At 73.3% G+C, this 54,568-nt stretch carries 57 protein-coding genes (1 of these 57 cut by a window edge); 29 read left to right on the top strand and 28 right to left on the bottom strand.

Annotation, left to right across the window (positions count from 1 at the left end; genetic code table 11):
- Positions 1-653, bottom strand: partial view of a nitrous oxide reductase family maturation protein NosD gene (locus JHAT_RS07990; protein ID WP_077797348.1) — the 5' portion only. It extends 424 nt beyond the left edge of the window; the window shows 653 of its 1,077 coding nt (coding positions 1-653); its start codon is at positions 651-653; its stop codon lies beyond the left edge, outside the window.
- Positions 654-817: 164 nt separating this feature from the next.
- Between JHAT_RS07990 and JHAT_RS07985 the strand changes: the two genes are divergently transcribed.
- The 4 genes from JHAT_RS07985 to JHAT_RS07970 all read left to right on the top strand — a co-directional run bounded on the left by JHAT_RS07985 (position 818) and on the right by JHAT_RS07970 (position 3,760).
- On the top strand, positions 818-1,675 hold the full coding sequence (locus JHAT_RS07985; protein ID WP_077797347.1) for a restriction endonuclease: 858 nt from the start codon (positions 818-820) through the stop codon (positions 1,673-1,675).
- Between the two features lie 77 nt (positions 1,676-1,752).
- Positions 1,753-2,289 carry a cysteine hydrolase family protein gene (locus tag JHAT_RS07980; protein WP_077797441.1) on the top strand — a complete coding sequence of 179 codons (537 nt, stop codon included), beginning with the start codon at positions 1,753-1,755 and terminating at the stop codon, positions 2,287-2,289.
- Positions 2,290-2,418: 129 nt separating this feature from the next.
- On the top strand, positions 2,419-2,784 hold the full coding sequence (locus JHAT_RS07975) for a transglycosylase family protein (RefSeq protein ID WP_077797346.1): 366 nt from the start codon (positions 2,419-2,421) through the stop codon (positions 2,782-2,784).
- Positions 2,785-2,938: 154 nt separating this feature from the next.
- A complete protein-coding gene (locus JHAT_RS07970) occupies positions 2,939-3,760 on the top strand; it encodes an oxygenase MpaB family protein (protein ID WP_375603553.1) in 822 nt (273 codons plus the stop codon).
- A 28-nt stretch (positions 3,761-3,788) separates the two neighbouring features.
- Here the strand turns inward: JHAT_RS07970 and JHAT_RS07965 are convergent, their stop codons facing one another.
- The 3 genes from JHAT_RS07965 to JHAT_RS07955 form a co-directional block, all read right to left on the bottom strand.
- Positions 3,789-4,751: a YihY/virulence factor BrkB family protein gene (locus JHAT_RS07965; RefSeq protein ID WP_077797344.1), complete on the bottom strand. Its 963-nt coding sequence runs from the start codon at positions 4,749-4,751 to the stop codon at positions 3,789-3,791.
- A 344-nt stretch (positions 4,752-5,095) separates the two neighbouring features.
- Positions 5,096-5,983, bottom strand: coding sequence for an ABC transporter ATP-binding protein (locus JHAT_RS07960; protein WP_077797343.1), 888 nt, complete (start codon positions 5,981-5,983; stop codon positions 5,096-5,098).
- A 115-nt stretch (positions 5,984-6,098) separates the two neighbouring features.
- Positions 6,099-6,851 (bottom strand): sulfite exporter TauE/SafE family protein, encoded by a 753-nt coding sequence (locus tag JHAT_RS07955; protein ID WP_171990803.1) that lies wholly within the window; start codon positions 6,849-6,851, stop codon positions 6,099-6,101.
- A gap of 325 nt (positions 6,852-7,176) precedes the next feature.
- Between JHAT_RS07955 and JHAT_RS07950 the strand changes: the two genes are divergently transcribed.
- The 6 genes from JHAT_RS07950 (at position 7,177) to JHAT_RS07925 (ending at position 12,385) form a co-directional block, all read left to right on the top strand.
- Positions 7,177-8,349, top strand: coding sequence for a sensor histidine kinase KdpD (locus JHAT_RS07950; RefSeq protein WP_077797341.1), 1,173 nt, complete (start codon positions 7,177-7,179; stop codon positions 8,347-8,349).
- A complete protein-coding gene (locus JHAT_RS07945; RefSeq protein ID WP_077797340.1) occupies positions 8,346-8,747 on the top strand; it encodes a roadblock/LC7 domain-containing protein in 402 nt (133 codons plus the stop codon). Before JHAT_RS07950 ends, JHAT_RS07945 begins: the two co-directional genes overlap by 4 nt.
- On the top strand, positions 8,744-9,121 hold the full coding sequence (locus JHAT_RS07940; protein ID WP_077797339.1) for a DUF742 domain-containing protein: 378 nt from the start codon (positions 8,744-8,746) through the stop codon (positions 9,119-9,121). The genes JHAT_RS07945 and JHAT_RS07940 overlap by 4 nt, the downstream gene beginning before the upstream one ends.
- Entirely contained in the window at positions 9,096-9,689 is a 594-nt protein-coding gene (locus JHAT_RS07935; protein WP_107481865.1) for an ATP/GTP-binding protein, read from the top strand. Before JHAT_RS07940 ends, JHAT_RS07935 begins: the two co-directional genes overlap by 26 nt.
- A 14-nt stretch (positions 9,690-9,703) precedes the next feature.
- On the top strand, positions 9,704-11,053 hold the full coding sequence (locus JHAT_RS07930) for a cytochrome P450 (protein WP_077797337.1): 1,350 nt from the start codon (positions 9,704-9,706) through the stop codon (positions 11,051-11,053).
- Between the two features lie 204 nt (positions 11,054-11,257).
- A complete protein-coding gene (locus JHAT_RS07925; protein WP_077797336.1) occupies positions 11,258-12,385 on the top strand; it encodes a tryptophan dimethylallyltransferase family protein in 1,128 nt (375 codons plus the stop codon).
- Positions 12,386-12,465: 80 nt separating this feature from the next.
- Here the strand turns inward: JHAT_RS07925 and JHAT_RS07920 are convergent, their stop codons facing one another.
- From JHAT_RS07920 to paaI, 3 genes are all read right to left on the bottom strand, one after another.
- Positions 12,466-13,764 (bottom strand): NAD(P)/FAD-dependent oxidoreductase, encoded by a 1,299-nt coding sequence (locus tag JHAT_RS07920; protein ID WP_077797335.1) that lies wholly within the window; start codon positions 13,762-13,764, stop codon positions 12,466-12,468.
- A 120-nt stretch (positions 13,765-13,884) separates the two neighbouring features.
- Positions 13,885-15,246 (bottom strand): phenylacetate--CoA ligase PaaK, encoded by a 1,362-nt coding sequence (gene paaK, locus JHAT_RS07915; RefSeq protein ID WP_077797334.1) that lies wholly within the window; start codon positions 15,244-15,246, stop codon positions 13,885-13,887.
- On the bottom strand, positions 15,243-15,677 hold the full coding sequence (paaI, locus tag JHAT_RS07910; protein ID WP_107481864.1) for a hydroxyphenylacetyl-CoA thioesterase PaaI: 435 nt from the start codon (positions 15,675-15,677) through the stop codon (positions 15,243-15,245). Before paaI ends, paaK begins: the two co-directional genes overlap by 4 nt.
- Before the next feature lie 242 nt (positions 15,678-15,919).
- Here paaI and paaA point away from each other — a divergent pair, with 242 nt between their 5' ends.
- From paaA to paaE, 5 genes are read left to right on the top strand one after another with little or no spacing between them, the layout of a single operon-like run.
- Positions 15,920-16,897, top strand: coding sequence for a 1,2-phenylacetyl-CoA epoxidase subunit PaaA (gene paaA / locus JHAT_RS07905; protein WP_077797332.1), 978 nt, complete (start codon positions 15,920-15,922; stop codon positions 16,895-16,897).
- Positions 16,894-17,187, top strand: a complete 294-nt coding sequence (gene paaB, locus JHAT_RS07900; RefSeq protein WP_077797331.1) for a 1,2-phenylacetyl-CoA epoxidase subunit PaaB — start codon at positions 16,894-16,896, stop codon at positions 17,185-17,187. Before paaA ends, paaB begins: the two co-directional genes overlap by 4 nt.
- Positions 17,188-17,196: 9 nt before the next feature.
- Positions 17,197-18,024: a 1,2-phenylacetyl-CoA epoxidase subunit PaaC gene (gene paaC / locus JHAT_RS07895; RefSeq protein ID WP_077797330.1), complete on the top strand. Its 828-nt coding sequence runs from the start codon at positions 17,197-17,199 to the stop codon at positions 18,022-18,024.
- The gene (paaD, locus tag JHAT_RS07890) at positions 18,018-18,524 is read left to right on the top strand and encodes a 1,2-phenylacetyl-CoA epoxidase subunit PaaD (protein WP_077797329.1); all 507 of its coding nucleotides are present in this window, start codon (positions 18,018-18,020) and stop codon (positions 18,522-18,524) included. Before paaC ends, paaD begins: the two co-directional genes overlap by 7 nt.
- Entirely contained in the window at positions 18,524-19,630 is a 1,107-nt protein-coding gene (paaE, locus tag JHAT_RS07885; RefSeq protein ID WP_077797328.1) for a 1,2-phenylacetyl-CoA epoxidase subunit PaaE, read from the top strand. Before paaD ends, paaE begins: the two co-directional genes overlap by 1 nt.
- Positions 19,631-19,679: 49 nt before the next feature.
- Here paaE and JHAT_RS07880 read toward each other — a convergent pair whose 3' ends face one another.
- Complete coding sequence (locus JHAT_RS07880; protein WP_077797327.1) at positions 19,680-20,258, bottom strand: tellurite resistance TerB family protein; 579 nt, start codon at positions 20,256-20,258, stop codon at positions 19,680-19,682.
- A 390-nt stretch (positions 20,259-20,648) separates the two neighbouring features.
- Positions 20,649-21,461: an SAM-dependent methyltransferase gene (locus tag JHAT_RS07875; protein WP_077797326.1), complete on the bottom strand. Its 813-nt coding sequence runs from the start codon at positions 21,459-21,461 to the stop codon at positions 20,649-20,651.
- A 257-nt stretch (positions 21,462-21,718) separates the two neighbouring features.
- On the opposite strand from JHAT_RS07875, the gene JHAT_RS07870 reads away from it, so the two are divergent.
- A complete protein-coding gene (locus JHAT_RS07870) occupies positions 21,719-22,327 on the top strand; it encodes a DUF998 domain-containing protein (protein ID WP_077797325.1) in 609 nt (202 codons plus the stop codon).
- Between the two features lie 21 nt (positions 22,328-22,348).
- On the opposite strand, the gene JHAT_RS07865 is transcribed toward JHAT_RS07870, so the two are convergent.
- Both JHAT_RS07865 and JHAT_RS07860 read right to left on the bottom strand, forming a co-directional pair.
- Complete coding sequence (locus JHAT_RS07865) at positions 22,349-23,020, bottom strand: CBS domain-containing protein (RefSeq protein ID WP_077797324.1); 672 nt, start codon at positions 23,018-23,020, stop codon at positions 22,349-22,351.
- Between the two features lie 216 nt (positions 23,021-23,236).
- Complete coding sequence (locus JHAT_RS07860; protein WP_077797323.1) at positions 23,237-25,318, bottom strand: SpoIIE family protein phosphatase; 2,082 nt, start codon at positions 25,316-25,318, stop codon at positions 23,237-23,239.
- A gap of 274 nt (positions 25,319-25,592) precedes the next feature.
- On the opposite strand from JHAT_RS07860, the gene JHAT_RS07855 reads away from it, so the two are divergent.
- The gene (locus tag JHAT_RS07855; protein WP_077797440.1) at positions 25,593-26,801 is read left to right on the top strand and encodes a Cmx/CmrA family chloramphenicol efflux MFS transporter; all 1,209 of its coding nucleotides are present in this window, start codon (positions 25,593-25,595) and stop codon (positions 26,799-26,801) included.
- A 90-nt stretch (positions 26,802-26,891) separates the two neighbouring features.
- Here JHAT_RS07855 and JHAT_RS07850 read toward each other — a convergent pair whose 3' ends face one another.
- Both JHAT_RS07850 and JHAT_RS07845 read right to left on the bottom strand, forming a co-directional pair.
- Positions 26,892-28,070 (bottom strand): GDSL-type esterase/lipase family protein, encoded by a 1,179-nt coding sequence (locus tag JHAT_RS07850; RefSeq protein WP_077797322.1) that lies wholly within the window; start codon positions 28,068-28,070, stop codon positions 26,892-26,894.
- A gap of 87 nt (positions 28,071-28,157) precedes the next feature.
- The gene (locus tag JHAT_RS07845; RefSeq protein WP_077797321.1) at positions 28,158-28,727 is read right to left on the bottom strand and encodes a TetR/AcrR family transcriptional regulator; all 570 of its coding nucleotides are present in this window, start codon (positions 28,725-28,727) and stop codon (positions 28,158-28,160) included.
- 193 nt (positions 28,728-28,920) lie between these two features.
- Here JHAT_RS07845 and JHAT_RS07840 point away from each other — a divergent pair, with 193 nt between their 5' ends.
- Complete coding sequence (locus tag JHAT_RS07840) at positions 28,921-29,343, top strand: DUF3291 domain-containing protein (protein WP_077797320.1); 423 nt, start codon at positions 28,921-28,923, stop codon at positions 29,341-29,343.
- A gap of 70 nt (positions 29,344-29,413) precedes the next feature.
- On the opposite strand, the gene JHAT_RS07835 is transcribed toward JHAT_RS07840, so the two are convergent.
- From JHAT_RS07835 to JHAT_RS07815, 4 genes are all read right to left on the bottom strand, one after another.
- Positions 29,414-29,830, bottom strand: a complete 417-nt coding sequence (locus tag JHAT_RS07835; protein WP_077797319.1) for a PGPGW domain-containing protein — start codon at positions 29,828-29,830, stop codon at positions 29,414-29,416.
- A gap of 167 nt (positions 29,831-29,997) precedes the next feature.
- Positions 29,998-30,759 carry a ZIP family metal transporter gene (locus tag JHAT_RS07830; protein WP_077797318.1) on the bottom strand — a complete coding sequence of 254 codons (762 nt, stop codon included), beginning with the start codon at positions 30,757-30,759 and terminating at the stop codon, positions 29,998-30,000.
- 76 nt (positions 30,760-30,835) lie between these two features.
- Entirely contained in the window at positions 30,836-31,627 is a 792-nt protein-coding gene (locus JHAT_RS07825) for an alpha/beta fold hydrolase (RefSeq protein WP_077797317.1), read from the bottom strand.
- A 317-nt stretch (positions 31,628-31,944) separates the two neighbouring features.
- Positions 31,945-32,334: a VOC family protein gene (locus tag JHAT_RS07815; protein ID WP_077797315.1), complete on the bottom strand. Its 390-nt coding sequence runs from the start codon at positions 32,332-32,334 to the stop codon at positions 31,945-31,947.
- A gap of 155 nt (positions 32,335-32,489) precedes the next feature.
- Between JHAT_RS07815 and JHAT_RS07810 the strand changes: the two genes are divergently transcribed.
- Positions 32,490-33,377 carry a LysR family transcriptional regulator gene (locus JHAT_RS07810; protein WP_077797314.1) on the top strand — a complete coding sequence of 296 codons (888 nt, stop codon included), beginning with the start codon at positions 32,490-32,492 and terminating at the stop codon, positions 33,375-33,377.
- Between the two features lie 126 nt (positions 33,378-33,503).
- On the opposite strand, the gene JHAT_RS07805 is transcribed toward JHAT_RS07810, so the two are convergent.
- From JHAT_RS07805 to JHAT_RS07795, 3 genes are all read right to left on the bottom strand, one after another.
- Positions 33,504-33,746, bottom strand: coding sequence for a hypothetical protein (locus tag JHAT_RS07805; RefSeq protein WP_216353427.1), 243 nt, complete (start codon positions 33,744-33,746; stop codon positions 33,504-33,506).
- Between the two features lie 138 nt (positions 33,747-33,884).
- Complete coding sequence (locus JHAT_RS07800) at positions 33,885-34,295, bottom strand: hypothetical protein (protein ID WP_077797312.1); 411 nt, start codon at positions 34,293-34,295, stop codon at positions 33,885-33,887.
- Positions 34,296-34,366: 71 nt separating this feature from the next.
- On the bottom strand, positions 34,367-35,266 hold the full coding sequence (locus JHAT_RS07795; RefSeq protein ID WP_077797311.1) for an AraC family transcriptional regulator: 900 nt from the start codon (positions 35,264-35,266) through the stop codon (positions 34,367-34,369).
- A gap of 97 nt (positions 35,267-35,363) precedes the next feature.
- Here JHAT_RS07795 and JHAT_RS07790 point away from each other — a divergent pair, with 97 nt between their 5' ends.
- From JHAT_RS07790 to JHAT_RS07780, 3 genes are all read left to right on the top strand, one after another.
- On the top strand, positions 35,364-35,954 hold the full coding sequence (locus JHAT_RS07790) for a non-oxidative hydroxyarylic acid decarboxylases subunit B (protein WP_077797310.1): 591 nt from the start codon (positions 35,364-35,366) through the stop codon (positions 35,952-35,954).
- Between the two features lie 65 nt (positions 35,955-36,019).
- A complete protein-coding gene (locus JHAT_RS07785; RefSeq protein ID WP_077797309.1) occupies positions 36,020-37,450 on the top strand; it encodes a non-oxidative hydroxyarylic acid decarboxylases subunit C in 1,431 nt (476 codons plus the stop codon).
- 50 nt (positions 37,451-37,500) lie between these two features.
- A complete protein-coding gene (locus JHAT_RS07780; RefSeq protein WP_077797308.1) occupies positions 37,501-37,797 on the top strand; it encodes a non-oxidative hydroxyarylic acid decarboxylases subunit D in 297 nt (98 codons plus the stop codon).
- Between the two features lie 116 nt (positions 37,798-37,913).
- Here JHAT_RS07780 and JHAT_RS07775 read toward each other — a convergent pair whose 3' ends face one another.
- Positions 37,914-38,894, bottom strand: a complete 981-nt coding sequence (locus tag JHAT_RS07775; protein WP_253195439.1) for an RICIN domain-containing protein — start codon at positions 38,892-38,894, stop codon at positions 37,914-37,916.
- A gap of 340 nt (positions 38,895-39,234) precedes the next feature.
- Entirely contained in the window at positions 39,235-39,465 is a 231-nt protein-coding gene (locus tag JHAT_RS33790) for a hypothetical protein (RefSeq protein WP_107481863.1), read from the bottom strand.
- Between the two features lie 562 nt (positions 39,466-40,027).
- Here JHAT_RS33790 and JHAT_RS34320 point away from each other — a divergent pair.
- From JHAT_RS34320 to JHAT_RS35915, 5 genes are all read left to right on the top strand, one after another.
- Entirely contained in the window at positions 40,028-40,249 is a 222-nt protein-coding gene (locus JHAT_RS34320) for a hypothetical protein (protein ID WP_077797305.1), read from the top strand.
- Positions 40,250-40,510: 261 nt separating this feature from the next.
- Entirely contained in the window at positions 40,511-41,122 is a 612-nt protein-coding gene (locus tag JHAT_RS07760) for a hypothetical protein (RefSeq protein ID WP_077797304.1), read from the top strand.
- Positions 41,123-41,388: 266 nt separating this feature from the next.
- On the top strand, positions 41,389-41,781 hold the full coding sequence (locus tag JHAT_RS07755) for a DUF485 domain-containing protein (RefSeq protein WP_077797303.1): 393 nt from the start codon (positions 41,389-41,391) through the stop codon (positions 41,779-41,781).
- The gene (locus JHAT_RS07750; RefSeq protein ID WP_077797302.1) at positions 41,778-43,406 is read left to right on the top strand and encodes a cation acetate symporter; all 1,629 of its coding nucleotides are present in this window, start codon (positions 41,778-41,780) and stop codon (positions 43,404-43,406) included. Before JHAT_RS07755 ends, JHAT_RS07750 begins: the two co-directional genes overlap by 4 nt.
- 170 nt (positions 43,407-43,576) lie before the next feature.
- On the top strand, positions 43,577-43,867 hold the full coding sequence (locus JHAT_RS35915) for an RHS repeat protein (RefSeq protein ID WP_077797301.1): 291 nt from the start codon (positions 43,577-43,579) through the stop codon (positions 43,865-43,867).
- Here JHAT_RS35915 and JHAT_RS07740 read toward each other — a convergent pair.
- From JHAT_RS07740 to JHAT_RS07725, 3 genes are all read right to left on the bottom strand, one after another.
- Positions 43,839-44,720, bottom strand: a complete 882-nt coding sequence (locus JHAT_RS07740) for an SDR family oxidoreductase (RefSeq protein ID WP_077797439.1) — start codon at positions 44,718-44,720, stop codon at positions 43,839-43,841. The genes JHAT_RS35915 and JHAT_RS07740 overlap by 29 nt on opposite strands.
- 384 nt (positions 44,721-45,104) lie before the next feature.
- Positions 45,105-45,935: an ammonia-dependent NAD(+) synthetase gene (nadE, locus tag JHAT_RS07735; protein WP_077797300.1), complete on the bottom strand. Its 831-nt coding sequence runs from the start codon at positions 45,933-45,935 to the stop codon at positions 45,105-45,107.
- A gap of 462 nt (positions 45,936-46,397) precedes the next feature.
- Positions 46,398-46,997 carry an HD domain-containing protein gene (locus JHAT_RS07725; RefSeq protein WP_077797438.1) on the bottom strand — a complete coding sequence of 200 codons (600 nt, stop codon included), beginning with the start codon at positions 46,995-46,997 and terminating at the stop codon, positions 46,398-46,400.
- A gap of 260 nt (positions 46,998-47,257) precedes the next feature.
- On the opposite strand from JHAT_RS07725, the gene JHAT_RS07720 reads away from it, so the two are divergent.
- Positions 47,258-49,534, top strand: a complete 2,277-nt coding sequence (locus JHAT_RS07720; RefSeq protein ID WP_077797298.1) for a FlgD immunoglobulin-like domain containing protein — start codon at positions 47,258-47,260, stop codon at positions 49,532-49,534.
- 62 nt (positions 49,535-49,596) lie between these two features.
- On the opposite strand, the gene JHAT_RS07715 is transcribed toward JHAT_RS07720, so the two are convergent.
- Positions 49,597-50,511, bottom strand: coding sequence for a YceI family protein (locus tag JHAT_RS07715; protein ID WP_077797297.1), 915 nt, complete (start codon positions 50,509-50,511; stop codon positions 49,597-49,599).
- Between the two features lie 396 nt (positions 50,512-50,907).
- Here JHAT_RS07715 and JHAT_RS07710 point away from each other — a divergent pair, with 396 nt between their 5' ends.
- The gene (locus JHAT_RS07710) at positions 50,908-52,287 is read left to right on the top strand and encodes an APC family permease (protein ID WP_077797296.1); all 1,380 of its coding nucleotides are present in this window, start codon (positions 50,908-50,910) and stop codon (positions 52,285-52,287) included.
- 395 nt (positions 52,288-52,682) lie between these two features.
- Here JHAT_RS07710 and JHAT_RS07705 read toward each other — a convergent pair whose 3' ends face one another.
- Both JHAT_RS07705 and JHAT_RS07700 read right to left on the bottom strand, forming a co-directional pair.
- Positions 52,683-53,318 (bottom strand): hypothetical protein, encoded by a 636-nt coding sequence (locus JHAT_RS07705; RefSeq protein WP_077797295.1) that lies wholly within the window; start codon positions 53,316-53,318, stop codon positions 52,683-52,685.
- Positions 53,315-54,568, bottom strand: a 1,254-nt coding sequence (locus JHAT_RS07700; protein WP_107481860.1) for a DUF58 domain-containing protein, incomplete at its 5' end; no start/stop codon positions are given. The genes JHAT_RS07705 and JHAT_RS07700, both read right to left, overlap by 4 nt.

The raw sequence follows: 54,568 nt of genomic DNA, 5'->3' as shown, positions 1-54,568 counted from the left end.
CGCAGCCGCCGCACGGTGACGCCGATCCGGTTGCCCTCGAGCCGGTTGTCCTCGACGACCGTGCCGCGGGTGTCCTCGGCGCCTTCCTCGGCCTTGATCGTGTTGGCGAGGAAGATGCCCGCGTCGCCGTTGTCCCGGGCCGTGTTGTCCCGGAAGACGCCGCGGACCGAGCGCTCCTGGGCGATGCCCCAGACGTCGTTCTTGTCGGCCGTCACGTTGCGTACGGTCAGCCCGTCGGTGGCCATCGAGAACACACCCGCGCGGGCGAACCCGGTCACCCTCAGGGAGTCGATGGTGACGTCCTCGACCTTCTTGTCCTTCGTCCCGACCACGCAGATGCCGTTGCCGTTCTCGGCGCAGGTGCCGGAGGCCTTCTTCGTGCTCGGCTTGATGACCGTGTACCGGCCCATGCCGCGCAGCGTGAGCCCGGGGGTGCTCACGCTGACGCTCTCGTGGTAGGTGCCGACGCTGACGAGGACGGTGTCGCCCGATTCGGCGGCGTCCACGGCCTTCTGGATCGATTCTCCGGGGTGGACCACGTGGACGGTGGGGATGTGGGGGACGTCGGGGAAGGCGCCCGCCGGAGCCGCACCAAGACCCGTTCCGACCATCGCAGCGGTGCACACCAGGTACACGACATGGCATTTCTTCATATTCAGCACGTTATGCCCGAAGGGTTTCGGGGTGGCGGACGATGAGCCATCCGACGGCGTGTCATGTGCCCGGCGCGCACCGGGCGTTCGCCGGGACTGGGCGCGCCGCCCGAGGGCAGACGCAGAGGTGATCTTCGCATCGGCTCCCGAGGAGGACCCCGCCCGTGACCTCGCCCGAGCAACGGACACGCCGCCTGCCCGCCGGGCGCCGCTTCGACCTGCGCGCGACCGCCATGTTCTTCGGTCTCGCCGCCCTCGGCCTCGGCCTCGTCGGCCTGGTGGTGCGCATGGCGTTCGACGTCGCCGAGCGCCGTCCCGCATGGGCCGTGCTCCTGTCGCTCGGCGTGGTGACGGCTCTCGTCGTCGGCCGGCGCGGACGGTCCGGCTTCTCCACCGCGAGGCTGGCCCGCCGCACCACGAACGCCCTGGAACAGGCGACGGCCACGGCGCTGGACGAGCTGGACGCGGAGCGTCCCGCCGCACCGGCTCCGGTGACGGCACCGGGTGGCGAGCCGCCCGCGGCGGAGGTTCCCACGGCGGAGGTCCCCGCGATGGAGGCCACCGCGGTGGAGGTCCCCGCGGTGGAGATCACCGACCACCACGCCCTGAGCCCGGACGAGTTCGAGCAGGCGATAGCCGACCTCTGCGTGCGGGACGGATGCGCCGAGGTCGAGGTCGTGGGCGGGGCCGGAGACCTCGGCGCCGACGTGCTGGCGGTGACCCCCGACGGGCGGCGCCTGGTCATCCAGTGCAAGCGCTACGGCGAGGACAACAAGGTCGGCTCCGAGGAACTGCAGCGCTTCGGCGGCACCTGCTTCACCGTCCACGGGGCGGACGTGGCGGTCCTCGTCACCAGCAGCGACTTCACCGCGCCCGCCGCCGACTACGCCGAGCAGTGCGGAATAGTCTGCGTCGACCAGCGTCGACTGCGCGCGTGGAGCGAGGGCACGGGACCCGAGCCGTGGGTCGCGGAACCCGGTGCGGAGCAGGGGGCGGACCTGCCCGACCGGGCGTCGTGGTGAGGTCCCACGGTCCCTCGCCGCGCCGTCGGCCCGGCGGCGGAATCATCACCTCGCTCTCCGGGGGCACTCTGGACGACATGAGCAAGACTGCGCTGATCGTCATCGACATGATCAACACCTACGACCACAAGGACGCCGACCAGCTGATCCCGTCGGCGGAGCGCGTGGTGCCGGTGGTGGCCGGCCTGCTGCGCCGGGCGCGGGAGCGGGACGTGCCCGTGATCTACGTCAACGACAACTTCGGAGAGTGGCGCTCGCACCACGGGGAGATCCTCGACGAGGCCCTGTCGGGACCGCACGCCCGGCTCGTCGAGCCGCTGCGTCCCGACGAGTCCTCGCTCTTCGTGGTCAAGGCCCGCCACTCGATCTTCTTCGAGACCCCGCTGACGTACCTGCTCCACGAACAGGGCATCGACCGGCTCGTGCTGTGCGGCCAGGTGACCGAGCAGTGCGTGCTCTACTCGGCGCTCGACGCCCACATCCGCCACCTCGACGTCGTCGTGCCGCGGGACGCGGTCGCGCACATCCACGCCGACCTCGCGGACGCCGCGCTGCGGATGATGCAGCGCAACATGGGCGCCCGGGTGTGCCACAGCGACGAGCTGTGGGCGTGAGCGGATCCGTCCACGGAGGGGAGCCGTGCGGTCGCACGCCGCCGCCGGGGGTGTCCGGATGCTCCGTCCGGCGCAACCCGGACGCGGTCGGCGCGGCATCCGGCGGTCACCTGGTGTAACAGTCTTTGTATGATCTGTAGACGACATGCTCATACGAGCGCCTGGGCCGGAACGGCCGGTCGCGGCACCCCGTCCGTCCTGGTGGCCCTGGCCGCCGCCGCCGTCCTGGGCACGGCCGCGCAGGCGGCCGCCTCGCCGTCGGTCCTGCGCGCGACCGACTGGGACGCCATCGCCGCGTGCGAGTCCAGCGGCAACTGGCAGGCGAACACCGGGAACGGCCACTACGGCGGCCTGCAGTTCACGCAGTCGAGCTGGGAGGCGGCCGGCGGCCTGAAGTACGCGCAGCGCGCCGACCTGGCCACCCGCGAGGAGCAGATCAAGGTCGCCGAGAGCCTGGCCCGCATGCAGGGGATGTCGGCCTGGACCTGCGCCTGAGCCCGCGGGCGGGCGGTGCCGATGCCTCCTTCGGACGGACCTGGGCAGACTGTTCATGAGACCCGTCCGGTCCCCGCAGGCAGAGGAGGGTTCGGCAGCCATGAGGCGTTTCCCGGCAGACCGGCTTCCCGATCCGCGCGCACGGATCGGCGACATGATCTTCTCCAGAGTGGCGGGGCCCGAGGGCCGGGACAACCGGGCCCGCATCCACGGCACGCCCGGTCCCCGCTGGTTCGGTCCCGACCGGCCCGTCAGACGGGTGCACGGTGACGCCTCGATGTTCATCGGGGGCCTGTCCGCCCTGCTGCTCCAGTCGCTCCACCCCCTGGCCATGGCGGCCGTGTCGGCGCACTCCGGGTTCCGCTCGGACCCCTGGGGGCGACTGCAGCGGACCAGCACCTTCCTGGCCGTCACCACCTTCGGGACGGCCGACAGCGCTCAGGAGGCCTGCGACCGGGTGCGGGCCGTCCACGACAGGGTGCGCGGCACCACCGCCTCCGGCCAGGCGTACTCCGCGGCCGATCCCCACCTGCTGTGCTGGGTGCACGTCGCGGAGGTCGACAGCTTCCTGCGCGCCCACCAGCGCTACGGAGCCCGGCCCCTGGACGACGAGGGCTGCGACGCCTACGTGGCCGACGCGGCCCGCGTCGCCAGAGCGCTCGGGGTGCCCGACCCGCCCGTCGACCGGGCCGGTCTCGCCGAGCGGCTGGCCTCCTACCGCGGCGAGCTGCGCGCCACCGACGAGGCGCGCAGTACCGCCCGGTTCCTGCTGCTGAACCCGCCCGTACCGCTCCTCGCCCGCCTCCCGTACGGCGTCATCGCCGCCAACGCGGTCTCGCTGCTGCCGCGGTGGGCCTCGCGCGCCCTGTGGCTGCCACGGGTGCCGACGGCCGAGGCGGTGTGCGTACGGCCGCTGGGCACGGCCGTGACCGCCGGGATCCGCTGGGCCATGACACCGCCCCCCGACGCGGCGTGACACCCGGCCCCGCCGACGGAACGGAGCGTCAGTCCCCCGGCCCCGGATCCGGCCGCACCGGTGCCCGCAGGCCCGCCCTGGCCGCTTCCAGCTGGGCGGCGAACGCGATGCCGAGGAAGAGCGCCACCGCGGTCAGGTTGGCCCACAGCAGCAGCGCGATGAACGCGGTCAGCGGACCGTAGACGGCACCGAACGCGCCGCTGCGCCCGACGTACAGCGCGAGCAGCCACGTCGCGCAGACCCAGAGCACCAGGTGGACCGCGGAGCCGAAGGCCAGCCAGGTGTACCCCGGCTGGTCGCGGCGGGGCGACCAGCGCAGGATCACCGCGGAGGCGACCCAGGCCAGCAGCAGCCCCGCGGGCACCTCGAGGGCGCCCCACCAGTCGGCACCGCCCGTGCCACCGGCCGACTCCGCCACCGCGTCCCCGACGGCCTCACCGGCGACGAGCACGACGAACCCCAGCACCATCGGCAGCCCGGCGGTGAGTGCGAGGACCAGCGCCCTGCCGTACTTGCGGAGGGCGGGCCGGTCCCGCTCGATGCCGTAGATGCGGTTGGCGCCCCGTTCGATCTGGCCCATGGCCGACGCCAGGTTCAGCAGCGCGAACCCCAGGCCCAGCCACAGCGCGAGCGTGCTCCAGGCGTCGCTGTGGGCGCTGCGCCGGGTGCCCTCGAACGCCTTCTCCACGACATCCGCGCTGGCACCCGGAACGATCCGGCCGAGCGTGAGCTCGACGACCCGGCCCACGCCCTCCGTGTGCACCGACGTCGCGAGGCCCACCAGGACGACGGTGAACGGCACCAGGCCGAGGACCATCTGGAAGGCGAGGGCCCGGGCGTTGGTGAAGCCGTCCGCGTAGCGGAACCGGGTGAAGGAGTCGGTCAGCAGCCGCAGACCGCCGTACCGTCTCAGCGCGGTCAGGGCTTCGTCGCCGGAGAGTTCGTCCCCGATCATGTCCCGCGTCTGCGGCACGTGCACGGCGGTTCCCACGGTCGGCTGCTCCTCGTGTCGGGACGGTCGGGATCTTCCACCGTCCGGATGCCCCGTGAGCGCACGGAGCTGCACGGAGCGGACGACCGTCCTCGTCCCGCGTCGGGAGGGGACCTCGCCGATCCGTCCCGCAGGGAGTGGTGGCGGGCCCGGTGCGAGGGCGGCCCCGGACGTATCGGCGTACGGAACGTCCGGGACCGCCCGTCGGCTCCCCCGCAACTGGCTTCCCGGGTCCCGCCGGGCGGAAACGGGGAGCGGCGGCCACCGGCACAAGTGCACGCCCACGGGGTACCCCGGTCAACCCGGCGGGACCACCGCGGCCCGGGGTGCTGTCCGGCCTCCCGTCACTGCGACGCCCCGTTCGCCGGTGGCCGCGACGCGGAACGCGTCCGGTCCTCCGCGGAGGCGCGCCGGCCCGACCAGGCCGACCAGCGGCCGTCGCGCCGGGTGACCGTGATGTCGCGGCCGAAGCAGGCGGTCAGCAGGGAGTCGGTCAGTACCGCGTCCACGGTCCCCCGGGACAGGATCCGTCCCTCCCGCAGCAGCAGGGCGTGGCTGACGGCCGGGAACAGCTCCTCCAGATGGTGGGTGACCGTGACGGTGGCCAGCTGCGGGCGCCCCTCGGCCAGCTGGTGCATGGCCTCCACGAGGTCCTCGCGGGAGGGTAGGTCCAGGGCGTTGAACGGCTCGTCCAGGAGCAGCAGCGCGGGATCGGCCATCAGCGCCCGGGCGATCAGGACGCGCGCCCGCTGCCCGCCGGAGCAGACGCCGTACGGCCGGTCCGCCAGCTCCTTGACGCCCAGTTCGGTCAGCAGGTCGTGGGCACGGAGCCGGACCTCGTCGTCGTACGTCCGCCACAGCGGCTGCACCGTGCCGCTGTGCCCGGTGAGCACGACCGTGTGGGCGCTGAGGTCCTGCGGCACCCGCTGGGCCGAGGTGACGTGGCCGATGCGGGTCCTCAGCTCCCGGACGTCCACCCGGCCGAGCCGGCTGCCCAGGACCTCCACGCTGCCGGTCGTGGGGTGCATCAGGGCGCCGAGCAGCCGCAGCAGGGTGGTCTTCCCGGCCCCGTTGGCGCCGAGCAGGGCCCAGTGCTCGCCCGGCCGGACCGTCCAGTCGATCCCGTCGAGGATCAGCTGGTCCGTCGTGTGGCGGCGTACGGCCACGTCCTCGAGGAGGAGCACGGCCGCCTGGTGACCGTTCGCCCGGGACTGTGCTGTCCGCCCGCCCATACAGGAGCTCCTCCACTCGCGACGCCGTCGTTCACCGTGCACGGTAGATGCATCCACCAGGCTCTTGCCGGGGCGTCCGGTTCCTGGACGCCCCCGGGCGGGCGCCGTCGGCCGGTCAGCGCAGCACCAGCTGGGCGAGCGCGACGGTGCCGATCGTCACGACGAGACCCCTCAGGACCGCGGGGCTGAAGCGGCGGCCCACCTTGGCCCCGAGGAAACCGCCGAGCCCGGAGCCGGCCGCGATGAGCACGACGGCCGTCCAGTCGAAGTCCGCCGCGAAGAGGAAGAAGAGCGCGGCGACGGTGTTGACGACGGCCGACAGGACGTTCTTCACGGCGTTCAGGCGTTGCAGGGGCTCGTCGAGGAGCATGCCCATCAGGGACAGGTAGACGATCCCCTGCGCGGCGGCGAAGTAGCCGCCGTAGACGCTGGCCAGCGTCAGACCGCCGAACAACAGGGGACCGCCGTCGCGGCGGGCGACGCCACCGGCCCGTTCGCGCCGTCGGCGCACCGCGGCGGAGAGCCGGGGCTGGAACGCGACCAGGACGAGGGCGAGCCCGACCAGGACCGGCACGATCGTCTCGAACGCGTCGGCGGGCAGGGACAGCAGCAGCGAGGCCCCCGCCAGGCCCCCGAGCAGGGCGCCGGCGCCCAGGGTCAGGACGCGCCGGCGCTGGCCGCGCAGTTCCTCGCGGTAGCCGACGGCACCGCTGACGGAACCGGGGATGAGGCCGAGAGCGTTGGACACCGTCGCGGTGACGGGCGGCAGGCCCGCGGCCAGCAGCACGGGGAAGGTGATCAGCGTTCCCGAGCCGACGACGCTGTTGACCGCCCCGGCTCCGGCGCCCGCGGCGAACACCGCCGCCATGGCCTCCGGCGTCACGCCGCACCGCCCCGGGTCGGCCGGTCGTTCCGCGAGAAGGTGCCCTGTGCATCTGTCACGCGGCCGACTGTACCGACCGGCTCCGACGTGATCCTTTCCGGTCCCCAACCGGACTTCTCCACACGTTTCTTGACGTGAATTCACAAGATCCGGCGATGATACGATCACCGCGTTTGCGGAGCGGTGGATGGGTGAAGGACGGCATCCCCGACTTCAGGGACGGCTCGGGCGGCAACGCGGTGCGGGCGGTCCGTCGGGCCGCCCGCACGGACGGAATCCAGCAAGCCGTCAGTCGCCTGAAGAGAGTCTTATGACGGAATACACAGGGAACCCGCTGGTGTGGGTCCTTCTCGTCGCCCTCGTCGTCGCCGCCGTGCTCGTCAGCCGTCAGCGCAGGGCGGCCCGAGCGCTGCGGCAGGAAGTGCGGGACCTGAAGGACCACTACACGGAGCTGGAGAACGATTACGGAAAGTCCGTGCAGGCGGCCCAGGAACGGGCCGAGGACGAGACGAAGACCGTCCTGAAATCCGCCATGCGCACCCTCCAGGGCCTGGCCGCCGAACAGCAGCTGGTCCTCACCCGGCTCCAGACCAAGTACGGCGACTCCGCCCTGCTGCAGGACCTGCTGGAGATCGACCACACCAACTCGCAGTTCGGCCGGCGCGCCCAGTCCATCGCCGTCCTGTGCGACGGCTGGCTGGGCGGCCGGCGCGACACCGCCTCCGTCTACGACGTCGTCCGCAGCGCCCAGGGCCGGATCCGGCACTTCCGGCGGGTGGAGATCCTCTCCCAGGTCGACTTCGGCATCACCAGCCGGGCCGTCGAACCCGTCGCCCTGGCCCTCGCCGAACTCCTCGACAACGCCACCAGCTACTCCAGCCCGGACACCGTCGTCGAGATCAACATCCGCACCGTGCCCAAGGGCATCTGCGTCGTCGTCGACGACGCCGGTGTCGGCATGAGCGACGAGGAGCGCACCCGCGCCGAGAAGCTGCTCTCCAGCGAGCGCGCCTCGGGCGTGGCGGGACTCGGAAACCCCCCGCAGTTCGGCTTCGCGGTCATCGGCCTGCTGTGCGAGCGCTTCGGCTTCGAGGTGTCGGTGGACTCCTCCTCTCCCTACGGAGGCGTACGCGCGGTCGTCCTGCTGCCGCACGAACTGCTCACCTCCATGCCGGAGAAGAAGGCCCCGGCCCCGGCCACCGCGGGCACGGGCCGGCCGGTCCTGGACGGCGGGCCGGAAGCCGCGCTCACCCCGTCCCGGACCAGCGACGGACTTCCCCGGCGGCGCCGCAAGCGGCCGATGGCCATCGTGCCCGGCGACACCCCGGCCCCGCGTCCCGCCGGCCGCTCCGAATCCGAACAGGCACAGATCATGGGTGCCTTCCAGCGCGGCACGCAGTCCGGCCGCGTCAGCCGGCCACAGGACGCGGACGGCACGAGCAGAACACCTGGTGCAAGCAGCGAAGGACATGGAGTCTCGTGAACGACGATCTGTCATGGATGCTCGACAGCGCCCTGGAGATTCCCGGGGCTCTGCACGCGGTCCTGATATCCGCCGACGGCCTGCTGATGGCCCGGACGCAGGACTTCGACAAGGACGACGCGGACCGGGTCGCCGCCGCGATGAGCGGCGTGCAGTCGCTCAGCCGGACGCTCGCCTTCTTCTGTGAGGACCCGCAACAGGCGTGGCGGCAGACCCTGGTCGAGTTCGACGGCGGCTGGGTGTTCCTGATCTCCGCCGGCGAGGGCGCCTACCTCGGTGTCTCCGCCTCGCCCGAGGTCGACATGGCGGACATCACCTTCCGCATGCAGCAGCTCGTCGCCCAGCTCGGCAAGCGGCTGACGACACCGCCGCGCGAGAACCTCGGCGCCCGCTCATGACCGGCCACGACGACTGGGAGCCGGAAGCCGCGGAATTAGTACGGCCGTACGTCATCACCAGGGGCCGCGGCCTGCCCGACGACGAGCAGCTCTCCCTCATCACCCTGGTCACCGCCTCCGCGGACCGGGCGCAGCGGCCGACCCGGCTGTCCCCCGAGGAACAGAACCTGCTCGACCTGTGTTCCGCCGGTTACCTCTCGGTCGCCGAGATCGCCGGACACAGCCACCTTCCGCTGGGCGTGGTGCGCATCCTGCTGGCCTCCCTCATGGAAGGCGGCTACCTCACGACCCGCCCGCCGGTGGCCCGCGCCCGCCTCGCGGACAAGGAGATACTGGAGGAGGTGCTCAATGGTCTCCGCGCCAAGTTTGGATGAGCGGGCCTACGTCCGCGCCGGGGCGACCCAGACCGCGGTCAAGATCCTCGTCGTCGGGCACTTCGCCGTGGGCAAGACCACTCTCATCGGGTCCATCTCCGAGATCGAGCCCCTGTCCACCGAGGAGACGATGACGCAGGCCGCCGAGTCGGTCGACGACCTCAAGGGCGTCCAGGGCAAGACCACCACCACGGTCGCCATGGACTTCGGCCGTCTGACCATCAGCGACCGTGTCGTCCTCTACCTCTTCGGCACGCCCGGCCAGCAGCGCTTCGTGCAGATGTGGGAGGACATGGCCCGCGGCGCGCTCGGCGCCCTGGTGCTGGTCGACCCCGAACGGCTGGCGGACTCCTTCCCCGTGATCGACCTCATCGAGCAGTACGGACTCCGGTACGCCATCGCCGTCAACCACTTCGACGGCGCCCCGCTGCGCGACGAGGCGGCGCTGCGCGAGGCCCTGGACCTGCTCGACGACACCCCCGTCGTCACCTGCGACGCCCGTGACGAGAGGTCCTCGGCCGCCGCACTGACCACTCTGGTCCGCTACTTGCTGGACCACACCCGCTAGGAACTGAGAGCAACATGGACGCTCACGACACGGCCCCGGTGCCCCCGCCCGGGTGCCCTGCCCACGGCTCCGGCGGCCGGGTACCGCTGTACGGGCCGGAGTTCGCCGCCGCCCCCCAGGCGTACTACGACCACCTGCGCCACTACGGACCCGCCGCACCCGTCGAACTCGCCCCCGGTGTGGAGGCGACGCTGGTCACCGACTACGCGGCGGCCCTGCAACTGCTCCAGGACTCCGGGACGTTCCGCAAGGACGCGCGCCGCTGGCGGGCCTTCAACGAGGGCAGGGTCGGCCCGGACAGCCCGGTCGTCCCGCTGCTCGCCCACCGGAACAACTGCATGTTCTCCGACGGCGCCGACCACCTGCGGCTGCGGCAGGCCGTCACCGACAGCATGGCGCGCGTGGACACCCGCCGGCTGACCCGGAGCACCGAGCAGATCTCCGGCTACCTCATCTCCCAGTTCGCCGCCCGGGGCTCGGCCGACCTGCTCGGTGACTACGCCAGACAGCTGCCGCTGTTCGTGTTCAACGAACTCTTCGGCTGCCCCGCCGACATCGGCGACCGGGTGCTGTTCGGCATCTCCGGCATGTTCGACGGGGTCAACGCGGAGAAGGCGACCGAGGTGCTGTTCCAGGCCGCGGGCGAGCTCGTCGCGCTCAAGCGCGGCAAGCCGGGCGACGACGTCACCTCCTGGCTGATGCAGCACCAGGCCGCTCTCAGCGACGAGGAGATGGTCCACCAGCTGGCACTGTTGCTGGGCGCCGGCGCGGAACCGCTGCGCAACCTCATCGGGAACACCCTGCACCGGCTGCTCACCCACGACCGGTACGCCCGTGAGGGCGGCCTCATCGACGAGGCCCTGGACGACACCCTGTGGGAGAACCCTCCCATGGCGAACTACGCGCCGCACTACCCGGCCGGTGACGTCGAACTCGCGGGACAGCAACTGCGGTCGGGCGACCTGGTGCTGGTCAGTTTCGCCGCGGCCAACACCGGGCCCGCCCTCCGGGCCGCCCGGCAGGCCGGCAGCAACCGCGCCCACCTGGCATGGAGCGCGGGCCCGCACGCCTGCCCCTCCAAGGAACCCGCCCGGCACATCACCGTCACGGCCATCGAGAACCTGTTCAACGAGCTGCCCGACGTCACGCTCGCCGTTCCCGAGGACAGCCTCACCTGGCGGCCGGGCCCCTTCAACCGGGCCCTGTCCACCCTCCCGGCCCGCTTCACCCCGGTACGGCCGGGCCGGAGCTCCGGCCCCCGGAACGGTCCCGCGGCAACCCCGCGGGAGAGCACGGCCGGACCGGCGCGCACGCCCGAACGCGGAGGTATGTGGAGCCAGTTCCTCAACTGGCTCACACGGTGATATCCGCAACATCCGCCCAACCAGCCGCTTTCGCATAAATGTTCAACGGCGCGGGTAGTGAGCACGCGGCTCAAGTTGCTCACGAGTAAAAGGAGGTGTCGTGGACCACATATCCACGAACGCCGCTCTCCCGCCGTCGGTCCCTCCGATACCCGCCCGCACGGGCGGGTATCTTCTTGTCCGCCCGCGACGAGGGACGGGCCGGTGACGGGGGCGTCCACGGGCGGCGGGCTGCCGGACCCCACGACCCTCGGTGCCTTCACCAGCGGTCAGCTGCGAAGACTCGGCGTGGTCGCGGGTCTGTCCGAGGCCGACATCGACACCTACGCCCGCGTCCTGACGGACACCCTGGGGGACCAGGCCGACAGGTCGTTGGCGTTGCCGCCGCCCAACCGCACCTTCCTGTCCGACGACCACACCCCGGTGGAGTTCTCCCTCTCCTTCCAGCCGGGCGCGGCCCCCGCACTGCGGGTGCTCCTGGAACCCGGCTGCGGCGCAGACAGCCTGGCTCACAACGGTCGCGTCGGGCTCGAGACGGTACGGGCGATGGCGAAACGCTGGAACTTCACCACCGGCCCGCTCGACGCGGTCCGGGACCTGTTCCTGCCGCGCTCCCCGCAGGGCCCGCTGGCCCTGTGGTGCGCGCTGGAACTGCGGCCCGGCGGCGTGCCCAAGGTCAAGGTGTACCTGAACCCGGCCGCCTCCGGACCGGAGCGCACCGTCGAGACGGTGCGCGAGGCCCTGCACCGGCTGGGGCACCGGCAGGCGTTCGCCATGCTCCCCGCCGCCGACGGATATCCGTTCGTCGCGCTCGACCTGGGGGACTGGGAGGAACCCCGGGTGAAGGTCTACCTGCGGCACGACAACCTGACGGCCGGGCAGGCCGGGCGGTTGTGCCGCATGGACCCGAGCCCCCACCCCGCCGCGGTCGAGGACTTCTTCCTCACGGCGGCGGGTGCCGCGACCCGGGTGGCGCGGCTCACCGGGCGGCCCGGCCTGACGTGCCACTCCTTCACCGACACCGGCACGGCACGGCCGAGCGGCTTCACCCTGCACATCCCCGTCCGGGACTACGCCCGGCACGACGGGGAGGCCCTCGCGCGGGGCGTGAGCGTGCTGCGCCGGTACGGCGTCGACACCCCCGTGCTCGGCCGGTCCCTGGCCGCGTTGACCGGGCGCCGGCCGGAGGACGGGGTGGGCCTGATCGCCTACCTGGCGCTGGCCCACCAGCAGGACCGCGCGCCGCGGGTGACGGCGTACCTCTCCTCGGAGGCGTACGCGGTCAGACCGCCGGCCGTCCGGGAGGTCCGGGACCCGGTGGCGGTGCACTGAGCAAAGCGCCCGGCACGGCCGAGGGCCCCTCGGCGGTCGTCACCGAGGGGCCCTCCCGGCGCAGGCGGAGCGCGGGGCGGCTACACGTTGAGCGTCTCGCGGAACTCGCTCAGGTACGGGCCCACGTCGACCTGGATCGAGGCGCCCCGGGTCCTGCCGTAGCGCTGGGCGATCCCGTCGAGGTACGCGCCGATCTCCTCGCGCATCTCGTCCTCGCCGGGCAGCACCGCCTCGCCGCCGATGATCCGCGTCACCCACTCCGCCTGGGCCTCCACCAGCCGGGTGATCGCGCCCACGGGCCGCACCAGGCCGACGAAGTACAGACCGGGCCGGCCGGCCGGGACGACCCGCCGGTACAGCTCCACCGAGCCGTCCGGTCCCAGCGGGCAGTCCGGGGGCAGGAAGGGGAAGGCCATGTGGAAGCCGGTGCAGTAGACGACCGCGTCCGCCTCCACACCGGTGCCGTCGGTGAAGACGACCCGGCTGCCGTCGAAGGAGTCGATCGCCGGCTTCGGGGTCACCGCGCCGTGCCGGATCCGGCTGAGGATCTCGTCCGAGAGGGTGACGGCCGAGGAGAAGACCGGGTGGTCGGGTTCGGGCAGCCCGTAGTCGGAGAGCCTGCCCCGCGCGACGAGCAGGGCCTGCTCCACGAAGCGGCGCTGCTCGGCGAAGGACATGGCGGCCCACCAGGGAGCATTGGCGATCTCGTCGACCGACATCCCGAAGAGCTGCTTGGGCACGATGTGCAGTCCCCGGCGCACCGACAGCACGGTCTGCGCGGCGTGCCGGGAGAGGTCCGCCGCGATGTCCACCGCCGACGCGCCCAGGCCGACCACGACGGTGCGCTGCCCGGCGAAGTCGCTGCCGTCGCGGTAGTCGAGGGAGTGCAGGATCCGTCCGGTGAAGGAGGCGGCGCCCGACGGAAGGGGGTCGGGCAGGGCGGGCTCGCTGTGGTGCCCCGAGGCGACGATCACGTGCTCGAACCGACGTGACGACACCTCGCCGTCCGCGTTCCGGCCGGTGACCGTCCACGCGCCGTCCGCTTCCCGGCCGACCGAGACGACCTCGGTGCGCAGCTCCACGCGGTCCAGCACGCCGGCCCACTCGGCGAACGACCGCAGGTAGGCGGCGACATCGCTGTGCCGCGGATAGAGCGGGTACGACGACGGCATCGGGAAGTCGGCGTAACAGGTCAGCTGCTTGGCGGTGTTGAGGTGCAGTGACTGGTACCCCGGGCCGCGCTCACCCGCCTGCGGCTGACGCCAGATCCCCCCGACGTCGGGAGCCTTCTCCAGGCAGACGAACTCGATACCACGGTCGTTGAGGGCACGGGCCACAGCCAACCCCGACAGACCGGCACCGATCACACACACTCGCACGGGTTTTCCCCTCAGGACGGACACGAACCTCCCCCGATCATGCGTTCCTTGCCCATCCGCATCCCCCGGCACACCGGTGCGCACGGTGAACTGCTGTGTCGGTGCTCACGTTTCCCCCGGTCAGGACCGACGGAGGTCCTTCACCCGGCGGATCTTGCCGACCGAACGCTCCAGCGTCCCGGGGTCGACGACGGCCACCTCGACGGTGATGCCGACACCGTCCTTCACCCCCTGACCGATCGCCCGCGCGGCGGCCTCGCGCTGCTCGGGGCCGGCGTCCGGGCGGGCCTCGACGCGGACGACCATGTGGTCCATGCGCCCGCGCTCGGTGAGCTGGATCTGGAAGTGGGGCGCCACACCGGGGGTGCGCAGCACGATCTCCTCGATCTGGGTGGGGAAGACGTTCACCCCGCGCAGGATGATCATGTCGTCGCAGCGGCCGGTGACCTTCTGCATCCGGCGGAAGGCGGGCCGGGCGGTCCCGGGCAGCAGCCGGGACAGATCACGGGTGCGGTAACGGATGACGGGGAGCGCCTCCTTGGTGAGCGAGGTGAAGACGATCTCTCCCTCCTCGCCCTCGGCCAGCACCGCGTCCGTGAGCGGGTCGACCACCTCGGGGTAGAAGTGGTCCTCCCACACGTGCAGTCCGTCCTTGGTCTCCACGCACTCCTGTGCCACGCCCGGGCCGATGACCTCGGACAGGCCGTAGATGTCGACGGCGTGGATGCCCATGCGCTCCTCGATCTCGCGGCGCATCTCCTCGGTCCACGGCTCGGCGCCGAAGATGCCCACCTCGAGGGAGCTGGTGCGCGGATCGATGCCCTGCCGCTCGAACTCGTCGAGCAGGGTGAGCATGTAGGACGGGGTCACCATGATGATCTCGGGCCGGAAGTCCTGGATGATCTGCACCTGCCGGGCCGTCATGCCGCCGGAGGCGGGGATCACGGTGCATCCGGCGCGTTCGGCACCGTAGTGCGCGCCCAGGCCACCGGTGAACAGGCCGTAGCCGTACGAGATGTGGACCTTGTGGCCCGGACGGCCGCCGGCGGCCCGGATCGAGCGGGCGATGACGTCCGCCCACATGGACAGGTCGCCGTCCGTGTACCCGACGACGGTGGGGCGGCCGGTGGTGCCGCTGGAGGCGTGGACGCGCCGCACCTCGGACATCGGGACGGCGAACATGCCGAAGGGGTAGGTGTCCCGCAGGTCGGCCTTGGTGGTGAAGGGGAACCGCGACAGGTCGGCCAGGCTGCGGCAGTCGTCGGGCTTCACCCCGGCCGCGTCGAACTTCTTCCGGTACAGCTCCACGTTCTCGTAGGCGTGCCGCAGGGTCGCGCGCAGACGGTCGAGCTGGAGCTCGCGCAGCTGCTCGCCGGTCAGACGCTCGCCGTCGTCCAGCAGGTCCTGGGGGAGGGGGCGCCCGAGACGGGAGGCGGGGGCCGCGGTGGCCGTCGGTCCGCCGGTCGTCGGTTCGCTGATCATCGCGACTCCTTCGTCGTGCCCGGCGTCCCGTCCGCAGCCGGATCCGCCGCCGTGTCCTTCGTCGAGCCCCGGACGCTGCGGCTGCGTCCGCGGAACTCCGCGATCACTTCCTCGCCGCGCCGCACGGTCACGTCGTAGACGCCGCTGCGGCCGTACCGCGTGCGTTCCTCGGCCCGCGCCACGAGCACGTCGCCCTCGCGCGCCGGGGCGACGAACACGATGTCGGCGCCGGCGGCGACGGTCACGGGGCCGTGGCTGTTGCAGGCGCAGGCGAAGGCGGTGTCCGCGAGCAGGAACAGGTAGCCGCCGTGGGCGATGCGGTGTCCGTTCACCATCGCGGGGGTCACGGTCATGCGGAGCACGGCCGTCCCCTCACCGTGCTCCAGCAGCTCGATCCCGAGACGACGGGACGCCTCGTCCGCGGCGAACATCACCTCCGCCGACGTCCTCGGCCCAGCGGTCTGCACCACGCCATCCACCACCTTGTGTCCCGACCGACCATTCGGTTACCGTGCGGCACGGCCCAGTAATCCAGTCGCATCGTGGCCTGTCAAGAGGCGGACGCCGCTCTGTGCCGCAGGTCGGGAAGGCGGCCGGCCCCGGGGCTTGCCCGGTCCCGGGAAACACGTCAGACTGATACCGAACGAATGGTCGGTAGGGGAGGCTGGTATCGATGACCACGACACACGCCGCCGAGGCGCCGCCCCCCGAGGGGCTGCAGGAGCACTTCGACGCGACGATCGCGCACGACCAGCGGATCGAGCCGCGCGACTGGATGCCGGAGGGCTACCGGAAGACGCTGATCCGGCAGGTCGCGCAGCACGCGCACTCGGAGATCATCGGCATGCAGCCCGAGGGCGAGTGGATCACCCGCGCCCCGTCGCTGCGCCGCAAGGCGATCCTGTTCGCCAAGGTCCAGGACGAGGCCGGGCACGGCCTGTACCTGTACTCGGCGGCCGAGACGCTCGGCGCCGACCGGGCCGACCTCACCGAGCGGCTGATCGAGGGCCGGCAGAAGTACTCGTCGATCTTCAACTACCCCACCCTCAGCTTCGCCGACGTCGGCGTGATCGGCTGGTTCGTGGACGGCGCCGCGATCTGCAACCAGGTGCCGCTGTGCCGCAGCTCCTACGGCCCTTACGCGCGCGCCATGGTGCGCATCTGCAAGGAGGAGTCCTTCCACCAGCGCCAGGGCTACGAGCTGCTGATGACGATGATGCGCGGCACCGACGCCCAGCGCGAGATGGTGCAGGACGCGGTGAACCGCTGGTGGTGGCCGTCGCTGATGATGTTCGGCCCGCCCGACGACGCCTCGCCCAACTCGGCGCAGTCGATGGCCTGGAAGATCAAGCGGCACAGCAACGACGAACTGCGCCGGCGCTTCGTCGACATGACCGTCCCCCAGGCCGAGAAGCTCGGCGTCACCCTGCCCGACCCGGAACTGCGCTGGAACGAGGAGACCGGGCACCACGACTTCGGCACCCCCGACTGGGACGAGCTGACGCGGGTCATCAAGGGCGACGGCCCGTGCAACGCGCAGCGGATGGAACGGCGGCGCACCGCCCACGAGGAGGGCGCCTGGGTCCGCGAGGCGGCCACCGCCCACGCGGCCAAGCAGGCCGCCCGTACGCAGAAGGGAGCGGCGGCATGACCTCCGCGAAGCAGGACTGGCCGCTGTACGAGGTGTTCGTGCGCGGCAAGCGCGGCCTCAACCACGTCCACGTCGGCTCGCTGCACGCCGCCGACGACGCGATGGCCCTCACCCACGCCCGCGACCTCTACACCCGGCGCAACGAGGGCGTCAGCATATGGGTGGTGCGCTCCGAGCACATCGCCGCCTCCACCCGCGACGAGAAGGACCCCTTCTTCGCCCCCAGCGCCGACAAGGTCTACCGCCACCCCACCTTCTACGACATCCCCGACGACGTCCCCCACATCTAGGAGCAGGGCATGAGCGACGACCACGTCTACATGACCCTCGCCGAGGGACACGAGGACGACACCCGCTGGGCCTACGGCACCGGCTTCGAGGACCCGCTGCACGGCGTGGACACCACCGTGCCCGAGGGCGTCGACACCGGTGAACTGGCCGCCCAGTGCGTGGCGCTCGCCGACGACGCCCTGGTCTCGGCGCAGCGGCTCGCCGAATGGGTCACCCGCGCCCCCGAGCTGGAGGAGGAGGTGGCGCTGGCCAACATCGGCCTCGACCTCCTCGGCCAGGCGCGCCTGCTCTACTCCCGCGCCGGCCAGACCGACGGCACGGGACGCGACGAGGACGCCTACGCCTACTTCCGCGACGCGGACGACTTCCGCAACGTACGCCTGGCCGAACTGCCGCGCGGCGACTTCGCGTTCGCCGTCGTCCGGCTGCTGGTGCTCTCCGCCTGGCGCCTCGCGCACTTCGAGCGGCTCGTGTCCCACCCCGACCCGGTCCTCGCGGCGGTCGCGGCCAAGGGCGTCAAGGAACTGACGTACCACCGGCAGTACGCGGCCGAGTGGGCGGTGCGCCTCGGCGACGGCACGGACGAGTCCCACCGCAGGATGCGCACGGCGCTGGAGCAGGTCGCCCCCTACCTCGGCGAGCTGCACGCCGCGTACGACGTGCGCGACGAGCTCACCGACGTCCTGCGCCAGGTCACCGAGGCGGCCGGACTGCCGATGCCGGTGTACCGGCCGCTGCCCGGCTCCGGCCGCGAGGGCGAGCACACCGAGCACCTCGCGCCCCTGCTCGCCGAGTTGCAGAGCGTGGCCCGCGCCCACCCGGAGGCGACATGGTGACCACCCGGCCGGACGCCCGGCACGCCCGGCGCATCGCCGAGCGGGTGCCGGACCCGGAGCTGCCCATGCTGACCCTCGCCGACCTCGGTGTCCTGCGCGACGTCGAGATGACCGAGGACGGCACGGTGGTCGCGAGTCTGACCCCCACCTACTCCGGGTGCCCCGCCATGGCCGAGATGCGGGCGGACGTCGCCGCGCGGCTGCGGGAGGCGGGGTACGCGCGGGTGGAGATCCGCACGGTGCTCAGCCCGCCCTGGACCAGCGACTGGATCACCGAGTCCGGCCGTCGCAAGCTCGCCGAGCACGGCATCGCCCCGCCCGGCGCCGCCCCCCGCGGCGCCGTCCCCCTCGTGCTGTCGCCGACCCGGCGCACGGTGCCCTGCCCCCGGTGCGGTGCGACGGACACCGAGGAGACCTCCCGTTTCGCCGCCACGTCCTGCAAGGCGCTGTGGCGCTGCCGGGTCTGCCGCGAACCGTTCGAGTACGTCAAGGAGATCTGATGGCCCCGACCGCCCCCGCCTCGGCCGTCCCGGCACGCGTCCGCCGCCGTCCGGCCTTCCACCGTCTGCGCGTCGCCACCGTCCGGCGCCTGTGCGCGGACGCGGTCGCCGTCGGCTTCGACGTCCCGGACGAACTGGCCGGGGAGTTCGCCTTCGCGCCGGGGCAGTCGCTCACGCTGCGGCGCGAGATCGACGGCCGCGACGAGCGCCGCTCCTACTCGATCTGCTCACCGGCCGGCTCCTCGCCGCGCATCGGCGTCCGCGTGGTGCCCGGCGGCCTGTTCTCGTCGTGGCTCGTCAACGAGGTACGGCCCGGCGACACGGTCGAGGTGATGGCCCCCACCGGCCTGTTCACCCCCGATCTCACCACCCCCGGCCACCACGTGCTCATCGCGGCGGGCTCCGGCATCACGCCCATGCTGTCCATCGCCGAGTCGGTGCTGGCCGCCGACGACCGCTCCACCGTCACCCTGTTCTACGGCAACCGCCGCACCGACACGGTGATGTTCGCCGACGAGCTGGCCGACCTGAAGGACCTGCACCCCGCCCGCTTCCAGCTCGCCCACGTGCTCTCCCGCGAGCCCCGGGAGGCCGAGGTGCTCTCCGGCCGCCTGGACGCCGAACGGCTCGCGGCGCTCGTCGACGCCCTGGTCGACGTGGAGAACGCCGACCACTGGTGGCTGTGCGGCCCGCACGGCATGGTCCTCGACGCCCAGCGGGTCCTGACCGGCCTCGGCGTGCCCGCGGACCGCGTCCACCGCGAGCTGTTCTACGCCGACGACGAGCCGGTGCGCGAGGCGCGCCACGAGGAGACCGGGCCCGAGGGACCGGTCAGCGAGGTCACCATCACCCTGGACGGCCGGTCCACGACGGCCTCCCTGTCCCGGGAGCGGACCCTCCTCGACGGCGCCCAGCAGACCCGGCCCGACCTGCCGTTCGCCTGCAAGGGCGGCGTCTGCGGCACCTGCCGCGCCCTGGTCACCGACGGCAGGGCCGACATGCGGCGCAACTACGCCCTCGAACCCGCCGAGGTCGACGCCGGCTACGTCCTGACCTGCCAGTCGTACCCGGCGTCCGACACGCTGACCGTCGACTACGACAGCTGACGAGGCGTCACCACGCCGTGCGGTCGAGCCCCCTGGCCCGGTGGGGCGCTCAGACGCCGAACTCCGTGGGGGACAGGCCCAGTGCGGTGCACGCCTCGCGCACCGCCTGCTGTTCGGCCGGCTCGAAGACGCCGTCCGCACCGGCGACGACCATGCCGGTCTGGACGACCGCCCGGGCCTCCGCGGGCTTCTTGGCGGCCTTGGCGATCACCTGCAGCGCCTGGGCCCTGCCCGCCGCGAAGTCGCCCAGGAGGTGGTCCACGTGCTGGTTGAACCGCTGCCGGAGCTGGTCCGCCGGGAAGTTCTGCAGGACCTCGTTGGTGACGATGAGCTCCTCCACGCGCTGCCGCTCCGCCGGCTCGACCCGGCCGTCGGCCGCCGCCACCAGTGCGCACATGGCCATGCTCGCGTCCCGGTAGGCGCCGCTCTTGAGCTCCGTCTTCACCGAGGCGAGCTGGGACTTGAACAGCCCGATCAGCTGGGCCTTGGAGCCGCCGGAGGACGACGACGAGCCCGGCCGGCCGAACGCCTGCGGTCCCTGCCCCTGTGCGTGCCCGCCCGTGCCCCGCGCGCCCTGGGACTGCTGGAGCGTCCTGGCCTGGTCCTTGATCCGGTCCCACATCGCCACTCGTGCCACCTCGGCTTCTGCTGCGTGTCCGTCTTGTTCTGCGGTCGCGTCACATCGCGGTCCGTCAGGTCGAACGCTCCGGGGCCCACGGCGGTTCCCGGATCGTAAAAGAAAAGCAAAGCGGCCTGCGTGGTCGCCCCGGTGTGCGTCCCCGAAGTGGCTGCGCTAGAGTTTTCCCAGGTCGTCCAGCCACCACCCGGTGGATGTCCGCGCGTTGGTCGTCTAAGGCAAGACGTCCCGCTTCCTGCGGGGAAATGCAGGTGCAAGGCCTGCCCGGCGCTCCATGCCGAACCCCCGTCCCCGGATCCCCGGGGGCGGGGGTTCTCGCGTGTGCCCGGTCGGAGGGCGACCCTGGCGGCGACCGGCAGGTGGTCGCTCCCGTCGGGGAGGTCAGGGCTTGCGGGCGAGGCCGCCGTGTTCACCGATGGGGACGGGAGCGGGGGAGGTGGCCTCCGGGCGCCACAGGGGGACCGGCACGACCCCGGGCTCCACGAGTTCCAGGCCGTCGAAGAACGCCGTGATCTCCTCCACCGTGCGCAGCACGTACGGCGCGGCGCCGCTCTCGTTGTAGGCGTCCTGCGCCTGCTCGAAGTCCGGGTCGATGCCCCGAGAACCGTCGTTGACGGACAGATAGCTGCCCGAGGGCAGCGCGTCCATCAGCCGGGTGACGACGGAGCGTGCGACGTCGTGGTCGGGGACGTGGCCGAGGATGTTGCTCAGGACGAGCGCGACGGGCCGGTCGAAGTCCAGCGTGGCGGCGGCCGCCGCCAGGATGCGGTCCGGATCGAGCACGTCCGCGTCGATGTAGGCGGTCTCCCCCTCGGGGGTGGAGGTGAGCAGCGCACGCGCGTGCGCCAGGACCATCGGGTCGTTGTCGACGTAGACGATCCGGGTCTCCGGGGCGATCCGCTGGGCGACCTCGTGGGTGTTGTCCGCGGTGGGCAGACCGGTCCCGACGTCCAGGAACTGCCGGATGCCGGCCTCGGCGACCAGGTACGTGATGGTGCGGCGCAGGAAGGCGCGGCTGCTGCGGGCGATGGTGACGATGCCGGGGAAGACGGCCGTGTAGGCGTCACCGGCCTGCTCGTCGACGGGGTAGTTGTCCTTGCCGCCCAGCCAGTAGTTCCAGATGCGGGCCGAGTGCGGCACCGAGGTGTCGATCTTCTGATGCGCGGGTCCGGGCGTCGTCGCGGGGTCGCTCATGAGGAGGGTCCGTCTCTCGGCCGAGGCGTGAACTGTTCCCTCACAACCTACGTCTCGATGTTCCCTCCTGGTACGGCTGTTCGCACATCGCGCAGCGGCGGGGCCCGCGACGCGGAGGCGGACGAGAGGGAGTGCCCGTTCGTACGTTCGATGTGCAGGAGCCCGCCGCCCGGACACTGCGCCCGCCTGCCCGGCCGGGTCGGCGAGTGGGGCGCGCGGTGCCCGGGCGGCACGGGTGACCGTTCTAGGGTGGTTCGATGCGAACCGTTCCCAGGTGGGCCCTGTTCACGTCCGGGGGCGCGCCCCTCCTGCTGGTCGGCGGGTGGACGAGCGCGGGGTCGCTGACGGGTCCCGCCTACGACCCCCTGACCCAGACGATCAGCGTCCTGGGGTCCTACGGTGCCTCGGGGTTCTGGGTGATGAACGGGGCGTTCCTCGCGCTGGGGCTCTGTCATCTGCTGACCGCGTGGGGACTGCGACCCGCCTCGACCGCCGGCCGGCTGGCGCTCGGCGGGGGAGGGCTGGCCGCGTTCGCGGTGGTGCTGCTGCCGGCGCCGAGCAGCGGGGGGTCGTTGCGTCACGGCGCGGTGGCCGTGGTCGGATTCACGCTGCTGGCCGTCTGGCCGGTCCTGGCCATCGACGGCGACGGGGGCGCCCCCTGGGCCCTGAGACCCGGGCCCGCGATCGCGGCGACCGTCCTGATGGGCGCCGGCGGCGCCTGGTTCCTGTTCGAGATGGCACGGTACGGCGCGGCCGGTCTCGTCGAGCGCATGGTGACGTTCGCGCAGTCCCTGTGGCCCTTCGTGGTCGTCACGGCCTGCCTGTCGCGCGCCGCGGGAGACGGACGGGCCGGGCGGGACGGGTAGGAAGGCGACCCCTCGCCCCGCTCAGGGACCGGCGGACGCATGGCCGTCGCCGTCGGTCTCTCCCGCCGGCCGGAACTCCACGGCGACCACGCCGTCGACACGCCGGCAGAGTTCCTCCAGCACGGAGACGGACACGTGCCGGGGGAGTCCGCCGCTCAGGACGACGTGTCCGTGCGTCACGTCCACCTGCACGGAGGAGGGCGGCAGGCGGAGCGTCTTCACCAGGGCCTCCTCGATGATCTCGGTCCGGATCGCCCGGTCCTTGCGCAGGAAGACCCGCAGCAGGTCACTCCTGCTGACCACCCCGATCAGCCGCCCGTCCTCGTCGACCACCAGGAGTCGCTTGATGCCGTGCCGCGCCATCACGCGGGCGGCCTCGACGACGCTCCAGTCCTCGCGCGCGCAGACGGCGGGTGACGTCATCAGCCCCGCCGCGTCGGTGGCGGAGGCCTTGGCCCCGACGGGCGCGGTCCCCGCCCCGTGCGCCGCGGACCCGTCCGGCTCCGCGCCCCACATCTTCTCCAGGAGGTCCGCCTCCGACACCACCCCGACGGGCCGGTCCGCCGCGTCCACGACGGGCACCGCGGTGATGTCGTAGTCCTGCAGCAGGTGGGCGATCTCCTTGAACGGTGTTCCGCCCTGCACACGGACCACGGCGTCGCTCATCACATCGCCCACCCTCTGGTGCTTCATCACCGGACTTCCTCTCCGCTGCCGGACCGCGTCGACCGGCATCCGACCTTCTCACCACCTGGAACGCCCCGCGAGCCACGAGCGTGCCCCGGTCCGCCGACAGCGCACACGGGCGGCGGCCGGGACGGTCGGTTCCCGAGAAGCGCCGGTGGCCCGGCCGCCCCCGCCGTGAACACCTGTCGGCCCGGACGGCACAGTCCGGCCCGACGCGGCCGGTCAGGGCGGCGGCAGTGTCACTTCGCACCACACCGACTTGCCGGTGCCCCGCGACTCGACCCCCCAGGCGGACGCCAGTTCCTCGATCAGCATCAGCCCGCGGCCGGACGTCGAACGCTCGGTCGCGGCCCGGCGCCGCGGCGAGACCGGCGACGTGTCGGTGACGGCCAGCCGCACGGCGGGCCCCCGGCCGGGCACCGGCGAGACCGTGAGGGTCGCGTCGCCCCGGGCGTGCAGCAGGGCGTTGGTGGCCAGTTCGCAGGCGAGCAGCTCCGCCGTCTCCGAGAGCGGGCCCAGCGACCAGTCGGTCAGCGCCTTGCGCAGGGCCAGCCGGGCCGTGTGCAGCGAGTCGGGGTCGACCGACCTGATGGCGACCTCCAGCCGCTCGGTGACCTCGGACGCGCGGCGGTTGCGCCGGATGACCAGCAACGCCACGTCGTCCTCCTTCCCCGTGTAGGCGCTCATGGAGTCCAGTACGTGGTCGGCGAGGCCCTCCGGTTCCACGGGCCCCGCGACGAGGGCGTCGAGCAGCCTGTCGCGGCCCTCGTCGATGTCGGCGGCGCGCGACTCGACGAGCCCGTCCGTGCACAGCAGGAGCGTGGAACCGGCGCCCAGCACCATCTCGGCGGCGGGGTGGACGGGCTGCGACCTCGGGGACGACAGACCGAGCGGAAGGCCGCCGGGGACGTCCAGCCACGTGCAGGTGCCGTCCGGACCCCGCAGCACGGGTCCCAGGTGACCGGCACGGACGATCACGGTGCGTCCGGTGCGCGGGTCGATCTGCACGAGCAGGCAGGTGGCGAAACGGTCGGTGTCCAGCTCGGTGAGGAAGGCGGAGGCCCGCGCGACGACCGTCGTCGGGGGGTGCCCCTCGGCCGCGTAGGCCCGCAGGGCGATGCGCAGCTGGCCCATCACGGCGGCGGCCGTCACGTCGTGACCCTGCACGTCGCCGACGACGGCGACGATCCGGCCGTCCGGAAGCGTGAGCGCGTCGTACCAGTCGCCGCCGATCCCGCCGCGGGCGCTCGCCGGACGGTAACGGGTGGCGGTGACCAGCCCGGGAGTCGGCGGCATGTGGCCGGGAAGCATCGCGGTCTGCAGCCCGGCGGCCAGCTCGTGCTCCCTGTCGTACAGCAGGGCCCGCTGCAACGACTGGGCGACCACCTTGCCCAGGGCGTTCAGGACCGTCCGCTCGTCCTGCGTGAACGATCCCTTGCCGTCGAAGGTGAGGCCGAGGGCGCCGATCGGGGTGTCGTGCGCGATCAACGGCTGGTACATGGCGGCCGTCGCCCTGGAGAACATCTTCAGATACGGCAGCAGCGCCGGGTAGCGTTCGGTCAGCTCGTCGCGGTCGGTGATGAAGACGGGCTCGCGGGTGCGCACCGCCTCCGTGAGCGGCAGCGGCTGGTCCAGCCGGGACAGGTGGAAGTCCCGGACGAGCCGCCGGCTCAGACCGTTCGAGCCGATCAGCTCCATCCGGCCGTCGTCGACCAGCCCCAGGACGATGCTCGAGGCGCCCAGCCGTTCCAGCAGCCGGGCCGAGGTGAGGGCGTCCGCGACGTCGTCCACCGTGACCGTGGGCATGAGCGCGTCACTGATGTGAGCGACGATGTCGGCCTGCCGGCGCCGGTCCTGCCTGGCCTGCCGCAGCTGCTCGGTCTGGTCGATGGCCCGCAGCTCGTGGCTGGCGTCCCGCACGATGCCGATGACCTGGAGGGGACGCCGCTGGGCGTCGCAGACGACGTGCCCCTGGGTGTGCGTCCAGCGCAGCCAGCCGCTGGGATGCCGGACGCGGAAGTACAGACTGAACCCCGACCGCTCCCGCAGGGCCCGCTCCACGCGCGCCTGCACCGCGGGCAGCTCCGCCGGGACCATGCGTTCACCGAGCGTGCTCAGCCGGCCGTCGAACTCGCCCGGACGGAAGCCCATCACGGCGAGGGCGGCATCGTCGTAGTGCATCACCCCGCTGGGCACGTCCCAGGTGAAACTGCCCATGCCGTTGACGGCGAGGGCCACGTGCGCGGCGGCCCGCCGGTCACCTCGCGCGGAGGGATCACCGCGTCGGCCCCCGGAGTGCTCCATGGCTGCCTCCCGGCAGGTCGCGTCGCATCGGTGCGCCCCGTCCTGAGGCGGCCGAACGCCACCGAGCCGGCATGTCCTGCTCCCATTCTGCGCGCCCGCGGTCCGCGACGCGCGTCCGCGGGTGGAGCCGCCCGTGACGCAGGCGCTGCGGCCGTCGCGACGGCCGGAGGGCCGACCGCATCATGAGACGAGGGGATACGAGGGAATGACAGGAGGAAAACCTTCGTTGGCACCGGTCATGCCCGACTCCTCCACGCGGCCCGCCGTGCCCCGCATGCCACTCGCCGTCTACATCCTCGGCCTGTCCGTCTTCGCCCTCGGTACCAGTGAGTTCATGCTCTCCGGGCTGCTGCCGCCCATCGCCGACGACATGGACGTGTCCATCCCCCGGGCGGGACTGCTGATATCGGCGTTCGCGATCGGCATGGTGGTCGGCGCCCCCCTGCTCGCGGTCGCGACGCTGCGGCTGCCGCGGAAGATCACCCTGGTCGCCCTGATCTCGGTCTTCGGCCTCGGCCAGGTCGCGGGCGCACTGGCACCGACGTACGAGGTCCTCTTCGTCTCGCGCGTCGTCAGCGCCCTGGCGTGCGCGGGCTTCTGGGCGGTGGGCGCGGCCGTGGCCATCGCGATGGTGCCGCAGACGTCGCGGGCCCGTGCGATGGCGGTGATGATCGGCGGGCTGTCGATCGCGAACGTCCTCGGTGTCCCGGTGGGCGCGTTCCTCGGCGAGCACCTGGGATGGCGGTCCGCGTTCTGGGCCGTGGGCGCGGCGTCCGCGGTCGCCCTCGTCGGAGTGGTGACGAGGATCCCCCGCATCCCGCTGCCCGAGCAGCGGCCCCGGCTCAAGGGCGAACTGGCGATCTACCGTGACCGTCAGGTGTGGCTCTCCATCGTGGTGACCGCCCTCGCGGCGGGCGGCGTGTTCTGCGCCTTCTCCTACCTCGCGCCGCTGCTCACCGACGTGGCCGGCCTGGCGGACGGCTGGGTGCCGACCGTGCTGGCGCTGTTCGGCATCGGCGCGCTGGTCGGCACGACGATCGGCGGACGGGTCGCCGACGCCCACCTGTTCGGCGTGCTGCTCTCCGGCACGGCCGCCTCGACCGTGCTGCTGGCCGCTCTGGCCCTGTTCGCCTCCGGCCCCGCCGCCGCGATCACCCTGTCGTTCCTGCTGGGCGTCTCCGCGTTCTACACCGCCCCGGCGCTCAACGCCCGCATGTTCAACGTGGCGGGCGCCGCGCCCACGCTCGCCGGCGCGACGACGACCGCCGCGTTCAACCTCGGCAACACCGGCGGCCCCTGGCTCGGCGGCACGGTGATCGACGCGGGCCTCGGCTTCGCCTCCACGGCCTGGGCCGGTGCGGCGATGACGGCGGTCGCGATCGGTCTCGTCGCCGTCTCGCTGCGTCTGCACAGCCGTTCCCGCGTCGTGACGGGGAGCCTCGCCACGGCACCCGCGGGCGCGGACCACGCCCAGCGGGTGTGACGGCCGGCCGCACGGACGGGTCCGCGCGCCGCGGGGTGCGGGCGGGCGCGCCGCCGGGGCCGGGCCGCCGGCCGCGCGGACGTGGTGCGGTCAGCCGGCCGTGACGGAGAAAGGGCCGCCGTCCGCGAACACGAGCCGCGCGAAGTTCTCGCCGATGCGGCGGTGCCCGGCGGGATCGGGGTGGATCTCGTCCGGCAGCGGGAACTCCGCGTAGTCCTTCTCGCCGTACAGGTCACGGCCGTCGAGGTAGTGCAGGTGCGGGTCGTCGGCGGCCCGCTGTCCGACGATCCGGGCGAGGGCGTCGCGGACGACGGCGAGCGTCAGGCGCCCGGCGGCGCGCTCGGCGGGGTCACCCGTGGCCCTGAACCGTACCGTCCCGCCCTCGAAGTCGGGGGCGAGCGGGCCGGGGGTGTCCTCCTGGATCGGACACAGGAGGGGCGACACGACCAGCAGCGGTGTGGACGGATGGCCCTCGCGGACGGTGTCGAGGAAGCCGTGCACCGCGGGGACGAACGCGCGCAGGCGCATCACGTCGGCGTTGACGATGTTGATCCCGACCTTGACGCTGATCAGGTCGGCGGGGGCGTCCCGCATGGCACGGGCGGTGAACGGGTCCAGCAGCGCGCTGCCGCCGAAGCCCAGGTTGACCAGCTCCACCCCGCCCCGGCTCGCGGCCAGGGCCGGCCAGACGGCGGTGGGGTGGGCGGCGTTCGAGCCGTGGCTGATGGAACTGCCGTGGTGCAGCCACACCCGGCGCCCGCTGTCCGGCGCCGCCTCGACCGGTGCGTCGCTGCGCAGCGTGATCAGCTCGGTGATCTCCGTGTGCGGGAGCCAGATCTCGACGTGCTTGTCACGTGCCGGCAGACCGGTGAACCGGGCGGTGCCGGGCGGCCCCTCGCTCAGTTCGGCGCGCTGGGTGACCATGTCGACGACCGTGCGGACGTTGCCGCCGGCCACGGTGGCCTGGGCGGCGAGGCGGCCGTCGACCAGCAGGTCGTACACGCCGTCCGCCGGGGCCGGGAGGCCCCGGTAGACCCGCTTGGTGGGCAGCGTGAGCAGCTCGACGGTGGTGGCCCGGGTGCGGAAGACCAGCCGCACGCCGGAGGGCTGGGCCTCGGCCGTGGCCAGCAGGTCGTCGGGGATCTGCCGGCGGGCCCGGGCGGGCAGGCGGTGCGGCAGCAGGCCGTGCGCGGTCGGTTCCACGTCGAGGAAACCCCGCAGGAGGTCCGCGGTCACGGGTGTGGTGACCCAGTTGTCTTCGGTGCTCATCGCCTCGGCCTGTCGGTGTTTCCACGGGGAGCGGACGTGCCGGTGTGCGACCGGCGGTGCGTGGTCGGCCCTGCGGCCCCGGACCGGTCAGGCGGTGGCCCGGTTCCGCAGCATCGCGTCGAGGGAGTCCAGGACCCATTCCCAGGACTCCTGCGGGTCGACGGCCGTGTGGCTGAAGCCTCCGGCCGTCTCCAGGCTGACGTAGCCGTGGAAGACGCTGCCCAGCATCCGGACCGCGTGCGTCTGGTCCGGTTCGGTCAGGTCGTACCCGCGCAGGATCGCCCGGGTCATCTGCGCGTGCCGGACGCCGGCGCCGGCGGCCGCGGTCTCGGGGTCGAGCCTGAGGCGCGCGGCGGCGTAACGGCCGGGGTGCTCCCGGGCGTAGTCGCGGTAGGCGTCCGCGAAGGCGGCCAGGGCGTCCCGGCCGGCCCGGCCGGCCAGCGCGGCGGCGGCCCGGTCGGCGAGTTCCTCCAGAGCGAACAGGGCGATCCTGGTCTTGAGGTCCTGGGAGTTCTTCAGGTGCGAGTACAGACTCGCGACCTTGACGTCGAAACGCCGGGCGAGCGCCGAGACGGTCACCTGGTCGAAGCCGACCTCGTCGGCCAGCTCCGCGCCCGCCCGGGTCAGGCGCTCCGGGGTCAGCCCCGCTCGAACCATGGTCTTCCTCCCGTTCGGCGACAGCCATGATGCAGTTCCCTAATGCCTATAGGCAAATGCCTTAAGGGTTCGGGCGTGTTCTCCGGGTGCCGCGGGGATCCGGCCGGCCGGGTGCGTGAATCCACTGGCCCTTGGATAGCGGCACTGTCTACTGTGGAGAGTGCCACTCACCAATCTTGGAGGCGAGAGTACGGTGCCCACACTGCCCTGGACCGTCCCGAACCCGCCCCCGCCGGACGGCACGGCGTTCGTCATGGCGTCCCGCTTCGAAGTGCGGTCCCTCAAGGACGTGCCCCGGCTCTTCCTGCGCTCCCTGGCCGCCTGGCGCCAGGTCCGCACCGCCCCCGGCGCCTACGGGGCCTCCCTGATCGCCCAGCCGTTCGAGCGGGTCTTCTGGACCCTGTCCGCCTGGGAGGACCGCGACGCCCTGTACGCCTATGCGAGGACCGAGCCGCACCGCGGCATCATGACGTCCCTGCGCTCGACCATGCGCGACTCCACCTTCACCTTCTGGGAGGCCGACACCGGCGGGCTCCCCCTCTCCTGGGACGACGCCAGGCGGCGTCTGGCCGAGCAGGCGCGCGTCGACGCGGCGGGTGACGCCTCCGTCGCGTGACCGGCGCCGGCGATGATTCCGGCGCGCGCAGCCGGTCGTCACGGAGGAGAGGAAAGGAAGTCCGCCATCGTCACCGTCCAGGGGCGTCGCGGGCGGCCCGGACGCGGCGGTAGCTCCAGACGAGGAGGGCGAAGAGGACGAGACCCGAGACGATCAGGCTCGCCCCCGTGCCCCAACCGGCGAACGGGACCCGGGGGACCAGACCCCACACCAGGCCCGCGCCGATGAGGCACAGCCCCGCCAGGACCGCGCCGGCGATGCGCCACGGCGAGGAGACGCTCTCCTCGGTGGCCCGCATCGCCCGGCTGCGGACGGGAGCGACGAACCGGTCCAGTGCCGGTACGGCGCGGGCCAGCAGCACCACACCGGCGAACACGAGCAGCAGCCCCGGCCCGGGCAGCACCAGCAGAGCCACACCGACCACCACCAGCACCGCGCCGAGAACACCCAGCGCCGCTCGCCGGACCGATTCGACGCTTCGCGTCATGTCGTCCCACTCTCCCGGGGCCGGCACGGACGGCCCCGTTCGGCCGGTCCCGCGGCGCCCGCGTCCCCGTGCGGTCGATGCCACCGCGCCCCTGTTCCCGGTACGGCGGGAAACCATGCCCCTTCGGCGGCACCGGCCGGGTCCCGCCGCCGTGCGACCGCCCCGGTTCAGGCGTGGGACAGGGCGAACGAGACGAGGAAACCGCTCACCGTGACCAGCCCGATGGCCAGGTGGGCGTCCTCGAAGGCCTCCGGGATCATCGTGTCGGCGATCATGGCGAGGATCGCCCCGGCCGCCACCGCCGTGACGGCGGCGATCACCGCCGGGGAGAAGGCTCCGACGACGGTGTAGCCGAGGACGGCGGACACGGTGCTGGCGGCGGCGATCGCACCCCACACACCGAAGACGTACCCCTTGCCCCGGCCGGCCCTCCTCATCCCCGCGGAACTCGACAGCCCCTCCGGCACGTTGCTGATGAAGACGGCCGCCACGGTCACCAGACTGACCGCGCCGCCGTCGAGCAGGCTCACCCCGATCACGGCCGACTCCGGGACCCCGTCCAGCAGCGCCCCGAGCGCCAGCGCCAGTCCGGAGCCGCCCTGCTGGGCCTCGGACGGCTGCGTGTGCCCCGTGTGGTGACCGGAGCGTTTGCGGTGCCGGGCGCCGCGGCGGGCCAGCCAGAGGTTGCCGGCCGTGTAGGCCCCCGCGCCGAGGATCGTCCCGATCGCGGCCGGAGCCAGCCCGGCCCGGTCGTACGCCTCACCGACCAGCTCGAAGGAGACCGCGGAGATCAGCACCCCCGCGCCGAACGCCATCACCGTGGCGATCACCTTCTGCGGCACCCGCACCCCGTAGCCGACCGCCGCCCCCAGCAGCAGCGCCGAGCCCGCCAGCAGCCCCCACCATCCCGCCTGCACCACTTCGGTCATCCCCTGCCGGTACCCGGCTCCACCTCGACGATGCCGTCGTCCCGCGCACCGCCCCGGACGTCGCCACGGACGCGCGTCAGGGCCCCGGGGACGGCGCGCGCCGGACGGGCATCATCGTCTCGACCGCGTCCTGTGCCAGGTGGTCGAGGATCAGCCGGTTGACGAGGGCGGGCTTCTCCAGCGGGACCAGGTGGGAGGCCCCGGGGACGACGGCCAGCCGCGAGTCGGGGATCGCGCGGTACAGGGCGGTCGTGTGCTCCAGCGTCATCAGGTCGTCGTCGCCGACGAGGACCAGGGCGGGGGCCCGGACGCGGCCCAGGTCCTCGGCGGTGAGCGCCGGCTGGGTGCGCCACATGTCGGTCAGCTTCGCGGCGACCACCGGCCAGTGATCCGCGCCGTCCGGCGCGACGGCCTCGTACAGCTCGCGGAAGAACGCGAGATCGGCGCTGTCCGGCGTCATCGCGTCGAGCATCGCCGGATCGGCGAAACACTCGGGGCCGGGACGGAAGTTGGCCCCGATCAGCACGACCTTGCGCACCAGGTCGGGCCGTGCGACGGCGACGAGCAGGGCGACGACGCCCCCGTCGCTCCAGCCGACCAGGTGGGCCGCGCCCCGCACGACCGTCTCGAGGAAGTCCACCGTGTCGTCGGCCATGTCCCGGTAGGTGAGCGGTCCGTCGACGTCGGGGGTGTGTCCGTGCGCCCGCCGCTCGGGCAGGAAGAGGCGGTACGCGGCGGCGAGGTCGGCGCGCTGCGCACCCCACGTGTCGTTGGTGCAGAAACCGCCGTGCAGCAGGACCAGCGGATCGCCGGTCCCCTCGGTCTCGTACCAGGTCCTGACCCCAGGAAGGTCCGCGTAGTCACCCATCGTGTCCCGGCCCTCTCCGGACGGCGGTCCCCGCGCGGCCAGTCTCCGCCGCGGCCCCGACGCCCGCAACAGCGTGCCGGAGCCGGACCGCCCACCGCGCCCGCGACGCGATCCGGACCAGGTGCGCGCAGGTGCCGTCGACGTCGGTGCAAAAGCGCAGGGCCTCGGCCCGGTCGTCGACGAGGACGCCGGCCGGACGGCTCTTCACAGGGGGTGCTCTCCTCCGGCCCGGACACGTCGGGCACGGGCCGTCGCCCGGGGACCCGCCGCAGCGGGGCCGTGCCCGGGTCGTGGAACGCGTGGCGGAGAAGGGGGACTCAGGGGTTCTGCGGGTACCAGCGCAGTTCCACGGTGTTGCCGTCGGGGTCCTCCACGTAGAGGGAGACGGCGGTGCCCCGGGCCCCGAAGCGCTCGCCGGGGCCGTCCAGCACGGTGAACACACCCGAGTCGACGACCTGTTGCCAGTCGAGGGGCTCGACCACCAGACAGATGTGGTCGACGTTCGAGCCCCGCGGGCCGCCGGCGGGCGCCTCGACGAGATCGATGATGGTGGTGGGGCTCACCCGCACGGAGGGGAAGGGCGCCCTGCCGGCCCGCCACTCCTCGACCCGTACGGGCTCCAGGCCCAGAGGACCGGTGTAGAAGGCGAGCGAACGCTCGACGTCGGCGACGTTCAGGACGAGGTGGTCGAAGGCGATCACGCGCATGGGTGTGTCTCCACAGGTGAAGGCGCCCGGGGCGCCGAGGGGGCTGCGAGGGGCCGGTGCGGCTGTCCTCCGGCCCGGAACCAGCATGGCCGGACGGGCATCCAGCGGTCCAACGCATGTTTGTCATCCGATCCATCGTGCTTCACGATCCACGGATGGACCTCCAGCAGATGCGCTACGTCCTCGCGGTCGCGGAGACCGCCAGCTTCACCCGTGCCGCCGAACGGTGCCACATCGTCCAGTCCGCGCTCAGCCACCAAGTGGCCCGGCTGGAGAAGGAACTGGGCGCCCGGCTGTTCGAGCGGACCAGCCGCCGGGTGCGGCTGACCACCGCCGGAGAGGCGTTCCTGCCGGCCGCCCGCCAGGCCCTGGAAGCGGCGGAGCGGGCCCGGGCGGAGGTGGCGGCGGCCACCGGCGAGGTACGGGGCAGACTCACCGTCGGGTCGATCCCCACGGTCGCCGCCGTCGATCTCCCCGCACTGCTCCGCGACTACCGGCGGCGCCATCCCCAGGTGCGGATCAGCCTCCGCGCGGGCTCCAGCGAGCGCCTCGTCGAGCAGGTGCGCGAGGGCACGCTCGACGCGGCCTTCCTCGGCGTACAGCCGGGATTCCGGCTGGAGGGCGTCCACGACGAGGAACTCGCCCACGACCGGCACGTCGCCGTGGTCGCACCGGACCACCCCTTGGCCGCGCAGGACGAGGTGGACCTCCACCTCCTCGCCGGTGAGGCGTTCGTGGACTTCGCCGAGGGCAGCGCGGCCCGCGCCCAGTCGGACCGGGCGTTCGCGGCGGCCGGCCTGCGCCGCGAGGTCACCTTCGAGGTGTCCGGGGTCGAGCTGATGGTGCGGATGGTCCGCCACGGGCTGGGCATCGCCCTGCTGCCCGAGGCGTTCACCACCGAGCTGCACGGGCTGCGCCGCGTGGCCGTCACCGGGGGACCGGTACGGGTGGAACACCTCGTCTGGAGACGCGTACCCCCGTCCCCCGCGGCCTCCGCCTTCCTCTCCCTGCTCGGTGTACGCGCGGCCCGGACCGAGCCGTAGCGGGCCCCGGCCGCGAAGGACGCCCGGACCACCGGTCGTGCGCCTCGACGCCGGCGTACCGGCCCGGGGACCGTCCGAAGCCGGCACACCGTGAGGGACGCACCGGACGCCCGGTCGCGGCCGGTGTCACGCCGGCGCGGCGAGCGGCCCTTCCGGACGAGGCCGGGCGAGCCGCTCGGCCCGCCGCGCCCGGGCGATCCGACGCCGGTGCTCCGCACGGGCGTCGGCGGCACAGCAGGCGAGGACGGCCGTGCCGAACAGGCCGGGCAGGGCCAGCCAGGGATGGTACGCGGCCGCGTAACCGGCGCACCCGAGAAGCAGGACGGCGACTGCGCTGCACGCGCGGGCGGTGCGCAGGATCGGTGGCACGAGGGCTCCCACTGGTCGGCGACGTTCCATGCTCGGGATCCCGTATGCCCCGTCGTCACCGCCGTACGTGTCCGAGTCGCCGCGCGGCAGGGCGAGCGCGGGAACCGCGTCGCCCTGCCGCGCCGTCCGGGCCCCGGGTCACCCCGGCGAGGCAGCCGTCCGACGACGGGCCACGCCGTGGAGGAAGCGATCCCGCTGCACGGGATCGGTGGCCAGGTCCACCGCGACCCGGGCCAGGGCGATCGCACCGTCCAGGACGGCGCGGTCGGCATCCGCACCGGTCCCGTGGCGGGCGAAGTCCTCGGTGTGCTGGAGGGCGCCCCCGGTGTCGTACCCGATGCAGGGATGGATCGAGGGCACGACGTGGGACACGTTGCCCATGTCGGTGGAGGCCATCGGCTCACCGTGGCGGGCCACCGGATTCCGGCCGAGCGCCCGGGCCGCCTCCTCCTTCTTCCTGTGCGCGAGGCGCGGGACGCGCGGGAGGGCGGAGGGCGCGGACCCGCCGCGGAACAGCAGACCGAGCAGTGCCCCGCCCAGGGCGACCATCGCGCACGTCCCCCACGCCCAGAGGTGTTTCGCCCCCGCGACACCGCCGCCGGACGCCGCAGGCCCTTCGGTCAGGCGCCGCGAGCCGTCCTGCGGAAGGCCGTCGGCGTCGTGCCCGCCCGCTGCCGGAAGAACTTGGTGAAGTCGCTGGCGTCGGCGAAACCCAGGCGCGCGGCGACGGCGGCGACGGTCAGCGGACCGTGGGCCAGCTCCCGTTTGGCCTCCAGCACCACGCGTTCGTCGATGTAGCGCTTCGCCGGCATGCCGGTGACGGCCTCCGCGGCCCGGGTGAGCGTGCGACGGCTGTAGCCCAGCGCCGCCGCGTAGTCCTCCACCCGGCGGGTGACCGCGAAGTCGCGCTCCACGGCCGCGCGGAAACGGCGGAACGTCTCGTTCGGGACCGGCCTGCCGGGCTCGGACCCGTACGCCCTCGCCAGGCGCACCACCAGCACCGCCAGCAGATGCCGCAGCACCTGCACGTGGGACTCCAGGGGCAGCTCGGCCATGGCCTCGTACTCGTACCGCAGGTGCTCCAGCGCCCGGCGCAGACCCTCCGCGTCCGACGCGTCCGGTGTGAGGGGGGCCCGGGCCGACGCCACGTCGGCGACCGAGGCGGCGGCTGTCTCCGTGTCGGGGAAACCCGGGGGGAACGCGACCACCAGCCCCTCGGCCTCCACCAGGTCCGTGCCCCAGCGTTGCACCTGCCCCGGGCGGATCCACAGCCAGGCGCCGCCGGACAGTTCGTACCGGGTGAAGTCCACCGAGACCGTCAGGCGGCTGCCCGGCCGCACGGTGACGAGCTGGTGGAAGGCGGGGCGCAGCGAGGCGTACGGGTCGTTGCCGTGCCGGCGGGCGCGCTCGGCCAGGCCCGCCAGCTCGACCAGCTCCAGTCCCGGCGGGGAACCGGCCGTACGCCGCAGGGCCAGGTCCCGGATGACCGACCGCTGCGCAACCTGTCCGTTTCTCCCCATGCCGAGTCCCGAGTGTACCGCCGCACCCCCCGACCGGGCTCCTAGCGTGAGGACGTAGGCGCAGATCAGCGCGGTGCACGCGAGAGGGAAACCCGGTATGAGACTGGTCGTGGGGATGACGGGAGCCACGGGCGCGGTGTTCGGTGTCCGGTTCCTCCAGGTGCTGGCCCAGCTGCCGGACGTCGAGACCCACCTGGTCCTCAGCCGGTGGGCGCGGACGACGATCGAGCTGGAGACGGGCCTGTCCGTGGACGAGGTCGGCGACCTGGCCGACGTCGTGCACCGGCCGGAGGACCAGGGCGCCACCATCTCCTCCGGTTCGTTCCGCACCGACGGCATGGTGATCGTGCCGTGCTCGATGAAGACCCTCGCCGGGATCCGCGCCGGATACGCCGACAGCCTGGTCGGACGTGCCGCCGACGTGATGCTCAAGGAGCGCCGCAGGCTCGTCCTCGTCCCGCGCGAGACACCGCTGAGCGAGATCCACCTGGAGAACATGCTCGCGCTCTCCCGGATGGGCGTGCAGATGGTGCCGCCCGTGCCCGCCTTCTACAACCACCCGCGGTCGGTGGACGACATCGTCGACCACGTCGTGGCCCGGGTCCTCGACCAGTTCGACCTGCCCGCCCCCGCCGCCAAGAGGTGGGAGGGCATGCGCGCCGCCCGCCTGCTGCGACCGGCTTCCTGACCCCCGTCCCCGGGGCCACCGCCCCGCCTCCCCACCCCCTGACGTTCGGCTTCCACGGAGTACCCATGGCTTATGACGACCTGCGCGGTTTCCTCAGCACGCTGGAGAAGGAAGGCCAGCTGCTGCGCATCACCGAAGAAGTCCTGCCCGAACCCGACCTGGCCGCGGCGGCCAACGCCGCCGGACGCATCGGCGACGGCGCACCCGCCCTGTGGTTCGACAACGTCAAGGGCTTCACCGACGCCCGCATCGCCCTGAACGTCCACGGCTCCTGGGCCAACCACGCCCTCGCCCTCGGCCTGCCCAAGCACACCCCGGTCAAGGAACAGGTGGAGGAGTTCGCCCGGCGCTGGGACGCCTTCCCGGTCGCCCCCGAGCGGCGCGAGGACGCGCCGTGGCGGGAGAACACGCAGGAGGGCGACGACGTCGACCTCTTCTCGGTGCTCCCCCTGTTCCGCCTCAACGACGGCGACGGCGGCTTCTACCTCGACAAGGCCGCCGTGGTCTCCCGCGACCTCGAGGACCCCGGCCACTTCGGCAAGCAGAACGTCGGGACCTACCGCCTCCAGGTCGTCGACCGCAACCGGCTCGCGATACAGCCCGTCCCGGTGCACGACGTCGCGATCCACCTGCGCAAGGCCGAGGAGAAGGGTGAGGACCTCCCCATCGCCATCACCCTCGGCAACGACCCGGTGATGGCGATCGTGGCCGGGATGCCCATGGGATACGACCAGAGCGAGTACGAGATGGCCGGCGCCCTGCGCGGCGCGCCCGCCCCGATCGCCACCGCCCCCCTCACCGGCTTCGACGTGCCCTGGGGCTCCGAGGTCGTCATCGAAGGCGTCATCGAGAGCCGCAAGCGCCAGATCGAAGGCCCCTTCGGCGAGTTCACCGGGCACTACTCCGGCGGCCGCCGCATGCCCGTGGTCCGCATCGACCGCGTCTCCTACCGCACGAACCCGGTCTTCGAGTCCCTCTACCTGGGCATGCCGTGGACCGAGTGCGACCACCTCGTGGGCCCCAACACCTGCGTCCCGCTGCTGAAGCAGCTGCGCGCCGAGTTCCCCGAGGTCCAGGCCGTCAACGCCATGTACACGCACGGCCTGCTGGCCGTGATCTCCACCAGGAAGCGGTACGGCGGGTTCGCCAAGGCCGTGGCCATGCGCGCCATGACGACCCCGCACGGCCTCGGCTACATCACCACGGTCATCGTCGTCGACGAGGACGTGGACCCGTTCGACCTGCCGCAGGTCATGTGGGCGATGTCGTCGAAGGTCAACCCGGCCGACGACGTCGTCGTCCTGCCCAACCTCTCCGTGGTGGAACTGGCCCCCGCCGCCCAGCCGGCGGGCCTGACCAGCAAGATGATCATCGACGCCACCACGCCCGTGCACCCCGACACGCGCGGCAACTTCTCCACGCCCACCAAGGACCTCCCCGAGGCGAAGGACTGGGCGGCCAGGCTCCAGCGCCTGCTGTCCGAGGCCCGCGGCTGACGCCCGCCTCCGACACCGACCGACCGCCCCCGCATCAAGGAAGGCACCCCATGACCGACTGCTGCCCCCGCTGTGCCCACGAGAGCCTCAGGACCCTGCACTCCTCGCCCGTCCCCGGCGTCTGGGACGTCCTGCAGTGCGGGCGCTGCCTCTACACCTGGCGGACCAGCGAACCGGACCGGCGCACGCGGCGCGACGCCTACCCGGAGGCGTTCCGGCTGACCCCCGAGGACATGGCGAACGCCGTCGAGGTCCCGGCCGTCCCGCCCCTGCTCGCCCCCGACCCCCGTGAGGGCACGGAGCAGGCGTCCGGTCCGGAGGCGGCCGGGGCGACCAGGTCGCAGTAGGCCGCGCGCGGGCAGCAGCCGCCCCTCACCCGGGGCGTCCGTTCCGGGTCGCGCACCCGCAGGACGCCGTCGCCGCCGTCCACGCCGACGGCGGCATCGGCACCGTCCTCCCGACGTCAGTCCGCCCGGACGAGGAACCGCTGGTCCGCCCCGCCGGTGCAGCGTTCCTCGATCGCCTCCGCGCCCTCGGTGGTGAGGTCGTCGGCGATGCCGATGCACCGGCTGCCGGTGACCGGACGGATCCGGACGCCCTCGGTGCCTCCGGCGGGGCCGGCCTCCAGACGGAAGAGGGTCGCGTGGGTGCAGTCGTTCCGGGGCTCGAGCATGCCCCTCACCGGACCGGGACCCATCACCGTCAGGCAGCCCTTTCCTTCCTCCGGGTGGTGCCACTGGATGCGGTAGAGGTCCTCGCCGACCGGCTCGAGATACGTGCGCGGCACGGTGCTCCGCGCGCAGGGGAGCTGGACGGCGACGGCGCTGGCGTAGGCGCCCTTCCGGTCCCGCCCGTCGGTCAGACACAGGTCGGGCGTGCGCACGGGGCGGACGGTGACCCAGCCGTCGGGGACGGCCCCCGAAGCCGTGCCCGGGCCGTCGGAGCCGTGGGGGAGCAGTCCCCAGGCGGCTATGGCGAGCAGCGGGAGCACGAGCGCGGCGACGAGCGCGGCCGTGCGTCCCCTGCTCCGGCGAGGCCGAGGGGCCGCGGGTTCCCCGGCCATGGGTTCCCCGGCCGTGGGTTCCGCGGTCCGCGGTGGGACCTCGTCCGCGACGTTCCCGCCGTCGGGCCCGGGATCCGGCGCCGTCGCGGACCCGGCGGTGACGCCGGCGGCGATCCGGTCCCTCGCGTCCAGCCACGCACCGACCCGCCGTTCGTCCCCGCAGGCGCGGACGAACGCGGCCAGCAGATCGGGCCGCGGCAGGTTCGTCCGTCTGAGGATGTCGGCCAGCGTGCTGCGCGCCAGCACGTCGCCGTTCCGGGCGGCCCGCTCCTCCAGCTCGCGATACGTCCGCCCGGAAAGCGCCTTGAGCTGCCGCATCGACTCCACAAAGCCCGCGGCGTCCTTCGCTTCGTACGGCGACAGCTCCCCCAGGTTCCCCATGGAGGTCATCCTGCTGCGTCGACGACGGAAGGGGCAATGGCATGTTCCGCCATGTCCGGCTGTCCGGGACACGCGGCGGACCCGCCCCTGACCAGCCCGGACAGGCGTCCGCCGTCCGGGACAGCCGTCGACGGTTGCCCCGGCCCACCGGCCGGCGGCAGTCTCTGTGACACCCGAGGCCCGTGGGGGAGCGGGCCGTACCGGCCACCGACCGCATGTACAGGGGGGACGGGGGACGCTGGTGGGGCGGCCGAGTTCCGCCCCACCAGCGGGCACGAACCGGCCCGCCGCGGGGCACAGACGCAGGGGGAGTGGGCCGGGCCGGTGCCGGCAACCGGCCTCAGGCGACGAGGCAGGTGTAGTCACCGCTCTGCCCGATGCCGACGCGACCGGTCCGGGGGAGCAGGGCCGGGTCCGGTCGTCCGACGGCGGCCATGGCGCAGGCGGGGTCGCCCACCACTCCCGCGGCGGCCATCCGCCGGGCGGCGGCCACCGCGGCCGGGGACGTGTACCACGTCGTGACCGCCGCTCCACCGTCGCCCGGCGTCGCGGAGGGAGTGTGCTTCGGCACCGGTGCGCGGGTGACCGGTGCTCCGGACGGTGTGGGCTCCGGCCGCGGTGCCGCCGTACGCCGGGCGGGTGGTGGTGCGGAGGGGCTGGGGGCGGCTTTGGTTCGGGCGGGTGGTGTGGGGGGCCTGGGGGCGGACTTGGTCCGGGTGGGTGGTGCGGAGGGTTTGAGCGGCGTCTTCGTCCGGGAGGACGGCGGCGCGGGGGTGTGAGGGGTGGCCTTCGGTGTTCGCCCGGTCGTCGGGGTGGCGGCGGCGCTCCGGGGACGCGACGTCGTCGGCTTCGGCCGCGGAGCGGTCCCGGACCGCGAGGGCGCCGCGGAGGCGGGGGGCACCGCTCCGGGCGGCCGCACGGCCGTCGGGGTGGTGGTGGCCCGGGGACCTGATGGCGTCGGTTCCCGTCGCGGGGCCGTTCCGGACCGCGAAGGCGCCGGAGAGGCAGGGGGTATCGCTCCTCCGGGCGTCCGCGCGGCCGTCGGGGCGGCGGTGCTCCGGGGACGTGACGGCCGCTCACTCGGCGGCGCCGGCGGCCGGGGGCCGACCGGCGTCGTCGGGGCAGGACCCGTCGTGCGGGACGGCCGCGGCCGCGCCGTGCTCGACGTCTCGGGCGTCGACGTCAGGGACGGCAGCGGCGCCAGCGTCGGCAGGGAGAGGTCGGCCGAGGCCGACGGCGACGGTTCCGGCGTGCCGCCGTCCTGCGTCACCCACGCCCACACACCGACGCCGCTGAGGACGAGCACGGCGGCGCCGCCCGCGATCCACGGGGCCCTTCGGGGCGGGCGTCGGTGACGGCTCATAGTCCTCACCGTCTCCCGCCCGCCGACAGGGCGCTCGCTGGAGCGGCCGGCCGTTGCGCCTCCCGGGCCGCACCCGGCCGTGTTCGTCGGTGGGATCTGTCCGAAAGCCGCCCCCCGTGGGGATGCCCCCTCCCACCACGGGTATGTCTCGTCCACTCGCGTGTGCGAAGGCCTGGGGGGAGCTGGCACGGTGACACGGTGCCGTCCGGGAACCGGTGGACAGGAGTCGAGGAGGGCTCGGCGGCGGAGGGCGGTGCGCCTGCTGAGGGCCCAGGGGACGTACGGACCCGAGTTGCGCGAGGTGCTGCCCGCACTGATCGGGACGGTCCTCACGGCGTGCGGCGCGTTCACCGGCCTCGTCGTGGCCTACCGCTTCCACGGCCCGGTGGCCCTGCCGGCCGTGTTCGCCCCCGCGGCGGTCGTCGTGGCGGTGGTCGTCGGCCGGCGTCGGCCCCTGGCCCGGCGCCGTCGCGGGTACTACACGCCGCAGGAGATCGCGGAGTTGGACGTCGACGGCCTCGCGCTGGCGGTGTGCCGCATGCTCCGCCGGGACGGCTGGACCGTACGGCGGGCCGCCGACGACGGCGTCCGGCCGCGGGTGCGGGCCCGCCGCGACCGCGGGCACCGGCTGGAGGTCGCGTTCCGTCCCGTCGCCGAGCCGCTCCCGGACGAGGACCCGCCGCTCACCCGGGCACCCCGCGGCGACCGCCCGCCGCGGCTCCTGCTGGTCGTGCACCGCGGCACGTTCACCCCCCGCGACGTCCGGTGGGCACGGGCGAGCGGGGACACCCGCCTGATGGACGGCACCCTGCTGAGACGGTGGGCGTACGGAACCCCCTTGCACCGGCTGATCGACCTCCGGTGAGCCGTAGACATACGTCCGACCGCCTGTACGACGAACTGGGGAGCGACAGTGCCCGCACGAGGTCTCCACCGGCCTCCCGCGACACTGCCGACACGGTGGCACCACGGGTCACGGCCGAGGACCGCGGCGGCACGGGCCGCCGCCGCGGAGTTCGACGGAATCTCCTCCTCGCCGGCCGATACCCCGCATAGCGTGCGGGGACCCGAACCGACCCCCACCCTCGTGCGGTCCGTGGACGTCGGGCCCCGGCCGCCCAGGAGTTCGAGATGTCCTACGACAGCTCCGCGTCACACCCCGTGCGCCGGCAGAACGGACGGGCCCCCTCGGGCACCTCGCACCTGTCGGCGCACGCCGGCCACCACCGCGCGCTGCGGGTCCTGCGCCGCGCCTGCCGATGGCAGCGCAGGGTGGCCGCACTCGCCGCCCTCGGGTATTTCACCGTCTTCCTGGCCCTCACCGTCGAGGCCCCCTCCCTGATGTCGCGCCGCGCCCTGGGCGGTCTGCCCACGGGCCTGCTGCTCGCCCTGGTACAGGTTCCGGTCACCTGGCTGGCCGTGAGCCTGTTCGAGTACACGGCGCGACGGTACGTCGATCCCCTGGCCCGCAGAGTCGGCCGGTACGGAGGCCCGGACGACGGCGACGGGAAGCCGCGGGGATGACGCACCTCGGCGGCTCCGCGCAGTCCTGGTCCCTCGTCGCCTTCTGCAGTGTCGTCACCGTCACGCTGCTGCTGTGCGTGGTGACCGGCCCCGACCGCGACGACCTGGAGGAGTTCTACACCGGCTACCGTTCGCTGTCCCCGATGCGCAACGGCCTGGCCGTCGCCGGCGACTACGTCTCCGCGGCGACGGTGCTCACCATCGGCGGTGTCATCGCGCTGTGCGGTTACGACGGTGTCGTGCTGGCCCTCAGCACCCTGCTGTCCCTGCTGTTGATGATGGTCCTGCTCGCCGAGCCCCTGCACAACACGGGCCGCTTCACCATGGGCGACGCACTGGGCCGGCGCATGACGGGGCGGACCGTGCGCGTCACCGCCTGCGCGGTGACCGTGCTGTCGCTGGTCCCCACGATGATCGTGCAACTGGCGGGCGTGGGGCAGCTGTTGGCGTTCATCCTGGGCTTCTCCGGCAGCGTCCTGAAGACGGGCTGCATCGTCGGGGCGGGAACGCTGATGATCAGTTACGCGGCCCTGGGCGGGATGAAGGGCACCGCCCTGATCCAGATCCTCAAGACGGTGATCCTCCTGGGCTCCGGGCTCGTGGTCGCCGTGCTCGTCCTGCACACCTTCGGCTGGCACCCCGGAGCGATGGTCGACACGGCCGCGCGGCGCAGCGGGGCGGGTGAGGCCTTCCTGCGGTACGGACTGCAGTTCGCGGACGGACCGCATCCGGGACTCGACATGATCAGCACCCAGGTCGCCATCGTGCTGGGCGGGGCCTGCCTGCCGCACGTCACCATGCGCATGTACACCGCGGGCAGCGCCCGGCAGGTGCGGCGCACCATGTCCTGGGCGGTGTCGGCGGTCGCCCTGTTCATGCTGGTGATCACCGTCATCGGCATCGGCGCCACGGCGCTCGTCGGCCGGCAGCGGATCACCGCCGCCGACCCGCGCGGCAGCACCGCCTACCTGCTGGGCGCCCGGGCCGCGTTCGGCCCCGAGGTGTCCCGCACGGAGAGCCTGCTGTTCAGCACGGTCACGACGGCGGTCTTCCTCACCCTCCTGGCGTCGGTGGCCGGAATGACGCTCGCCTGCGCCAACTCGCTGGCGCACGACGTCGCGGCCTCCCGCCGCAAGGGCATGGCGCCGCCGCGCGAGATGGCCCTGGCCCGCGTCTCGGCGCTGATCGTCGGCGTACCGGTGGTGCTGCTGGCGGCGCTCGCCCAGCACCGCAGCCTGCAGCCCCTCGCGACGCTGTCCTTCTGCACGGGCGCCTCGGCCATCGCCCCGGCCCTGGTCTACTCGCTGTTCTGGCGCCGTTTCAGCCGCACCGGCCTGCTGTGCACCCTGATCGGCGGTTCGGCCACCGTCCTGGTGCTCATGTCGGGCACCCGGCTGGTCTCGGGTTCACCGACCTCGGCCTTCCCGGAGGCCGACTTCGACTGGTTCCCGTTCACGACGACCGCCCTGGTGTCGGTGCCGCTGGGCTTCGCGTTCGGCTGGCTGGGCACGGTCCTGGGCGGACGCCGCGGCGCGCAGCGCGAACGCGCCCGGTACGCGGCCGTCGAGCAGCGCATCCTCGCCGGACCGTCCCGACACCGGCCGGCGTGGAGCCCGGACGACTAGGGCCTGTGTGAGGCCGCGTTCGCCCTGACCACGGGACGGGCCGCGGCCAGTCCGCGGTTCGTCCCCGCGTCCGCACGGCGCGGGTTCGTCATCTCGTCGGCCATACCCGGCGAACGTCACGTCGTACCGGAGAAGAAGGACCGGGCCGCCGACCGGAGGAAGGAAGGCAGCTGGGGCAAGCGGCCCGTCGCACCGCCCTGCGCACGCAAACCGCCGAGTTCGACGCCGACGGCAACCTCACCGCGGCCATCTCCCCGCAGACCAAGGCACGCACCACCTACACCTACGACGCCGACGGCAACATGACCGACCCGGCCGGGTCCCGGACCGCCACGGCCCTGCGCACCGGGCAGCGGCCGCCCGCGGTGGCCGGGCGGTCCGTTGCCGGGCCCCGTGGGGCGGGCGGTCCTGCGACCCCGGCCCCGGACACTCTCAACGCGTGTCCGTCAGACCGCCGGTGACGGCGATGACCTCGCCGACCGTGAAGCTGGAGTCCGCGTCGGAGGCCAGGTACACGTAGGCGGGAGCCACTTCCTCGGGTTGGGCGACGCGTCCCATGGGGGAGGAGCTGCCCAGGTGGGTGAGGTAGTCGTCGGGGAAGCGCTGCCCCGAGAGGTTGAGCACCGTCCACGTGGGGCCGGGGGAGACGACGTTCGCGCGGACCCCTCGCTGCGCCAGGTGCGAGGCGATGGACTTGGTGAAGGCGACCACGGCGGCCTTCGAGGCGGCGTAGTCCATCATCATCGCGCTGCCCTTGAGCGCTTCCTCGGACGCGGTCGCGATGACGGCGTCGCCGTGGGAGAGGTGCGGCAGGGCGGCCATCACCAGGTGGAAGTAGGCGTAGACGTTGGTCTTGAAAACCCGGTCGAAATCCTCGGCGGTCAGGTCGGACAGGCTGTTCTGGCTGTTGAGGTAGGCGGCGTTGCTCACCAGGACGTTCAGGCCGCCCAGCTCGGCGACGGTCCGCTCGACGACGTCGGAGCAGAACGACGCGTCGCACAGGTCGCCCGGCAGGAGCAGGCAGGACCGGCCCTCCTTCTCCACCGCCTCGCGCGTCTCGTCGGCGTCGCGCTGTTCCTCGGGGAGGTGGACGATGGCCACGTCCGCTCCTTCGCGCGCGTACAGGACGGCGACCGAACGGCCGATCCCGGAGTCGCCCCCGGTGATCAGCGCGACCTTCCCGGCGAGCTTCCCGGAGCCCCGGTAGTTCGGCGCTAGATAACGCGGACGGACCTCCATCCGCGCTTCGAGACCGGGCCGCTGCTGACGCTGGAAGCGGTACGGCGGGGCGATCTCCGCCTCCTCCTGGGGCATCGCCGGACGGTCGAGCGGGCCACGGTCCGTCTCGTTGCTCACCACAGTCACTGACCTCCACGTGTTCGTGCGGCTTCCGGCGCCGCCTGCGGGCGGCGCTCACCCTCGCCTGTCCGGACCGTGGACGCTCAAACGGCCCGGGGGCCGCCTACGGCGGGCCGGGAAGCCGCACCGTGACGAGGAGACCGCCGGCGCGCACGCGGTCCGTTCCGCGCCGGAGGGGTTCGACGAGGGTCGGCACCAGGTCCGGTGGCGGCGGAGGAGCCGTGTTCTCGACCCGCACCACACTCACGTCGCCCTGCGCCGCCCCGCACCCGGGCCACGGTGACCGTGGCCCGGGTGCGGGGCGGCTCGGGGACGCGGACGGCGGCGGCGCCGGCTTCCTCAGGGAGCGATGGGCAGCTGGCGCTTGTGCTCGGTGAGGCGGTAGCGCGCGACGATCTTCTCGAAGACCGCGTCGTCCACCGGCTTGCCCTCCAGGAAGTCGTCGATGTCGTCGTAGGTGACTCCGAGGGCGTCCTCGTCGGCCTTGCCCGGGGCGAGGGTCTCCAGGTCGGCCGTCGGCGTCTTCCACACCAGCTCGGCGGGTGCGCCCAGCGCGTCGGCGACGGCGCGCACCCGGCGCTTGGTCAGGCCCGTCAGCGGGACCAGGTCGGCGGCGCCGTCGCCGAACTTCGTGAAGAACCCGGAGACCGCCTCCGCGGCGTGGTCGGTGCCGACGACCAGGCCGTCGTGCGCCCCCGCCACCGCGTACTGGGCGATCATGCGCTGCCGGGCCTTGATGTTGCCCAGGACGAAGTCCTGGTGGTGGGCGTCGCGGAAGGCGACGTCGGCGGCGACCGCGGCCGCCAGCGCGGCGTCGCTGGCGGGCTTGATGTCGACGGTCAGCACGTGGTCGGCCTGGATGAAGGAGAGCGCGAGCTGGGCGTCGTGCTCGTCGGCCTGGGTCCCGTAGGGCAGCCGCATCGCGTAGAAACGCGCTTCGTGACCGGCGGCGCGGGCCCGCTCGACGGCGAGCTGGCACAGGCGGCCGGCGACCGTGGAGTCGACCCCGCCGCTGATGCCGAGCACGAGGGACCGCAGGCCGGTGGAGGTCAGCCGCTCGGCGAGGAAGGCCACCCGGCGTTCGATCTCCCGCTCGGCGTCGAAGTTCTCCACCACGTGGAGTTCCCGGGCGATTTCCTGCTGCTGGGCGATGGACGCCGGCTCGCTCACGTCTGCTCCTGATCTGGTTCGCGATGTGCTGCCGTTCTCAGCCTACCCAGCCCGGAGGCCTTCACCGGGGCGGGATCCGCGTCGGCCGCCCGTCCCTCCGAGCACGGCGGCGTCACGGGCGGCACCGGGGCCGGAAGCTCCCGTCCCAGGCGTACGAGGGAGGAGAACGACCGCGACCGGGGACGGCATGACGACCGGGTACGGCATCACGACCGGGGACGGCATCATGCCCGTGGCCGTCGCCAGGAGGCTCGTGCGCAGCCCCCCACTCGGCCGCGAGGAAGCCGCCGAGCAGGGAACCGGGCGGGGCGGTTGTCGACTCCCCACGCTCGGCTGCGCTCGCGCGGGGGACCCCCACCGCGTCGACGCCCTCCTCCGCCTTGCCGCTGCGCGCACCACGCCCCGCTCGGGTCGGTCGAAAGGCGTCGCTTCTCTCAGCCGCCCTGGCCCGAACGGCAGGTCCTAACCGTCGGCGGCCCCGGCGCAGAAGACCGGCACCGTCAGTTCGGGGTCGCCGAACTCCGCGCGCAGGGCCTGGAAGGCCGTGACCTTCTCCTCGCCGAAGCGGCGCACCTGGGAGGCGTACTCGTCGGCGGTCAGGAACACCGTGGGCCTGGACTTGCTGTGGAACTTGTCCGCGTACATGACCAGCCGCTCCTCGTCCGTCACCGCCAGGTAGTCGGCGACGGGCAGGGGGAGCCCCTGCTTCAGGACGTCCTCCTTCGTGACCCCCACTCCCGTGTGGTGGGAGCAGAAGCGGCACAGCGTCTCCGGGAAGCCCTCCTTCTCCAGGATCTCGTGGCCGAGCAGCCCGTGCCGGATGTAGGCGCCGTGGTCCAGCCGCCCGTCGTCCCCGTAGAGGCGGTAGACGCCGATGTCGTGCAGCAGACAGCCGGCGCGGACCAGTTCGGCGTCGAGATGGCCGAGGTGCGGCGCGGCGAGCAGCTGTTCGGCGATGCTCCAGACGGTCTCGCAGTGGGTGTGCACGAGCTCGAACGCCTCGGCGGTCGGCGCGTACTTCTGGTGCAGCGCACGGATCTCTTCGGTTCCCGGAATCCTCACCACGGGAGCGTAACAACGCTCGTACGGGAGGCCGGGGCCGTCCACCGCGCGGTCCGGCGGACGTCGGCCGCCTGGTCCGCGGCCCACCGCGCGAAGACGCGGGCCGGGGTACCGGTGCCCCGCCGCCTTCCCCCCGAGCGCTGTGACACTCCTGCGACACGAGTGGAACACGTTTCCCACACAACTCCCGTGCAACGACGTACTGTTGACCGAGTTCACACCCAAGACGGGTGTTGACGGTTTCATACAAGGGGGTTCAGGTGTCCCATCACCTGTGCACGAACAGCCACGCCCGGCGCATCCGCCGCACCACCACGGCGGCGGCCGTCGCGGCCGTCCTCGCCGCGGGGCTGACGACCGCACTGCCGGCCACGGCACACGCGGCGGAGGCGGCCGAGGTCCTCGTACCCGCGCCCGACGCCTACGGCGAGGGGACGGAGACGGTCCTGGCGACCGGCGCCCAGGGCGTGCTGCACCACGAGGGCGACAGGTACCTCTGGACGACGACGTACAACAGGACCACCAAGCCCGTCCCGGAGCTCGACGGCGTCCCGCAGGACGCCGTCGTGCGCGGTCACGACGGGTTCAACCGCGTCGTCTACACCAGGCCGCGCGCGGACGGCGGCACGGACGTCGTGCGGATCGGCATCGAGGACCCGGCCAACACCAGCACCCTCAGGGTGCCCGCCGGGTACCTCAACCCGCGCATCGGCAACGGCTGGGTGCTGGCCACCGTCGACCGGGGGGACGGCACGTACCAGTTGCGCGTCGCGCGCGGCGGCGACCCGGCGAGCGACCCCGTGGTACAGCTGCCCGCCGGAGCCACCACCGGCGCCGAGCCGATGCTCCTCGGCGCCTACTACAACCAGCTGCTCATCGGCTACCGCACCGCCGACGGCACCCAGGGCTACGGCATCCTCACCGCGTACAACGGCAGAGTCGTCCCGCTGCCCGTGACCGGCGAGGCGAGCAGCTTCCGGATCACCCAGACGACCGTCAGCTGGTTCTCCCGCGAAGGAACCCCGGGCGTGCGGGTCATGCCCCTCGGCAGCACCGCCGCCCCGCGGATCGTGCCACTCGCCACGCGGACCCCCGACAGCGAGGTCACCTCCTTCGTGGTGGGCGACAACGTCCTGTGGTACGAGGACGACGGCGGTCCACTGCACCTCACCCCGTTCGCCGGAGCGGAGACCGAGCGGACCCTGCTCGGCGACGTGGAGCAGGCGTTCCTGCGCGCCGAGGGCACCGGCTCGCTGGTCGTGCTCGGCAAGGACGCCGACGGCGAGCGCGCCGTGCACCACTTCGCCGTGGACGGCTCGGGGCTCGTCTTCGACCTCCTCCTGCGACAGGTGCCCCGGGTCAAGACGGCGGACGGCGCGATCACGGCGCTGAGCCTCGACCGGGGGAGACTGCGGTACGTCACCTCCCTCACCGGCACCCGGACGCTGCACGGCAAGGACGTCGGCACCGGTCTCGACCCGGCGGACGGCGCGGCGCTCGCCGACTTCCCGGGCCTCGAGCCCGGCCGCTTCGCCGACGGTACCGACGAGGGGCTGGCCCGGCTGACCGCCGACCCGGACACGGGCACCGACGTCCTGGTGACCGGCGACGACCCGGAACACCCGGCGGACAGCGTTCCGCTGCCGGGCACGGGCGGCCGCATCCTGGACACGGCACCGGAGTTCGTGCTCTACGAGGCGGGCGGACGGCAGTACGTCGTGGACACGTCCCGCGACCGCGTCGTCCGCGAACAGCCCGCGCAGGCCGCCGCACTGGACCGCAAGAGGCTGTTCAAGCCGGCGCCCAACCGGCCCGGCAAGGTCAAGGAGATCAACGTGCGCTCCGGCGAGCTGATCAGGACCGTCGACCTCGGCTCCGCCTGCGTGCCCGACGAACTCCAGTACAGCGGCACCCTGCTGTACTGGAGCTGCGCCTCGAAGGACGCGGCGGGCGTGCGCGACCTGGCGACCGGGCGCACCTACCCCGCCCCGGCGGCCGGCGTCCTGCTGGGCGACCGCTTCACGGCCCACCGCGACACGTCCGGCGCGTTGCGCCTGACGGCCCTGCGGACGGACGGCGGTACGGCCGACCTGGGCACCGTCACCGGGCTGAAGCAGCCCGCGGAAGGCGACGGACGCGGTTCCACCTGGACCGTCGACCCGGGCGCCGGCAAGCTGGTCTGGGTCGACGCGGACGACACCGTGCACGTCACCGCGCCGCAGCACGAGGTCTCCGCGCTGCGCGTCGCACGCACCGCCGTTCCGCGGACGTCGGCCGGGGAGTGGGCCGCCGCGTGGTGGCTCTCCAAGCCCGCGGCCTCCTGGCAGGTGACGCTCACCCGTCGCGCCACCGGCGAGGTCGTCCGCACCTGGAGGGGCGAGAGCGCCCTCAGCGCGGTCCGGGTCGACTGGGACGGCACGTCCGAGTCGGGCACCCCGGCGGCGACGGGCGGCTACACCTGGCGCCTGACCGCCGCACCGGCGGACGGCACGGGCGCGGACGCGACGGCCTCGGGCGTCGTGAAGGTCACCGGCTGATCCCGGCGCCGCACGGGCACCGGCCCCTTCCCCGAGACCACCTCGGGGAAGGGGCCGGTCGCCTACTCCGGGGGCGTGGGAGTGTCGTGGGTGCGGTACATCGCCTGCACGTCCAGCTCCAGTTGGACGGTCGGCCCGACGACCGCGATGCCGCGGGCCAGCATGGACCGCCAGTTGAGGGTGAAGTCCTCCCGGTGGAGCTCCGCCTTGGCGAGCGCGGCGCAGCGCAGCTCCTGGCCGTAACCGCCGTTCACCGTTCCGAGATAGGTCGTGTCGAGGCCGACGGAACGACTGGTGCCGTGCATCGTGAGCGTGCCGTGCAGCGTCCACTTCGAGCCGCCGCGGTAGGCGAACCGGGTGCTGGTGAAGTCGATGTACGGGTAGCGCTCGACGTCCAGGAAGTCCGCGGAACGCAGGTGGTTGTCCCGGGTGTTGTTGCCCGTGGTGAGACTGGAGGCGTCGATGCGCACCGAGACGTGCGAGTCGGCCATGTCCGGCGCGACGCGGATACCGCCCTCGAAGCGGGTGAAGCGGCCGTGGACGTGGGCCATGCCGACGTGCTTGGCGATGAAGCGGATCGCGGTGTGCGGAGGGTCGAACAGCCAGGTCCCGGCGGTCGGGAGTTCCGGCTGGCGGGCGGACTGCAGGGCGACACGCACGGGAGGCAGCGCCACTCCGGCGGTGATGTCGAGGTTCTCGCGGGCCGGCGACAGGCCCTCGGCCACCGTCATCACGCTGTAGGAGCCGGCCGGCAGCGTCGCCACGAACCAGCCGTTCGGATCCGTGGTCCCGTGTGTCGCGACGCGGTGGCTGTCCAGGGCGGTCACGGTCACTTCGGCTCCGCCCATGGGTTGTCCCAGGGGGTCGACGACCTCGAAGCCGACTCCCCCCGCACCGGGCGGCAGGGGGACCGAGAGGCTCGGTGTGGCGCCGGACGTGCCGCGGGAAAGCCGGCGTCGGAGCAGCCCGAGGGCCATGGAGTCCACCTTTCTTCACTGTGTCACCGCCGCGCGACCCGAGCCGTCCCCCCGTGTTCGCGGTCGTCAAGAATCGTCCGGACAGGGGAACGGGCGTGAGGCGACAGTTCGTTGACGATCATAAAGCCGTGAGCGCGGAAGGGTTCACTCTGGGGCCTGGAACTGGTGAAACTCCCTCCGGACTGGTCGGACGGCGTGAATCGACGCACCGACGAGGCACATCACCCCGCCCCGCTCTCCACAATTTGCAGAAGTGCTGTGGCGAAGGACACGAAGAATCCGCGACGTCCCCACACGGCCCTCGGCGCCGTCGTCGCGGTCGGACGGAACACGCCCGCTCGACCATTCGCACCACCGTGAAGCGTGTTTCCCGGTGTTCGGGGGACATGAGGCGGCATGGCGAATGTCGGAAAGCACGTGTCGGCGGACGTACCGGGCCCCGCGCTCAAGCGCGCGCTGACCACCCCGCTGCTGTACTTCTTCATCCTGGGCGACGTCCTCGGCGCCGGCGTCTACGTCCTGGTGGGGCAGGTGGCCGCCGACACCGGGGGAGCGGTGTGGGTGCCGCTCGTCGTCGCGCTGCTGCTGGCACTGCTGACCGCCGCGTCCTACGCGGAACTGGCGACGAAGTACCCGCGGGCGGGCGGAGCCTCCCACTACGCCACGCGCGCCTTCGGGCCGTTCGCCGGGTTCGTCGCGGGGTTCTGCATGCTGGCCGCCGGCATCGTCTCCGTGGCCGCACTCGCCCGGGGCTTCGGGGGCGACTACCTGTCCGCCTTCGTGACGCTTCCGGTGGGCGCCGTCGCCGTCCTGTTCCTCGCCGTGCTCGCGCTGGTCAACGCCCGCGGCATCAAGGAGTCGACCCGCGCCAACGTCGTCGCCACCCTCGTCGAGGTGGGCGGCCTGGCCGTCATCGTCGTCCTCGGCGGGTGGCTGCTGCTGCGCGGCGACGGCGACGCCGGACGGCTCCTCCGACTCGGCACACCGGAGAAGGGGGCCGCGGCGGCCGTGCTGAGCGGCTCCGTACTGGCGTACTACTCCTTCGTCGGGTTCGAGACGTCCGTGAACGTCGCCGAGGAGACCCGCGACCCACGGCGTTCCTACCCGCGCGCCCTCTTCGGCGCCCTGGCCACCGCGGGGGCCGTGTACGTACTGGTGGGCCTCGCCGCGTCCGCGGCCGTGCCGACGTCCCGGCTCGCCGGGTCGAGCGGGCCGCTGCTCGAGGTCGTCAAGGCTGCCGGAGGAGTGCCGACGCGCCTGTTCAGCGCCATCGCCCTCGTCGCCGTCGCGAACGGCGCACTGCTCACCGGCATCATGTCCTCACGGCTGGCCTACGGCATGGCCCGGGACGGCCTCCTGCCCGCCGTGCTGACCAAGGTGCTGCCCGGCCGCCGTACGCCGTGGGCCGCCATCGCGGTCACGACCCTGCTGGCGATGCTCCTCGCGCTCACCGGCAGCGTCGCCACCCTGGCGTCCACCCTGGTCCTGTTGCTCCTCGTGGTCTTCTTCATGGTCAACACGGCCGTGCTGGTCCTGCGCCGCGACCCGGGCGGCGCCGATCACTTCCGGACCCCGACCGCGCTGCCCGTGCTGGGTGCCGCGTCCTGTGTCGCGCTCGCCACGCAGATCGAGGCCGAGGTGTGGCTGCGCGGACTGGCGGTCGTCGCCGTCGGAACGGTGCTCGCCGCACTCGCAGCCGTACGGCGGACCGGCCGCGGCGACCGCGAGGGGGACACGGACGGCGCCGGTTCCGCCCGGGAGCCCGGCATGCGGTAGCCGCTTCCCCGCGACCGGTGCGCAGGCCGCACGGGCGGCCGCGGCCCGAGGGCGCCGCCGCACGGGTCGCGCAGGGCGACGGAACGCGACGGCCGGGCAGGCGTGCCGTCGGCCGGGGAAGCGGTCGAAGCGGGCAGGCGTGCCGGCGGCCGGGGGAGCGGCCGAAGAAGGAGGCGGAACAACGCCCCGGCGGGCGCCCCGCAGACCGGGGGAGGACCGGCAGGAACCCCGGGCCGCCCCACGCTCCCGGCCGCCACCGGCCCACGCTCCCGGCCGCCACCGGCCCACGCTCCTGGCCGCCGCGGCCCCGGCCCGGCCCGTCCGCGGCCGTGAGCGGTGGCGGCACGCCGTCGGCCTCCGCGGCCCCCGTCTCCGACGAGGTACCCGTCCCCGCTTCAGGAAGCGACGCCGCGCCGCTTCCGCGCGGGCCGGACGCTCGCGCGGGGCCGGGGCGCCTCCCGCCTCCCGCCCCACCACCGGGCACCCAGCGCCCAGCCGACGACCACCGTCGTCCCCGCGACGACCCCGGCCGCGATCGGCCGCTCCAGCCCGGACCCCGCCCCGGTCACCGGAGCCGCCGCGGCCACCAGCACCACCCCGGCCCCCGCACAGGCGCCGACCGCCTCGCCCCACACCCGCGCGGCCCCGCGTCCCCACCTCCACGGCCATGTCTCACTCGCCACCAGGTACGCGACCAGCAGCACCGTCGTCCCGGCCCCTTCCCACCACGCCGGATCCCCGGACGCCGCGATCACCACGACCCCGGCCGCCAGCACCGTCGTCCGGTGCCGCACCAGGACGTGCGCCCAGCGCACGGTCTCCAGCGACGGCCGCCGGTCCACCGCCGGGGCCGCCCACACCGCGAAGGCGACCGCGCAGCCGAACAGCACCGCCTCCCGCGCCCCGCCCACCGCCACCCACGGCCGCCACGCCGCCACGACGGCCGCCACCGCGAGCACCCGCACCGGTACGGTCCCGACCCGGTATCCCCCGTGCTCCCGAAGGCCCACCCGCGCACCGGGCTCCGTCATCGCTCCCGCCCCCGACTCCCGATCCGTCCCGACAGCAGCGGCGCCAACGCCAGGTCCAACGACTCGCCCACGGTGTGCTGCAGCACCGGAACCCCGCTGTCCCGCAGGGCGAACCGCATCGCGTCCCGGTCCGCGTGCCACAACCGCAGCCCCAGTTCGCCCGCCACGTCACCGGGTTCGACCTGCGGGTCACCGCTAGGGATCTCCACGACGACCGGCCGGCGCCCCCGCCCCTGAAGATCCCGCAGCACCTTCAGGACCCGTGCGTCGCTCAACGGGGTGAACACGTACACGAGGGCCCCCTCCGGCAGCGCGGGCGGCGGAACCCGCTCGAGCCCGGGCCCCTCGAACCGCCGGTCCTTGCGGACGTCGAGGACGCTCTCGACGATGCGGTAGAACGCCGCGTCCCCGGTGCCCGGCGTCAGCCATCGCGTGGTGCCTCCGGTCGAGACGACCCCCACCCGGTCGTGGGTGCGCAGATAGGCCCGGGCGAGTCCGGCCGCGGCCCGCACCGTCTCGTCCAGGGACGACACCCCGGTCACCGGATCGACGACGTCCCCGAACGCGTCGAGCAGCATCACCGTGTCGGCGGCCCGCTCGGCCGCGAACCGGTGCAGCTGCACGGCCCCGCGCCGGGTCGTCGACGGCCAGTGGATGCGCCGCTGCCGCTCCCCGGGCACCCACGGCCCCACTCCGATGACCTCGACGCCCTCTCCGCGCTGCGACGAGGCGTGCTCTCCGAGCCGCTGCGGCAGCCGCGCCGGAATCGGCGTGAACCGGGCCTGTGCGGCGTGCGGGAACACGGACACCTCGGCCGCCTCGACCCGCACGGTGCGGCGCACGGTGCCCCCGGCGTCGTACACGTCGAGGTCCACCGGGCCCAGCGACCAGCGCCCCCAGCACAGGGCGGTGTGCCGCAGCGTCACCGCGGACGGGCCGACGACGACCTCGTCCAGCCGCAGGCCCGGGCCGAGCGTGACACCGGGGTCGAGGTGCACGGCACCGCCGTCGTGGGCCACCGAGACGCGGACCGTGACGGTGTCGCCCTCGAAGCACCGACCCGGCTCGACGGTCAGCGACGTCTCGATGCGACGGGCGTACGCACGGGGCAGCGCGAGCGCGAGCAGCACCAGCGGCGCCGCCGCCGGCGCCAACAGCCACGCCCGGCCCGTGAGCAGGGCGGCGGACAGCGCGACGACGGCGACGGTCAGCAGCCGCAGCGTACGCTCGCCCGGGCGCGGCCCGCCGGG

Source organism: Streptomyces sp. JHA26 (assembly GCF_002005565.1).
Classification (GTDB): Bacteria; Actinomycetota; Actinomycetes; order Streptomycetales; family Streptomycetaceae; genus Streptomyces.
This window is presented reverse-complemented; position numbering and strand designations above follow the sequence as displayed.

What these genes read in the sequence shown, in the direction of transcription:
- JHAT_RS07980 (WP_077797441.1), top strand. Translation starts at nt 1,753, where the DNA reads ATGAGCAAGACTGCGCTGATCGTCATCGACATGATCAACACCTACGAC.
- JHAT_RS07975 (WP_077797346.1), top strand. Translation starts at nt 2,419, where the DNA reads ATGATCTGTAGACGACATGCTCATACGAGCGCCTGGGCCGGAACGGCC.
- JHAT_RS07970 (WP_375603553.1), top strand. Translation starts at nt 2,939, where the DNA reads ATGATCTTCTCCAGAGTGGCGGGGCCCGAGGGCCGGGACAACCGGGCC.
- JHAT_RS07960 (WP_077797343.1), bottom strand. Translation starts at nt 5,983, where the DNA reads ATGGGCGGGCGGACAGCACAGTCCCGGGCGAACGGTCACCAGGCGGCC.
- JHAT_RS07955 (WP_171990803.1), bottom strand. Translation starts at nt 6,851, where the DNA reads ATGGCGGCGGTGTTCGCCGCGGGCGCCGGAGCCGGGGCGGTCAACAGC.
- JHAT_RS07950 (WP_077797341.1), top strand. Translation starts at nt 7,177, where the DNA reads ATGACGGAATACACAGGGAACCCGCTGGTGTGGGTCCTTCTCGTCGCC.
- JHAT_RS07940 (WP_077797339.1), top strand. Translation starts at nt 8,744, where the DNA reads ATGACCGGCCACGACGACTGGGAGCCGGAAGCCGCGGAATTAGTACGG.
- JHAT_RS07935 (WP_107481865.1), top strand. Translation starts at nt 9,096, where the DNA reads ATGGTCTCCGCGCCAAGTTTGGATGAGCGGGCCTACGTCCGCGCCGGG.
- JHAT_RS07930 (WP_077797337.1), top strand. Translation starts at nt 9,704, where the DNA reads ATGGACGCTCACGACACGGCCCCGGTGCCCCCGCCCGGGTGCCCTGCC.
- paaK (WP_077797334.1), bottom strand. Translation starts at nt 15,246, where the DNA reads ATGATCAGCGAACCGACGACCGGCGGACCGACGGCCACCGCGGCCCCC.
- paaI (WP_107481864.1), bottom strand. Translation starts at nt 15,677, where the DNA reads ATGTTCGCCGCGGACGAGGCGTCCCGTCGTCTCGGGATCGAGCTGCTG.
- paaA (WP_077797332.1), top strand. Translation starts at nt 15,920, where the DNA reads ATGACCACGACACACGCCGCCGAGGCGCCGCCCCCCGAGGGGCTGCAG.
- paaB (WP_077797331.1), top strand. Translation starts at nt 16,894, where the DNA reads ATGACCTCCGCGAAGCAGGACTGGCCGCTGTACGAGGTGTTCGTGCGC.
- paaC (WP_077797330.1), top strand. Translation starts at nt 17,197, where the DNA reads ATGAGCGACGACCACGTCTACATGACCCTCGCCGAGGGACACGAGGAC.
- paaD (WP_077797329.1), top strand. Translation starts at nt 18,018, where the DNA reads ATGGTGACCACCCGGCCGGACGCCCGGCACGCCCGGCGCATCGCCGAG.
- paaE (WP_077797328.1), top strand. Translation starts at nt 18,524, where the DNA reads ATGGCCCCGACCGCCCCCGCCTCGGCCGTCCCGGCACGCGTCCGCCGC.
- JHAT_RS07875 (WP_077797326.1), bottom strand. Translation starts at nt 21,461, where the DNA reads ATGAGCGACCCCGCGACGACGCCCGGACCCGCGCATCAGAAGATCGAC.
- JHAT_RS07870 (WP_077797325.1), top strand. Translation starts at nt 21,719, where the DNA reads ATGCGAACCGTTCCCAGGTGGGCCCTGTTCACGTCCGGGGGCGCGCCC.
- JHAT_RS07865 (WP_077797324.1), bottom strand. Translation starts at nt 23,020, where the DNA reads ATGAAGCACCAGAGGGTGGGCGATGTGATGAGCGACGCCGTGGTCCGT.
- JHAT_RS07860 (WP_077797323.1), bottom strand. Translation starts at nt 25,318, where the DNA reads ATGGAGCACTCCGGGGGCCGACGCGGTGATCCCTCCGCGCGAGGTGAC.
- JHAT_RS07855 (WP_077797440.1), top strand. Translation starts at nt 25,593, where the DNA reads ATGCCACTCGCCGTCTACATCCTCGGCCTGTCCGTCTTCGCCCTCGGT.
- JHAT_RS07850 (WP_077797322.1), bottom strand. Translation starts at nt 28,070, where the DNA reads ATGAGCACCGAAGACAACTGGGTCACCACACCCGTGACCGCGGACCTC.
- JHAT_RS07845 (WP_077797321.1), bottom strand. Translation starts at nt 28,727, where the DNA reads ATGGTTCGAGCGGGGCTGACCCCGGAGCGCCTGACCCGGGCGGGCGCG.
- JHAT_RS07835 (WP_077797319.1), bottom strand. Translation starts at nt 29,830, where the DNA reads ATGACGCGAAGCGTCGAATCGGTCCGGCGAGCGGCGCTGGGTGTTCTC.
- JHAT_RS07830 (WP_077797318.1), bottom strand. Translation starts at nt 30,759, where the DNA reads ATGACCGAAGTGGTGCAGGCGGGATGGTGGGGGCTGCTGGCGGGCTCG.
- JHAT_RS07825 (WP_077797317.1), bottom strand. Translation starts at nt 31,627, where the DNA reads ATGGGTGACTACGCGGACCTTCCTGGGGTCAGGACCTGGTACGAGACC.
- JHAT_RS07815 (WP_077797315.1), bottom strand. Translation starts at nt 32,334, where the DNA reads ATGCGCGTGATCGCCTTCGACCACCTCGTCCTGAACGTCGCCGACGTC.
- JHAT_RS07810 (WP_077797314.1), top strand. Translation starts at nt 32,490, where the DNA reads ATGGACCTCCAGCAGATGCGCTACGTCCTCGCGGTCGCGGAGACCGCC.
- JHAT_RS07800 (WP_077797312.1), bottom strand. Translation starts at nt 34,295, where the DNA reads ATGGTCGCCCTGGGCGGGGCACTGCTCGGTCTGCTGTTCCGCGGCGGG.
- JHAT_RS07795 (WP_077797311.1), bottom strand. Translation starts at nt 35,266, where the DNA reads ATGGGGAGAAACGGACAGGTTGCGCAGCGGTCGGTCATCCGGGACCTG.
- JHAT_RS07790 (WP_077797310.1), top strand. Translation starts at nt 35,364, where the DNA reads ATGAGACTGGTCGTGGGGATGACGGGAGCCACGGGCGCGGTGTTCGGT.
- JHAT_RS07785 (WP_077797309.1), top strand. Translation starts at nt 36,020, where the DNA reads ATGGCTTATGACGACCTGCGCGGTTTCCTCAGCACGCTGGAGAAGGAA.
- JHAT_RS07780 (WP_077797308.1), top strand. Translation starts at nt 37,501, where the DNA reads ATGACCGACTGCTGCCCCCGCTGTGCCCACGAGAGCCTCAGGACCCTG.
- JHAT_RS07775 (WP_253195439.1), bottom strand. Translation starts at nt 38,894, where the DNA reads ATGGGGAACCTGGGGGAGCTGTCGCCGTACGAAGCGAAGGACGCCGCG.
- JHAT_RS07755 (WP_077797303.1), top strand. Translation starts at nt 41,389, where the DNA reads ATGTCCTACGACAGCTCCGCGTCACACCCCGTGCGCCGGCAGAACGGA.
- JHAT_RS07750 (WP_077797302.1), top strand. Translation starts at nt 41,778, where the DNA reads ATGACGCACCTCGGCGGCTCCGCGCAGTCCTGGTCCCTCGTCGCCTTC.
- JHAT_RS07740 (WP_077797439.1), bottom strand. Translation starts at nt 44,720, where the DNA reads ATGCCCCAGGAGGAGGCGGAGATCGCCCCGCCGTACCGCTTCCAGCGT.
- JHAT_RS07715 (WP_077797297.1), bottom strand. Translation starts at nt 50,511, where the DNA reads ATGGCCCTCGGGCTGCTCCGACGCCGGCTTTCCCGCGGCACGTCCGGC.
- JHAT_RS07710 (WP_077797296.1), top strand. Translation starts at nt 50,908, where the DNA reads ATGGCGAATGTCGGAAAGCACGTGTCGGCGGACGTACCGGGCCCCGCG.
- JHAT_RS07705 (WP_077797295.1), bottom strand. Translation starts at nt 53,318, where the DNA reads ATGACGGAGCCCGGTGCGCGGGTGGGCCTTCGGGAGCACGGGGGATAC.